Raw genomic sequence first — 57,671 nt, 5'->3', positions numbered from 1 at the left:
TCGGTAGTTACGATCGTTTTCGAAGATGAAATGGGGACTTACCTTCCCCGACAACTGGTTGCTGAGCGGATCAAAATAGCTGAAGAAAGTATTCCGGAAGGTTTTGGTACTCCTGTCATGGGACCTATTTCTACTGGTCTTGGGGAGATTTTTCAGTACGTAATTGACGTAGAGCCAGGCTTTGAAACTGAGTATGACATCACTGATTTGCGGACTATACAGGATTGGGTGGTGCGCCGTCAGCTTTCTGGGATAGAAGGTGTGGTGGAAGTGAATACCTGGGGCGGTTTCCTAAAGCAATACGAGGTGGCAATCAATCCTGAGCGATTGAAAGGGATGCAGATTGACATCGCCGAGGTTTATCATGCGATGGAAATGAATAATTCAATCGCTGGCGGAGGCTATATAGAAAAGACTAACGAGAGCTTTTTTATCAGAGGAGAGGGCTTGGTATCTACCTTGGAGGACATAGGGAATATTGTTGTGGAGGTGAGAAACGGCTCCCCAATTTACATCCGGGATATAGCTGAAGTTGGCTTTGGTCATGCAAATAGATTTGGCGCAATCACAGCCAATGGTGAGGGGGAAAAAGTCCTAGGTCAGGTGATGATGCTGAAAGGAGCTGATTCCAAAGGAACGATAGATCGGGTGAAAGAACGACTGGAAGAAATGAAATCCTCCCTTCCAGATGGAATTGTTATCAATGGTTTCTTAGATAGGTCTGAACTGATCGGTAAAACTACATTCACCATTGCTGAAAACCTGATTTTAGGTTGTCTGATTGTGGTCTTTGTAGTAGTGCTTTTGCTGGGCAATTTCCGGTCTGGTCTGGTAGTCGCCTCTGTGATACCTTTAAGTTTGCTCTTCGCACTTTCGATGATGTACATTTTCGGTGTTGATGCCAATCTGATGAGTTTGGGGGCAATTGACTTTGGGATTATTATTGATGGAGCTGTGATTATTGTGGAGTTTATCGCATTCCAATTTACCCGAGCTGACCATCAGTTGGCAGGACTTTCCAAGGCTCAAAAGCAGGAGAAGAAGGATGAGATTTCCTTTACTGGAGCTTCCAAAATGATGCATTCGGCGATTTTTGGGCAGATCATCATCATTATCGTATTTATCCCGATTCTATCGCTGACCGGTGTAGAAGGCAAGATGTTCAGACCAATGGCGGAGGTGTTTTCCTTTGCTTTGATTGGTGCCATGATTCTGGGATTGACCTACGTTCCAGTAGTTTCCTCACTTTTTCTCAAAACAACTCCTCCTGGTCCGAAAAATATTTCTACCAGAATTATCAATGGACTAAACAAAATTTACGAGCCTGCAATTACCTGGGCACTGGATCATACTAAAGCAGTGCTGATCACGGCTTCGGGATTGCTGGTGGGCACGATATTGATTTTCTCTACCATGGGCTCCGAGTTTGTGCCAACTTTGGATGAAGGGGATTTTGTGATTCAACCTTTTTTGAAAACAGGAACTACGCTGACCAATACCGTGGAGACTATCACGGAGATTGAGAAAATCCTGAAACAATTTCCTGAGGTAAATCAGGTAGTGACTCGCATTGGTGCGGCTGAAATTCCCACTGACCCCATGTCTATGGAAGAAAGTGATGTGATTGTGACCTTGAAACCGCACTCAGAATGGACGACGGTGGAGACTAAAGATGAGCTTGCAGAGAAATTCAAGGAGGCGTTGGAAGTCATTCCTGGAATGGAATATGAGTTCACACAGCCAATAGAAATGCGCTTCAATGAGCTGATCACCGGTGTTCGGGCAGATTTGGCGATCAAAGTTTTCGGAGAGGATTTGGATGTTTTGCTTAGCACGGCTGAGCAAATCGAAGCTGCGATCCAGGGAGTAGAAGGAGCTGCAGATATTGTTTTGGAAAAAGTGGATGGTCTTCCTCAGATGAAAATCGAGTACAACCGAGGCAAAATAGCCAAGTTCGGATTGAATATTTCGGACCTGAATGAGGTGGTGACTATGGGATTTGCCGGCATGAGTGCGGGGAAAGTTTTTGAAGGGGAAAAGCAATTTGATCTTGTGGTGAGGTTTGCGGAGCCATTTCGAAAGGATATCCGACACCTGGAGCAGGCCTCTATCCAATTGCCAAATGGTGGTTCGGTGCCGCTTTCAGAGCTGGCTACCATCAGCTACACAAAAGGCCCTGCAAAAATCTCACGTGACAATACGCAGAGAAGAGTAGTAATCGGAGTGAATGTGAGAAATCGTGATTTGCAGTCGGTGGTGGATGATGTGCAAGCCATTGTAGCCAATCAGATAGATATTCCTGAGGGGTACCGAGTGGATTATGGAGGCCAGTTTGAAAACTTACAACAAGCTAGAAACAGACTGATGATCGCAGTTCCAATTGCACTCTTTCTGATTTTCGTACTGCTTTATTTCGCGTTCTCTTCTTCTCGGGATGCATTGATGATTTATTCCGCTATTCCGCTTTCGGCGATTGGTGGAGTACTGCTGCTTTGGGCGAGAGATATGCCTTTCAGTATTTCTGCCGGTGTGGGATTTATCGCTCTTTTCGGAATAGCCGTTCTCAATGGAATCGTACTAATTGAACATTTCAAATCCATGGAATCACACTATATAGATATCAAAGATCTGGTGATCAAAGGAGCTAAAGAACGTTTGAGGCCAGTATTACTTACAGCTTCAGCAGCCGCATTGGGCTTTTTGCCTATGGCTATTTCCAATTCAGCAGGAGCAGAAGTTCAACGGCCACTTGCCACGGTAGTGGTAGGAGGGTTGATTTCTGCGACTTTTCTGACACTGATAGTTCTCCCTGTTTTATATGTTTTGTTTAAAAGCAAATCAGGTTCTTCTTTAGGCTCCTCCAAAAAAGTACTGAGTTCCTTAGTATTGATTATTTTGGTTTCTTTCGCAGGAAAAGCACAAGAAGGCCCACTCACCTTGGAACAGGCTGTGGATATAGGAATAGAGAGAAACCTAAATCTTCAGGCGGCAGACAAGTCACTGGAAATGGCAAATGCCAAAATCGGGCAAGGCTGGAATCTCGATAAAACCAATGTTTACTACGCGGTTGATAAAAATGATATAGCCGAAAACGGAATTTATAACCGGAGGTGGGGCATAAGTCAAAGTATAGCTTTTCCCACACTTTATGGGGCTCAGAAAAAAGCGCTCGAAGCAGGAGCAGAGATGCAGCTTAATCAGTTTGAATTGCAAAAGCGAAAACTGCAGGGGGAGATCAGTAAAGCTTTTATTGAAGTGAGGTATTGGCAGGAGTTGATTGGAAACTATGAGTATCTCGATTCACTCTATGCGGAGTTTTCCCGTGCCGCTTCGCGAAAATTTGAAACTGGTGAAAGCAATTATCTTGAAAAATTGACCGCTGAAGGGAAGCGTCAGGAAATCAAACTGAAAAAGTCTGAGGCTAATGAAAATTACCTGATGGCGATGGATCAGTTGAAGCTTGTACTGAACTGGGAAGGCGACCTGATACTTGCAACCGATGAGATTGACTTAGATGTTTCTATGATGGAAGATTGGTCATTGCATCCGGGTGTGGAGTATTATGAAAGTGCTGTGAATCAGTCTCAATTCCAGATCCAGAGCGAAAAGCGAAAACTTCTCCCGGATATTAATTTAGATGTTTTTCGAGGAACAAACCCTGGTGAAAACGCTAAAGTTTATCCTGGATTTCAGGCAGGAATTTCACTTCCGCTTTTCTTCGGAGCACAGAAATCCCATGTGAAAAGCAGCGAATTTCAACAGCAAAAAATACAACTGGAAGCTGAGCAGTACAGAAATCAATTGGAAAACCGGGCTCAGCAGCTACATCGTCAACTGGATCAGAATATCCGAGTCATAAACTATTATGAAGCAGAAGGCAAAACACTTTCACTTCAAATCCTCCAGCAGGCTCAGCGATCCTATCAGGAAGGGGAAATTGACTTCCTTCAATACGTGCAGCTGATGGAGAATTCCAGGACGATCACCCTTCAATACCTACAAAGCAAATTTGCTTATCAACAAACTATTTTGGACATCAACTACCTTCTGAACTGATGAAGAATATCTATATCAAAACATTCCTTAACGCTACAGTTTTAGCCAGCAGTCTTTTATTTGTTCAGTGTACAAGCTCAGGAGAATCCGATTCTGATGGCGTAGAAGTGGAAGCCGGTACTTCATCTGGACCTTTTATCACGGTTTCTCAGAAGCAATTTGAGACGATGAAAATGAAATGGGGCAGCCCCAAAATGGAGGAGTTCTCGGAAGGACTTTCTGTTCAGGGAATGGTGAAAGTTCCGGTTGAGGGAATTCAGGAAATATCGGCTTTTTTCGGTGGCTATGTAAGTGGTCTGAATAAACTGGAAGGTGAACCAGTGCGAAAAGGAGAAGTGCTTTTCTACCTGGAAAATACAGATTTCATCCGCTTGCAGCAGGATTATTTGGAGGCAAGCAGTCAATTGAATTACCTAAAAGCAGAATTCGAACGACAAGAGACCTTGTTTGGGGAGAAGATCGCTTCTCAGAAAAACTACCTAAAAGCTGAAGCAGACTATCAGGCGACCAAAGCTAAAGCCGAAAGCTTGAAGCGTCAATTGGCACTGATCAATATCAATGCTGATCAATTGAAGCCAGAGAATATCCGTTCCAAAGTTCCTGTTCTATCGCCAATTGCAGGTTTTGTGGATGGGATACATTTAGTGCAGGGCTCGTTTTTGTCTGTAGGTGGAAAAGCCATGACGGTTATCAGCAAAGAGCATTTGCATATAGAATTGGTGGTGTTTGAGAAGGATGCGGGCAATATTCATAAGGGTCAAAAAGTACTGGTGACCATACCTGACATCCCTGGTAAGACCTTGGAAGCAGAAGTGTTTGTCGTAGGTCAGTCAATCAATAACGAGCGTCAAATCAACGTACATGCGCATTTGCCGGATGAAAAAGAGGATGCTTTACTTTTTCCCGGAATGTTCCTAGAGGCGAAATTGATCCAGGATCCTAAGGAAGCATGGGTTGTTCCAGTGACATCCGTAGTGGTATCAGAAGGAGAAAGCTATGTACTTGTGCAGCGTGAAAAGACTGAGGTAGGCTTTAAGCTGGAAAAAATTGCTGTTAAAACCGGCTTGGAAAGTGATGGTATGATCGAGCTTTTGCCTAATGAAGCGCTTGACGAGAATACAGTGATTTTGACATATGGCGGGTTTAATTTGTTGCCTTAGTTGAAAGGAGTCGTTTGTGGCGACACAAACGAAGTAGAAAGTGTTTCATCCAAACTTCTGACCACATCTAATGATTATTATTTTTCCTTAATTTTCAAAGAAACAGACTCCAGAACCTTGAAAGTTATCTTCAGAGGATAACTACTTGTCTTCAGAAGGTAAAAAGTTATCCTCTGAGGTTAATTAATTGTCCTCTAAGGATAACTCACTGACCTTAAAGGCAGACTGGTTTTCTTCTGAGGTAGATTAATTGTCTTGTTCGCAAAACTACTTGTCTTCCGTAGTCAAAATGTTATTCTAATTACCGAACTGACTTCCCACAGAGGAGAAAAAGTTGGCTTCCGGACAGAGTTACTTGTCTAAAAATGGAGGAAAGTTAAGTTCTGAGTATAATTGACTGGGTTCAGCAGGTTCCTTAGCATCAGAAGTAATTGGTTGAGAAGTTTTGATTGAGTTTATCATGATCTGCTGCCGCTTCCATGGATTTTATTAACTAGCTAGCTTGATTTTTAAAAGTTTGTAAACAGAGCAAAACCAATCTTTCTCCACTGGCTTTTCGGGAGCCAATTAATTAGGTTTAATTTTTAATAGTTTCCATCGCTTTTATGAAGAGAAGAAAGTTTATCAGAAATACCATCATAGGTGCGGCAGGCATCGGTGTTGGAACTGCTCTATATTCTTGGCAGGTTGAGCCTTTTTGGCTTGAGCTTGTAAAGAAAAAAATGCCAATCCAGAATCTGCCCGATGAGTTAAAGGGAAAAACTTTGATGCAGATCAGCGATGTTCATATTGGAAATAGATTTGACTATCAGTATATCATAGACTCATTCAAGAAGGCACAGCAACTGGAACCGGATTTTGTGGTTTATACGGGAGATTTTGTCAGCTATGAAGATGAGCGACAATTCAGCCAATTAGCAGAAGTCTTGCCCCATGCAGTCAAAGGCAAGCTTGGAACTGTTGGGATTCTTGGGAATCATGACTATTGAAAGAACTGGTCTGAGCAGGAAGTAGCAAATCAGATCAGTTCGCAACTTGAGGAGGCTGGAATACAGGTGCTATCAAATGATAAGGTGGATATCAGTGGTTTAACTGTTATAGGTTTGGATGATTACTGGGGATTGAATTTCAACCCTAACTTAATCATGAAGCGAGCTGATTTTTCCCAACCTTCTGTGGTCTTATGCCACAACCCAGATGTCTGCGACTTGGATGTTTGGCATCAGTACCAAGGGTGGATTTTGTCCGGCCATACACATGGAGGACAAGTAAGACCACCGTTTTTAGATCCGCCTATTTTACCTGTAAAAAATCCAGCTTTTTCATCGGGAGAAATAGATCTGAAAGATGGAAGGACTCTTTACATCAACAGGGCGATTGGCCACCTCTGGCAAGTTCGTTTCAATGTCAGGCCAGAAATTACTTTGTTTGAACTTGAGAAGAAGGGTTGAGATTTACAATTGCTAGTATCTTGTTATCCTGCTAAGCTCAGGGTTTTGATGGGAAAAACATTAGTTTTAACAACTTTATTAACCTCACTCACTAACTCATGGAAAGAGCGAAAATTGTCGATTATTACCTTCAGAAGATCAATGACAAAGACTTTGATCTCTATGATGCCAGGAAGGAAATGGAAAAGAATAACATTGAGGAAGATGAGATAAAGATCATTATAAGACTACTTGATAATCAGATTCACCGCGGTCTAGCCCAGAAGTCATATCGGGATAAATCAAAGGAAATGATTGGGATCGGAGCAGTTTTGACATTCGTGGGAGCAATGATAACGATTGGCACTTACACAGGAATTCTCAATACTGGAGACTCGTTTTTAATCGTTTATGGTCCTGTAGTAGCGGGGATTTCCATTATGGTGGGAGGAGTCTCACTTCGAAAGAAGGTGTAAAGCAATCAGATCCTACGAAGGCTATTTTTATCATTTTAATTTTTGTCTTAGTCGGTAAGGATTATACTGGATCTACCTTTCCGGAAGCCTTTTAACCAGAAGGTAAAAAAATACAATAAGTGTAAAACTCTTCTTAAATTTTTTCAGCTTTGCATCCAGACAAGTGAGCTACTTCGTATGGTTTGATACCACATCGAATTTCTCATCGAAAATGAAAGCATGACCAACTCGAATAGAATTGCCCATATAGAGCAAGAAATAGCTGACCTGAGAAGCCAATTACAGCATCACCCGCTTTACAGTAATCTTCAAAATCTCAATGATATCCGCCTTTTTATGGAAAACCATGCCTTTGCAGTATGGGATTTCATGTCTTTGCTAAAGGCACTTCAGGTGAAATTGACCAATGTGCAGATCCCTTGGACACCGAACCAAAACCCTGCATTGGCGAGATTTATCAATGAGATCGTTCACGGAGAGGAAAGTGACATCAATGAATTGGGCGAGCCCAAAAGCCATTATGAAATGTACTTGGACGCGATGTTTCAGATTGGTGCGGGTACACATCAGATTCAAAGATTTGTTCAATATATACAGGAGGGGAAGTCAGTAGCTGAGTCCTTTGAGGAAGTTCAGGTTGATGAGAGCGTGGAAGATTTTGTAAAATTTTCTTTCGCAGTGATAGCAACTCAAAAACCGCATCTCATAGCTTCTGCGTTTACTTTCGGAAGGGAAGATGTGATTCCGGATATGTTTATTTCTATCCTAAAGCAGGCGGATGCAGAGAATGTGCAATACAATAAACTTCGATATTATCTGGAGCGACACATAGAGCTGGATGGAGACGAGCACGGTCCTTTATCTTTAAAAATGATATCAGAGCTTTGTGGTAACGACGATCAGAAATGGGAAGAAACATTGGAAGTGGCTAAGCAGGCACTTCAGCAAAGAATTTCGCTTTGGGATGGCATCGCTAAGCAGATCGCCAAAGAAGAATTGGTATAAGGGTTTACTAAATTGCTTGCCATGGAATGGAGAAAGGATGACTATATTATCTCAACGGCTAAGGATAAATTGGATAGAAGGTTTATCCATAATTTCCTTACCACAGAATCTGGCTGGGCAAATGGGATAAGTTTTGAAACCGTGAATAAGGCGATAGATAATTGTCTGAACTTTGGTGTTTATCATCTAGAAGAGCAAATAGGGTACGCCAAAGTCATCTCTGATTTTTCTACTATCGCTTATTTAGGAGATGTGTTTATCCTGGAAAATTATCGAGGTTTAGGCCTGAGCAAATGGCTGATGGAAAGTATTATTTCACATGAGGAATTGCAAAACCTGAGACGCTGGATTCTGCTGACGAATACAGCCCCTTGGCTCTATGAGAAATATGGTTTCACTCCTCTTGCTAACCCTGATTTCTACATGGAGCGGCACAATCCCAAAGTATATGATCTACCTGATCAGTAAAATTCATCCAGAGGAATATTCCGAAGTAGTAGAGCTTTGGGAGGCTTCCGTCCGTGCAACGCATGAATTTTTATCGGAAGAAAATATTCTGTTCTTCAAACCACTAATCTTGAAAGAGTATTTGAAAGCAGTGGATTTGAACTGCGTAAGGGATGATGCGGGAGTGATTCTGGGTTTTTCTGGAGTAGCTGAAGGTAATTTGGAAATGCTTTTTGTGCATCCTGATCATGCAGGTAAAGGAATTGGGAAGAGGCTATTGAATCATGTAATTATGAGTCAACACGTCACCAAAGTGGATGTGAATGAACAAAATCCGAAAGCAACTCAATTCTATCTGAAAAATGGTTTTGAAATCATCGGTCGCTCAGAACTGGATGGGACGGGCAAGCCTTACCCAATTTTGCATCTGGAGCTGCTCAGCCAAGCTTAAATTGGCTAGGCAATTCCCTTTCACTTGATATCGGATTTGATGCTTATCTTGAGGGTCAGTTATCGAATTATAGCTAATAGGTCATGAAAAGCAAACTCATCAAAATCTTTTTAAGATTGGCAATCTCGCTCTCATTTTTGTCAGCAGTGGCGGATCGTTTTGGAATGTGGCCGGCGGAGGTATCTGTCTGGGGGAATTGGAAAAGTTTCGTGGATTATACCGCAATTATAAATCCTTGGGTGCCGGATACAATTATTCCAGCATTAGCCACTATTGCCACAGCCATAGAAATAGTATTAGGAATATTCTTGTTGATTGGCTTTAAAACCGAGTTGACTGCAAAGCTGAGCGGATTTCTGATGCTGATATTTGCACTATCTATGACTTTCTCTATTGGCATCAAAAGTGGTTTTGACTATTCTGTATTTACAGCTTCGGCAGCGGCTTTTGGTTTGAGCTTGCTCAAAGAGAAATACCTGGAAGTGGATAGTTTGATAATTAAGAAATAAGGTTTTGGCAATATGTATATCCGCTTTTCTGCCAGTAAGGAGGCTAAAGCAATATAGGATATGTTAAAAATAATAATTGAGGCCGCTTCGGCCTGTCCCGCTACTGCGGGAGTCTTCGGTCATCGGTCTTCCGACCTGATTATCGAAGGATCTAAGGTAACTTGCATCATTGAGGGTAATCATATTTGGCAATAGTTTCTCACTTTATTTTTTATACCTTAATGGAATTACAATAAACTTTAACCGACTAACAAAATGAACATTACACTTGATCAAGCTGATTTAGCCATTTCAGCAGCAAAAGACAAAGCTTTAGATTTGGACACTAAAATGAATATTGCGGTTGTTGACGCAGGTGCAAACCTAGTTGCTTTTGCCCGAATGGATGGGGCCTGGTTAGGTTCGCTGGATATCGCTATTAAAAAGGCCAAAACGGCACGTTATTTTGATATGAATACCGGAATGATAGGGGACTTATCCCAACCAGGTGGACCACTTTATAATATTGAGCATTCCAATGGTGGGTTGATCACTTTCCCGGGAGGAATTCCGATTAAAGATGAATCGGGAACAATCATAGGAGCTATAGGCGTGAGTGGGAGTTCGGTGGATAATGATCATTCTGTTGCTAGTGCCGGAGCAAAATCAGTTTAATCTTTGACTTAATACTCTTTTAGTAAATTGAAAAGCCAAGATGGGAGCTCCTATCTTGGCTTTTTTAATTTAGAGGGAATACGAGTTTTTACTATTTTTATAAATGGAATTAAAGTCAAACCCAGAAGTTGAACTAGTTTTTTCAAACTATCCAGATTCAGTTCGTGATAAAATGTTAAACCTTCGAAAGTTGGTTTTGGAGGTGGCTGAAGAAATTGAGCTGAACAGCTTAGAGGAAACACTCAAGTGGGGTGAACCTAGTTTTCTTGCAAAGAAGGGAAGTACAATTCGGATGGACTGGAAAGCAAAAAGCCCTGAGCAATATGCGATGTATTTCAAGTGTACCAGTAAATTAGTGCCTAGTTTTCGCTTGGCTTACGATGAAATATTTGAATATGAGGGCAACCGTGCGGTTGTTTTTAAGTTGGATGAAGAAATCCCTGAAGCTGAGTTGAAGAACTGCATTAAAGCTGCGCTGACTTATCATCAGGTGAAGAATTTGCCGATGCTGGGATTATAGGTTTTTTACTAGGGTTGGTTTATTTTTTATCTATGTATCGTGCCTACGGCACTCTACTTTCATACTTATGTACTTTGCAAGGGGTTGATCCCGATAGCTATCCTTGCTACAAGATGAGCCAAGCCTACGGCTTTGTTCTGCTGTAAGGTCTGCGGCTTTTGTCATCGACTATTGGATTAGAGCCATAGGCTCGACCTATTTTGTAACCATGGACTTCAGTCCATGAACCTGAAGTTGGGAGTGCAGCCATGAGAACCGTAGGTTCGGTGCATGTTTTTCCTGAAGAAATATTAAATTGATAGGAGGTTTTAAAAAGTCAAAATCATAATCAAGGCTTCTATAAACTTCTTAAACATGGCTAATACTTATCATCAAATCTATCTGCAAGCAATTTTCGCTGTGAAATTTAGAAATGCAGTATTGCATAAATCGTGGCGTCCAAAACTCCAAGGAGTTTTAGGTAATTTAATAAATGAGACGGGCTGCAAAACCATTATTGTGAATGGTGTTGAGGATCATGTTCACTGTTTTTTAGGTTTGAAACCAGTGGTTTCGGTTTCTGAATTAATGAAAACCGTAAAAGCAAAATCCTCAAAATATATCAACGATCACCATTTAACACGAGATCACTTTGAGTGGCAAGATGGATATGGTGTCTTTTCTTACAGTCACTCTCAGATTGACCGAGTATTCAAATACATAGAAAATCAGGAGGAGCATCACAAAAAGCAAACGTTCAAGGAGGAGTATTTAGAATTGCTTAAAAAGTTTAAAATTGATTACGATGAAAAGTATGTTTTTCAGGATTTGATATAAGGTGAAATTGTGCTTTGTATCTAGAATAAATGTCCCGTGCCCACGGCACTCGGGTCCCCTAGTTAGCCTCAGTGGATGGGGCTGAAGCCCCGTCCTACAAGATGAGCCGTACCTACGGTACTCAGTTTTTTAAAGATGATACAAGATGTGCTGTGCCTAGCCGGTAGGCAAGGACTACGGCATTTGTGCAAAGGGAGGCCGAGTCGTTTTCATAGGGATTTTAGAGTAGAATTAGGATGCTACAGGATACTAAGTAAGATTGAGCTTTTCTTCCTATTTTAGAAACTATGGAAAATAATCTGTCGCTTCAAAAACTACTATTTTGCCTTTTCATTTTAATGGGTTCTTCTGCATTTGCGCAGCAGGACAGGCCTAATATCATTTTTATCCTTACCGATGACCAGCGTTGGGATGCGCTGGGGTTTTCAGGGAATACTATCATCCAAACACCGGAAATGGACAAGTTGGCATCGCAGGGTGTTTACTTCAAAAATGCCTTTGTCACCACGCCGATTTGCGCAGCCAGTAGAGCAAGCGTATTGACAGGACTTTATGAAAGGACCCATGGCTATACTTTTGGCCAGGTGCTGAATGAAGGATACGCTCAGAATTCCTATCCGGCTCAATTGAAAAAGTTAGGCTATGAAACAGGGTTTTTCGGAAAGTTTGGAGTGAATTATCCTGGGTTTGAAGCCCTTTTTGATCAAGGAGATTCCTACGACAGAGATGTGAAATATCCTGATCGCAGGGGCTATTTCTATAAGACGATAAATGGCGATTCAGTCCATCTTACTAAATATACTTCCTACCAAGCGCAGGAATTTATCAAGAATCAAACCACTGATAAGCCTTTTATGCTTTCACTGAGTTTCTCAGCTCCACATGCACACGACCCTGCAGCCGATCAATACTTCTGGTCTGAAGATGTGGATCATTTATACTCTGATATTAAGTTCCCAAAGCCTCTTTTAGGCAAGGAGAAACACTTTGAGCAGCAGCCAGAATACGTGAAAACCGGAGAGAATCGTACCCGCTGGTACTGGCGATATGATACTTCAGAGAAATACCAACAGAGTATGAAGGGATATTATAGAATGATCTCAGAAGTGGATCTGGAGATCGGCAAAATCCGCAAGACACTCGCCGAGATAGGTATGGATAAAAATACGGTGATCATCTTCATGGGAGACAATGGCTACTTCCAAGGAGAGCGGCAGCTCGCAGGAAAATGGCTGATGTATGACAATTCACTCCGCGTGCCGATGATTATTTATGATCCGAGACATCCTGGACATCGAACGATTTCTGACTTCGCGTTGAATATCGATATAGCACCAACTATACTAGAATTTGCAAATGGACTAATTCCAGAAGAATATCAGGGGATAAGTCTGGCGGATTATGTGATTGGCCATAATCCGGCAATTGACAGGACGGATTTTGTAGCTGAGCATCTTTGGGAAGTGACTATCATACCGGCTAGTGAAGGCCTGAGAACAAAAGAATGGAAATATTTTAGGTATCAGGATGATATGGATTGGGAGGAGTTATATGACCTAAAAAATGATCCCTTGGAGATCAAAAATTTGGCAGGAACCCCCCGTTTTAGTCAGATCCTAACAGAAATGAGAGAGGTTTTTGAACGGCAAGTGCGGGAATTAGAGGCTGAGAAAATTGATTAAGGGGCATTCTTTGGGGTACTGTGATAGACTGAATACTCAATTCTTAAGTTCACTTCTCCTTTAATGCCTCACCCTCAAATTCAATCCCCTCCCATCCAGTTTCCATAAAATTTCTGATATTTTGATGGTCTGAACCTTCTGGGTTTTTCAATACATCTTTTCGATAGTAATCTCCAAATAAGCTGAGCATTTCTGAGGGAGTTAGGTTTTGAAGCTTGGCAAAGGAAAATATCTTGCAGCTGCCGTTATTTTGTCCGGCCTCGTTTACTGTATTTCCATTGGTGAAGCGGGTGGGAGTGAAGGTGAAATTTGCGTCGATATAAGCAATCACTTCAGAGAAAACAATAGTATTTGGTGCCTGTGAGATCTGTTCTAGTAAATTCATAATAGTTGATTTTGCGCAAGATGGGGAGATTTTAGAAAATATACAGTGGGTTCTGTAATATGCTCAGTCGGAGTCGCAGGTTGATGAATGCTGATTCCAGACTAATTATCATGTTCTCTGACCTTTATCTTTGTGTCGGGAACAATGATTTCTTCCTCTATTGATTCTTGATCAAAAGTTGATAAATCCGGCTGACCGGCGATAACCCAAGCGGTAAACCAGAAATCAGCGATCATTTTGATTGACTTTTTCATTTGCCGCTCGATCTGGCTGTCCAATGTAAGAGCGTAGGCTTCTGTGAACTCTCTAGAGTAAACCCTCACGGTTAAATTGTTGCGCTCTTCATAACTGAATTTTTGATCAGGAGAAAAGCTTTTCGTCAATTCTCTCTCTATTGCCAGCACACTGTCAACTTGGGTATGTGCAGCCGCCACAGCATCCCAGAGAGCCTGCTGGGGATCGTTCACGTACTCCGCCTGACCTACCCAAAGTGGATAGTCTTTGGCTTGAAGTTCGGGAACCCGACTTTCCCAGAAGCCATGGATTCCAACTTGATCAGTGAGCTGTCCATTGTAATTCACTGTGGTGTGGAGCGGGACATTCAAATCTCCTATGTAATGCCCCAAGTCAGCAGAAAGTCTCAGGATAGCTGCTGAGTTTTTGGTTTCGAAAGCTTTCGTAAGGTTTAGGAAAGTGAAATAGGCAGACCAAGGTCCGATTCCATTCATTCTTAAGCTGTCTTCTGAAAATTTTTCTACCGCTTCATTCCAGTATTTTGGAAGAATTTGCAAAGCAGAATCGCCATAAAAATCCAAATCTATGTAGTGCTTTTCAGCTTCCCCTTCCACTGCATACCTCCTTCGGTCAGGATTCACAGCATTCTCGGTAATGTATTGGATCTGAGGTTTGTAAAAGCCAATCATTTCCTCAGGTAGGGAAAAGACCGCAAGTCTATTGATGAGGGAATGTGCATAAAATCCCCAAGTACTAAGTGTCCCTGAAATCAAAATCAAAGAAAAAATGCTAGCTATAAAAAATCTCATGCCTAAAAATAATCAAAATCTTTGTCAGACAAATGAATGGATAATCGGTATATTTGCCACGTAATCGAGGGTTTTGCCAAATTATTGGATTTGAAAAGGACTGCTATGATAGGGAATGTTTAAAATTCCTTTGGCAGATTTAATAAATTACAATAACTTTGCACTCCGATTCGGAATAGGGACACGTAAAGAAATTCAATTATAATTAAGATATGGCAAATCACAAATCAGCTCTGAAGAGAATTCGTGCTAACGAAGCTAAGCGTTTGAGAAACAGATATCAGGCTAAAACAACTAGAACTTTCATCAAAAGATTGAAAGCAACTACTGACAAAGTAGAGGCTTCTGAACTTTATAAGAAAGTATCTTCTATGTTGGACAAGTTGGCTAAGAAGAATGTGATTCACAAGAACAACGCAAGTAACAAAAAATCAAGATTGGCCAAGTTCGTTTCCGCGCTAGGTTAATCCGAAAAGATTTTATTTCTCTAAAACCCTGCTGGTCAGGGTTTTTTTTGTGCCCTGAAGTACTTAAATTCATAGCTCACTTTTTGATTGATCGCTATGGATACTTATTCCTCTATCAAAATTTCCCAGCTCGCAGAAGAAGATCGCCCACGGGAGAAGCTTTTGCTCAAAGGCAGATCAGCCTTGACCGATGCTGAACTGATCGCTATTCTAATCGGATCCGGGACTCCTTCGGTCAGTGCGGTTGATCTTTCTAAGCATATTCTTGCAACGGTCAATTATGATTTGCGAGCTTTGGCAAAGCTGTCAATCCAGGATCTGAAGAAATTCAAAGGAATAGGTGAAGCCAAAGCCATTTCCATAATTGCAGCCATGGAGTTAGCTAGAAGGAGGAAGGATTCAGAGCCAGTAGCAAAGCCAAAGATCACCTGCTCCCAGGATATTTATGACCTGATGCGTCCGGAACTACTCGATGCGCACGTGGAGTATTTTTATCTCATCTTGCTCACCCGAAGTAATCATGTGATGAAAAAGCATCTCGTTTCCCAAGGGGGGACAGCCGGGACAGTCGTGGATCCCAAGGTTGTTTTTAAGATTGCGTTAGAGCATCTCGCACAGTCCGTTATTTTGGTTCACAACCATCCGAGTGGCAATATTTTTCCTTCCGATCAAGACAAGCGACTCACACAGCGTCTTGTTCATATCGGTCGGGAATTGGATTTGACCGTCCTTGACCATGTGATTTTTACAGATAGTGGCTACTTTAGCTTCGCCGATGACGGTACACTCTGATTTTATGAAGAACAATACAATTATACTCCTGATTATCTCCGTAGTGGTTTTGGCTGCGGTAGTTTACACCTTGACGGGAACTGAAAGTCCCGAAGATTACATAGAACGAATTGAAGCTGAGCGTGAAAGACAGTTTAAATTCATCCGATTCAATTTTGAATCCCCTCTCACAGATGAGCAGAAGGCTTCTTTTACAAAATTGAATTTTTACCCTATCGATCCCACATACAAAGTAAAGGCTCGCATGGTGCCTATAGAAGACAGAAAAGTGAGGGAAGTGCCGCTTACGGACGGGACCAAAGAAAAGTACATCGAGCATTCCTGGGCTGAATTTGAGCTGAATGGCAAATCCGAAAAGCTTTTGCTTCTACAGGCCATGAATGAGCCTGATAAACGGAATTTCTTTTTGGCTTTTGCAGATGCTACCAGCGCCGAGGAAACTTATGGAGGAGGTAGATATATCAATGCCCGCCAAGATGGGAAAAACAGTATTACGATTGATTTCAATTTAGCTTACAATCCCTATTGTGCCTATAATCCGGATTATGGCTGTCCGCTTCCTCCGAAAGAAAATCTGCTGGATATCGCAATTCCGGTTGGAGAGAAAAATTACGACAAATAGCCTTTCTGCCTAGTTCAAATCTCTTAAATTTGTACGCATTATTGAATAAAATGGGGTTTTCGAACCCCTTTTGTTTATCACGCAGATCAATTTTGATTTGCACTATTTAGTTTTACTGATGAAGATTTCTATTAATCGATTAAAAAAATATATCCCTCACACCGAATCTGCGGAGGAAATCGGGGCATTGCTGACCCAATCCGGCTTGGAAGTGGAAGGTCTTGAAGAATTCGTCTCCGTAAAAGGAGGTCTTGAAGGCATCGTGATAGGAGAGGTATTGACCTGCGAAAAGCATCCCAATGCTGATAAGCTAAGCATTACCACCGTGGATATAGGAACTGGGATCTCTCCGATTGTTTGCGGAGCGCCAAATGTTGCCAAAGGCCAAAAAGTACTGGTTGCCACTGTGGGAGCTACGCTTTATCCTTCTGAAGGAGATTCCTTTCAGATCAAAAAAGCAAAGATCAGAGGCGAGGTTTCCGAAGGAATGATCTGTGCTGAGGACGAACTTGGACTTGGTTCCAGCCACGCAGGAATTATGGTCCTAGACACGGACTTGCCGAATGGTACTCCTGCTTCTGAATACATTGAGATAGGTCAGGATCAGGTTTTGGAAATCGGTTTGACACCAAATCGTGCAGATGCGGCTTCACACTTGGGAGTTGCGCGTGATTTGAAGGCACTTTTGGGAAAAGATTTAGTGATCGATATGGCACCTGAATTGAACCTAGAGGCTGCTGGCCCTGCTATTCAGGTAGAAGTAGAAAACACTGCTGATTGCCCGCGCTATGCAGGTGTAGTGATCACAGATTTGAAAGTTGGGCCATCTCCCGCTTGGCTTCAGAATTTCCTGAAAGCTCTGGATTTGGAGCCTATCAATAACGTAGTGGATATTACCAATTTCATTTTACATGATTTGGGTCAGCCGCTCCACGCCTTTGACACGGCTAAAATTTCCGAAGGAAAAATCATCGTAGGCAAGCTTCCAAAGGATACAGAGTTTGTGACTTTGGACGAAAAGAAACGCATGCTTTCCGGTGAGGAACTGATGATCAAAGATCCAAAAGGCGGGCTGTGTATCGCTGGGGTTTTTGGTGGCGAGGACTCTGGTGTATCTGATAGCACTACTTCTATTTTCCTGGAGTCGGCTTATTTTTCTCCGGACATCGTCAGGAAAGGAAGTCAGTTTCATGGCTTGAAAACAGATGCTTCTTTCCGATTCGAAAGGGGGACAGATCCAAATATGCCAGTTTATGCGCTGAAAATGGCGGTGAAACTTTTGCAGGAAATCGCCGGTGGAAAGGTGAGCTCTGAGTTAATTGATATTTATCCTGAGCCAATCCAGGATTTCGTGATCGATGTTAATTACGGGCATATCAATCGCCTGATTGGAAAGAAAATCGAGCCTGCTCAGGTGAAGTCGATTTTGGAAAGTCTGGAGATCAAAGTAGAAAATGAAACCGCAGAAGGTTTCACAGCTACAGCCAAGCCTTACCGTGTTGACGTTACCCGTGAAGCGGATATTATCGAGGAGATTTTGAGAATTTACGGTTTCCACAATGTGGCCCTTTCCGAAAACCTCAGAACCGACTACCTCGCTGAGCATCCTGTGAAAGATCTGAACAAGTTACAATATCGCCTTACTGAGATATTGACAGGTCAGGGCTACTACGAGATGATCACCAATAGCTTGACTAAGTCCACTTATGCCGAGAAGTCTGGCTTCTTGGATCCAAAAGACAGCGTAGTTATTTACAACAAGCTAAGCGAAGACTTGGACGTGATGCGTCAGAGTTTGCTGTACTCAGGCTTGGAAGTGTTGGCTAGAAATATAAACCGTCGTCAGACTGATTTGAAATACTTCGAGTTTGGTACCGTTTATCATAAGACTGAAGAAGGATATGCAGAGAGCAGAAGGTTGTCACTTTTCCTTACCGGGAAAAAGACTGCTGAAAGCTGGTTGGAGCCGAGCAAGAGTTTTGCATTTCCAGACATTTACTCCACCGTGGAAAGCATTCTGGAGAAGCTAAATGTGCAGGCTGGAGACCTTACTATGGTTGAGACTGCTCCTTTCGCTTATGGCCTGAAAATCATGCTTGGTCAGAAGGAATTGGCTACAATTGGCTTGCTTGATGATAAGATTTTGAAACAGGCTGAAGTGAGACAGGAAGTTTGGTACGCTGATTTGAACTGGGATTTGCTTTGCAAAAAAGCTGCTGGTTTGAAGAAGTTTGAGGAGATCTCTAAATTCCCTGAGGTTCGTAGGGATTTGTCTTTGGTGATTGACAAAACGGTCAGTTATGATCAGGTGAAATCAGTGGCTACGAAGTTTGGTGGAAAATTATTGAAAAGAATTGGTGTCTTTGATGTGTATCAGGGAGACAAGATTGATGCAAGTAAAAAGGCCTATGCATTAAGTTTTCACTTACAAGATCAGGAAAATACGTTGACCGATAAGGTAATTGACAAAACTATGAGTAAATTGATTCAAGCCTTTGAGAAAGAGGTAGGTGCTTTGATAAGAACATAGAAATGATTCAAGAGGAACTGCAAAAATTAGAGAAACTAGCGCTACAGGCGAGTAGCAAATTGCTGGAGATAAGTGAGGAGAACCAGCAATTGAAGCAAAAATTATCCGAAGTAAGTAGTGCTTTGGATAAAAAAGAGCAGGAAATCGAACATTTTAAAAATAAAATTAAAATTAGTAACATTGTGGACAACCAACCGGTGAATCCGGAACAGTCAACTGAAATGAGTGACCTAATCAATAATTATATACAAGAAATCGATCATTTAATCACCTACTTATCTGAGTGATATGGAGACACTTGCCATCAGATTAAAAATAGGGGATAGAGAATATCCCATGCGCGTAAAGATCGAGGACGAGTCCAAAATCCGTCATGCTGGCAAGCTGATTAATGAAAAATTAAAAAAGTATAAAGAGGAGTACGGACTGGACGACAACCAGGATTTGCTGGCTATGGTAGCCTTTGATTGCATGGTGGAATCATTAGAAACCAGTCAGGTTAATTCGGAGGATTCCGAGCATATTAAATCCAGTATTTCTCATATCAACGCTTTGTTAGCTAAGGCGTTATAATTATTTATAACACAAATATCAGGAGATTTTTCAGATTCCCCCGGGTTTAATTTATATCCAAAATACCTATGGGAGACATATTATATATCATCCTCGCAGCCCTTGTTGGGACTGGTGCAGGAGCCGCTATTGCTGGCGCATTGATAAAAAACAAAAACGCAAAACTGGAGGAAGAAACTCGCGAGAAAGTAAAATCCATGCTTCGTGAAGCAGAAATCAACGCAGAGTCTATCAAGAAAGACAGGATTCTGGAAGCAAAGGAAAAGTACCTCAAGCTGAAATCTGAGTTTGATGAGGAGATGAGTAATAAGAAGAATATTATCATCACCAATGAGAATAAAGTAAAGCAAAGAGAGCAGCAGGTTTCTAAAGAACTGGAGCAGGTGAAGCGAAAAGAAGCAGAACTGGATAGCAAATCCGAGAATCTTAATGCCCAGCTTCATTCCTTAAAAGTCAAAAAAGAAGAGCTTGACCGGGTGACTAATCAGCGTATCGCTGATCTTGAAAAAGTTGCTAATCTGACTCGGGAAGAAGCACGCGATCAGTTGGTAAACATGCTTACTGAAGAAGCCAATTCCAGAGCATCTTCTCAGATCAAAGATATCCTTGACGAAGCCAAACTTACTGCCACAAAGCAGGCGAAAAAGATCGTGTTGGATACCATCCAGCGTACAGCGACTGAGCATGCAGTGGAAAACTGCGTCTCAGTATTCAACATCGAGAGTGATGATATCAAAGGTAAAATCATCGGTAGAGAAGGTAGAAACATCCGTGCGCTGGAAGCAGCTACAGGAGTGGAGATTGTCGTAGATGATACGCCAGAGGCAATCATTATTTCCGGTTTTGATCCGGTAAGAAGAGAAGTGGCGAGACTTTCGCTTCACCGATTGGTGCAGGATGGACGTATTCACCCAGCTAGAATCGAAGAAGTAGTAGCTAAGACGGAAAAGAATATAGAAGAAGAAATCGTCGAAATCGGCGAGAGAACTTGTATAGATCTAGGGATTCACGGTCTTCATCCTGAATTGATCAGAATGGTAGGACGTATGAGATACAGATCTTCTTATGGTCAAAACCTCCTTCAGCACTCCAGAGAAGTGGCCAAGCTTTGTGCTACCATGGCAGCAGAAATGGGTCTAAATGCCAAGATGGCCAAGCGTGCAGGTTTGCTTCACGATATAGGGAAAGTGTGGCATGAAGAGCAGGAGCTACCACACGCAGTATTGGGAATGGAGCTTGCGAAGCGATACAAAGAACATCCAGAAATCTGCAATGCAATCGGAGCTCACCACGATGAAATTGAGATGACTTCGATGATCTCTCCAATTGTTCAGGCTTCTGATGCGATTTCAGGCGCTAGACCAGGCGCAAGACGCGAAGTGATGGATAGTTACATCAAACGTCTGAAAGACCTTGAGGAGCTCGCTTTGAGCTTTGACGGGGTTAACAAATGCTTTGCCATGCAGGCAGGTCGTGAACTTCGGGTTTTGGTAGATGCTGACAATGTAGATGATTCTACTGCAGGTAAGCTTTCTTTTGATATTTCTCAGAAAATAGAAAAAGAAATGCAATATCCTGGACAGATCAAAATCACAGTAATCAGAGAAATGAGATCTGTAAATTACGCGAGATAAATAGAGGCTATAAGACAGCAGAAGGAAGACCGAGGTGGCCTTGAAGCTACTCTTTCCGAACACTATGTTGCTTTTGTTTTGCTGGCAGAAAAGCGGATCTCCATAAAATATTAACTTGATTACTAGGTAAATGGCAGATATCTTCGGGTTTCTGCCATTTTTATTTTAAGCTTATGATGCCTTTATATAGGATGAACAGTCTTGCAAGTTTGATCATGGAACTTCGGATATTGTTTGGGAGGGTTCGCTTGACAAAGCTGGAGATTCAGATACTTGAGCAACAATTCCCGTACTATGCCAGACTTTCAGAAAAGCATAAAAAGGAATTCAGAGAGAAACTTGCAGTGATTCTTACCACCAAATCTTTCATTGGAAGAGGAGGTTTGAGAATTGTCAGTCCCGAAATGAAAATCCTGATTGGAGCAACTATGGTGATGGTTACCTTCGGTTGGAAAGATCTTCGTCTGCCTCATTTTAGTAAGATTCTAATCTACCCAGATACGTACTACAGTACAATTTCCAGACAGTATCATCGTGGTGAAGTGAATCCAAGGTATGGGATTATAGTGATGTCCTGGAATTGTTTTTTGAATGGAATGGAAAACCAGAAGGATGGAGTGAATCTCGGGATCCATGAAGTAGCTCATGCCCTTAAACTAGAAAATCAGATTTACTACAACGACGAATGCGAATTCTTCAACCCCGAGGTTTATCGATCTTTTCAAGTGCTTGCCAGTGAAGAAATCCAAAAGATTAAAGCTGGAGACCAAACCGTTTTCAGGTCAAATGGTGGAATAGATCATGATGAGTTTTTTGCGGTAGGATTGGAGACTTTCTTTGAAAAACCCCACGAGTTTTTTGAGTATAATCCTGAACTGTATGGAACATTAGTGAGATTAATGCGACAGGATCCTAGGGTTTGGATTGGGACTAGGTCTTGATACTCTTTTAAACTGAATTATTTGATTTTTAGGAAGTAAGAGGAATTCTTTCCATTACCTACCGAAATCTAAGTTTCCTTTTTATTATAGAAATTCTTCAATTAAAGTTGTATTTTGTTTTATTAAACGGCAATCTCAGTCATGAAAAAAGCAATTTATTTTCTAATCTTTTCTTTAGTCGGGCTTTTAGGATGTCCAATGGAAGAAAATGAGCCACAGCCCGACCTGGAAATTCCTTTGCCAGAATATAGTTTTATGGTTGATGAAAGAGATGGGAATCAATATAAAATTATCACTATCGCTGATCAGACTTGGTTTGCTGAGAATCTCAGGTATAATCTAAACTTATTTAATGGTGAAGACCTAGATGCATGGTATCAAAGTTGGGCTCAAGAAAGAGGGACATTTAGCCAATTAAATTTGCAAAAGGATTCTGTTGCTGTATATGGCTATATATATAATTGGTTTGCAATCTCAGATCCCCAGCCGTTGTGTCCAGATGGATGGAAGATACCATCAAATGCAGATTGGGACAAACTTTTAGTTGCCCTTGGTGGAAAGGAAATAGCTGGTGGAAATATGAAAGCTACAACAAAATGGAATCTACCAAATAAAGGTGCTACTAATTCAAGTGGGTTTTCTGCATATCCAGTCGAATGGAGAGATGCTGTTGGGAATTTCTCACAATCGGTTGGAAGGTATACATATTATTGGAGTAGTTCTGAAATAAACTCCAATAGTGCATGGCTGTACATACTTTCTGCTTCGGGAGAAGGTTTTGGTGCGGTTGATAATGCGAAAAATACTGGCGTTTCTTGTAGGTGTCTGAAAAACTGATATGAAAATAATTGGGTTTTTTTTGAAATTTAGTCAAGCACCCTTTGGTAAAATAAATTCTATTTTGAGCTTTTTATCTGCTTTCTTACCTAATAACAATCCATTTTTACCAAAAGAATGTACTTTGGCAGTTTAGAAAGAGAAAAATGTATCAAGTCATGAAAATTTCACTTAATTATATTGGAGTTATATTACTTTTTTTGATTGGTTTAGTGTCCTGTGGTACCAAAGAAAATAAGCAAGAGATATCATCTGATACATCTGTTCAAGAATCGTATTCCAACCCTTTGGATGTTGCATTTGGCGATCCATTTATATTGAATGATGGTGAAGGAAAGTATTACATGTACGGAACAGGTGGTGGAGCAAAAGATGGTTTTGCTGCTTATTCTTCCAAAAATCTAACTAATTGGGAATTTGAAGGGCAAGTCTATCAGGGCAACACGGAAGAAAGCTGGGCAAGTAAATTCTTCTGGGCGCCGGAAGTCTATAAAATTGAGGGAAAATATTACATGTTTTTCAGTGCCCAGTGGAAAGTCAATCCAACAATCGAAGAGGAAAATTTCATGATTGGAGTGGCAGAATCTGATAGTCCGACTGGACCTTTTACTGAAATGTATGACAAGCCTGTTTTTGATCCTGGCTATCCAATTATTGATGCGAATGTCTATTGGGAAAATGGGAAATATTACCTCTATTATTCACGGGCATGCTACAAGCATCCTGTGGAAAGTGAAGTGGCAGATTGGGCCAAAGAAAAAGGCTGGTATGATGAAATAGAAGAAAGCTGGGTGTATGGAGTGGAGCTGAAGCCTGATTTCTCGGGAGTAATCGGCGAGCCTGTATTATGCCTGCGTCCTCCTTTGAAAATGGATGATGCACAAGCTGAGTGGGAAAGCAGATCAGTCACCAAGCAGGAAATCAATAGAAGATGGACAGAAGGATCTGTGATCTTCAAACATGAGGATATCTATTACATGATGTATTCCAGCAACTATTATGCTGGTGAAAATTATGCGGTTGGTTACGCTACTTCCAAGAGTCCACTAGGTCCATTTACCAAAGCGGCGAATAATCCTGTTTTGGAACTCAACACGCACAAAGGCGGGCAGGTGACTGGCACTGGTCACAATAACATTGTTTTCATGGATAATGGAGACATGTATTGTGTTTATCATGGTCGTACCAAAGAATCCGGACAGGAGCGCGTAGTGTTTCTGGATAAAATGGAAATCAAATCTGACGGTACTTTGGTAGTCCATGGGCCGACGACTACACCACAGGATATGCCATTATAAGAACTGCCACTAAAAAGAAAAGGAAAGCATAACTAGTGCTTTCCCTTTCCTCTTAATATAAATAGAGCCTTAAATCTGACAGCCCTAAATTTAGAGGATGCTAAGCTTGTAGAAGTTGGTCTACAGCTCCTGATACAGCTTCTACCAGTCCCTCATGGCCTCTTAAGTCCTCACCCCAGTAAGATCTCTCACTCAGTAATTTCTCTACAGTTTCCATAGTAGAATCAAGTTTCCAAGCTGACTTGAATTCAGCCATTAGCGTAGGATTGTCGTTTACCGGAGTTTCTACCCCGTTGTAATTTCCTTTGTAAAACACCAGAAGAGCAGCAAATGAAAGGGTTAATTTTTCTGGCCACACCTTTTTCAACTCATAATAAGCGAGTAAAGAAGGTAGTACCCGCACTTTGAATTTGGAAATACTGTTCAGTGCGATGGACTTTAATTCATGCACGATAAATGGATTAGCGAATCGCTCTAACACATCATTTGCAAATTGTTCCAATTCCTCTTGAGGCATATCAAGTGTAGGGATGATTTCCTCGTAAATCGCTTCTTTCAAAAAAGCTCCGATTTCCGGATTTTCAACAGATTCCCTTACAGTTCTCAATCCTTTTAGATAAGCATAAGGCACCATGGAAGTATGGCCACCATTTAGAATTCTTACCTTTTGCGTGCGAAAAGGAGCAAGATTATCCACGAATTTCACATTGAGTCCAGCTTTATCCAGCGGGAATTCTTCCTTAACAGTCGCAACTTCTTCGATAGCCCAGAAATGATAAGGCTCCACCATCACAGCCATCTCATCTTTGTAACCTAGTTTCTCCTGAATCTCATCTATGGATCCTTTAGGGAATCCAGGGACAATTCTATCTACTAAGGTGTTACAGAAAATATTTTTCCAATCAATCCATTCAGAAAACTCTGCCGGTAACTTCCAGAAGGAAATGTATTTCTGTATGCATTCTTTTAGGGCATCACCATTGCCTTCAATCAATTCGCAGGGAAGAAAAATCAGTCCTTTTGAAGCATCACCTTTGAATGTTTTAAACCTGTGATAGAGTAATGCAGTTAGCTTTCCAGGGAAAGTTTTGGATATGCTGTCTGCTGAGTGATCTGTCTGATCAAAAACAATTCCGGCTTCTGTGGTATTTGAAACGACAAATCTTAAATCCGGATTTTCTCCCAGTTTTAGGTATTCTTCATATTCTTCAAAAACATTCGTAATTCCTGCTACGCAGGTGACAAGCTTCGATTCCTGAACCAATTCTCCTTTTTTCAACCCTTGCTCTATCACATGGAAAAGACAGTCTTGGTCTTTCATAGGATTGTTGCCAGACTTGCTGTGAACTTGTACGATGTGAATATCCCCATCAAACACATTGGCTTCGTTTGATTTTTCAGTCATCCAATCAGTAAAACCTCTTAGGAAATTTCCATTTCCGAATTGAAGGATTTTAACTGGGCGTGGTGTGGTTGTTATTGCAGATCGACTAAGAGGTTTCATAGTATGGTAAAAGGTCGGAGAGCTTATATGTTTTCTTGGTTGAGTGAAGAATTGCGAATGATCAGCTCTGGTTTCAGGATAGTTTTCTTGGAGATTATATTGGTTTGATCCTTTTGATTTAGGATTTCAAAAAAGGTTTCTGCAGTGATATTCCCCATTGGAATACTTTTTTGATTCACGGTTGTAAGCGTTGGTTCGGTGAAAGAAGTAAACGGTTCGTCTCCAAATCCAACCAATTTCACATCTTGTGGAAGTTTATAGCCATTTTCCTTCAAGACCTGCATGGCACCCATGATGGAATAATCTGAAGCAGAAAATACTGCGTCAAAGGAGGTTTTCTCATCGATCACCTCCTGCATAGTGGCACGTCCATCTTCTAGCTGCAGCTTACTGAATCTGATCAATTCTGGGTCAACAGCAATTCCATGCTTCAACAAGGCATCTTCATAGCCTCTTTTACGCTCCTTATAGATATTGATATTTTGAGAACTCGTAAAATGAACGATGCGTTTACAGCCCTCTTTGATCAAGTGCTCCGTGGCTTGGAAAGCCCCAAAATAATCATCGATTACCACCTGACTTACATCAAGTTCATTTGTAACTCGATCGAATAAAACTAGAGGAATTCCTTTCTTGAGGATTTTCTTAAAGTGATCTACATTCTCGGTGGTTTTGCCGATTGAAGCAATTACTCCATCCACCTGTACATTCAGCAGCGCTTCAATCGTCTGCATTTCTTTCTCATAGTCATCATATGACTGAGAAATCACCACCTTATAGTTAAAGGAATTTGCGATTTCCTCTATCCCACGGATTACAGAAGAAAAGAAGTTTCGATTTGCAGTAGGAACCACTACTCCGATCAGTCTGCTTTTCCCACTTCTGAGTGCTGAAGCAATGTTATTAGGCTGGTAATTGAGTTCTTTGGCCGCCTTTAATACTTTTTTCTTTGTGGCGTCCGAGATCCTTGGGTTGTTATTCAATGCTCTTGAAACAGTCGAAGCTGTTACCTGTAGCTTTTCAGCGATATCATGAATGGTGGCTTTACCGTTTTTCATTGCCTCTAGGTTGGGTTTACTGGTTCAAAAGCTAAAATAACTATTCTCCGATTGGCTTTCCTATTGTGGCCAATATACCACCATCTACATAAATGATTTGTCCGTTGATGAAGTTACTAGCTGGACTGGCAAGGAAAACTACAGTTCCTCCAAGGTCGTCTGGGTCTCCCCATCTTCCCGCAGGAGTTCTGTTGACAATAAAGTCGTTAAAAGGATGTCCATCCACCCTGATCGGAGCGGTTTGTTCGGTAGCAAAATAGCCTGGACCGATACCATTCACCTGAATGTTATATTTCGCCCATTCAGTGGCCAGGTTTCTAGTCAGCATTTTCAAACCACCCTTTGCAGCTGCATAGGCACTTACCGTGTTACGGCCGAGCTCGCTCATCATGGAGCAAATGTTGATGATTTTCCCACTCCCATTTTTTACCATGGTCTTGGCTACTCGCTGCGATACAATAAAGGGAGAGACAAGGTCTATGTCTATTACTTTACGGAAGTCTTCTGGCTCCATTTCTAATGCCGGTGTCCGCTGGATCATGCCTGCGTTATTCACCAAAATGTCTATATCACCGATTTCTGCCTCTATTTTAGAGATGGCTGTATTAACAGCTTTTGAGTCACTTACATCAAATAAATACGGATGAGCTACTATATTTTCAGCGGCATATGCTTCAATGGCAGCCTCCATCTTGGAAGGTGTATGGCCGTTAATGACCAAGGTAGCGCCTTGATGAGCCAAAGCTTTCGCCATAGCCATACCAAGTCCGTGAGTTGCTCCAGTGACGAGAGCAATTTTGCCTTTTAGTTCAAAATTTGGTTTCATGATTATTGTGTTATCGTAATTCGGCTGGCTTTACCATATCCATGTCTCCATAGTCCATGTTTTCACCTGCCATTCCCCAGATAAAAGTATAATTGGAGGTGCCTGCTCCGCTGTGGATAGACCAAACTGGAGAGATCACCGCTTGATGATTTTTCATCCAAATATGTCTAGTCTCATCTGGAGCGCCAATATAATGTGAAACTACATTTTCTTCTTTTAGATCGAAATAGAAATAAGCCTCCATTCTGCGGTCGTGCACGTGCGCAGGCATAGTATTCCATACAGAGCCTGGCTTCAACTCTGTCATTCCCATTTGCAATTGGCAGGTCTTCACTACAGAATTTACCAAGAGTTTATAGATGGTCCTATGATTGGAGTTTTCCAAAGACCCTAGTGTGACCACTTCAGCATCTTCTTGTGTGATTTTTCGCGTCGGGTAGGAGCTGTGGGCAGGTGCAGAATTGAAATATAATAATGCCTTGCCTTCAGCAGCAGGGTGAAAGATGACCTTTTGAATGCCTTTGCCTATGTAAAGCGCTTCTTTACGACCAAGACTAATTGATTCTCCATCCACCTCAATGGTGCATTGATCACCTACGTTTATGATACCGATCTCACGACGTTCCAAGAAATATGGAGCTTTCAGTTGATCGATCGTTTCCAGATGGACGGGTTGATCTACAGGATGGATGCCGCCTACGATCAGCCGATCTTCCATTGTGTACACTCCTGTGATTTGGTTGGGGATGAAAATTTCTTCTAGTAAAAATTTTTCGCGAATCTCTTGGGTCGCATACATACTGAAGTCTTCCGGGTGTGATGAATACCGGGTTTGAATAGATATACTCATAAGGGTCTATGTAATCGTTTGCGCAATATAGTATTAATTTTGAAAATCAAATACCGATAGTCTCAATCGTTTATTTTGTTTTGGCGAACTAGTATTTTGTATCTAGAATGTAAATAGCCTTTTAATGTTTAAAAAGAAGAATAATACCCCTTAAAAATTTTTTTTTATTTAATTTATTTTTAATATGCAATCGATTGCTCAAACGGCAAGGATGAGTAAGCTTTTGAATTCATAATACCAAGTTGTTTAATTATGTATTTTATTGATTTTAAGACTACTAATGATAATACAGCCCAAAATATCCAGTAAGTCGAAACCACTGTTTTTGTATCTAATTCATGGTTTTGTACTAGTTGTTGCATTAAGTTGTACACAAGAGAAGAAAAATGAAAACTCGGAGGATTCACCTGAATCTTTTCGATTTTCTGTGGAGAATACCCTGTCTTTAGAGAGAAGCAGTGAGATGGTCGTTATCAGCCTTGAAGATTTAGAAGAGAAATTTGACTCGAAGCAAGATATGAGCTTTCGGGTATTTTTGGGGGAGGAAGAGATTTCTTCACAGTTAAATAAAAAAGGTACCGATAAAGGACTGGTTTTCGTCCTGCCTACCATTGGGGCAAATCAAAAGCTTGATATAGAAGTGCAGGCTTCACCTGATCTTTCCGCTCCTAATTACCCAAAACTTACTCAAGCAGAACTGTCTCATAAGTTCGGGGGAGAATTCAAAGACCGTGAATATATAGGCGGGCATTTTGAGAATGTAGATTCACTGCATGTTCCAGCTGAGCACACCGATCATTCTTGGTTTATTCGATACGAAGGGCCAGGGTGGGAGTCTGATCTGGTAGGATATCGTTTTTATCTGGATTGGAGAAATGGCATTGACGTTTTTGGGAAAAAGGTGAAAAATCCAGTCTTGCAAGATGTGGGTCAAGATGGTTTTGATTCCTATCATGAGCCTGCCGATTGGGGTATGGATGTGCTAAAGGTGGGTAAGACCTTGGGACTCGGAAGTATCGCCACTTGGGAAGATGGAAAAGCTAGAAGAGTGGATGTGACCGATAGTTTATATGCTGAGATTAGTACCAACGGTCCGGTTTACTCCTCCGTCATGACCAAGTATTATGGCTGGGATTTGCCATCTGGCAAAACGGATATTTTAGCTAATATCTCAATTCACTCAGGAACCAGCCTTTCCAGAATGGATTTGGAGTCCACGAATACAATTGAAAATTTCGCAACGGGTTTGATTAAGGACCCTAAAGGGGAATTACTAGTCAGTGATACGGACTTGGATTATGGCTACATCGCCACCTACGGTCCACAAAGTTTGGCAGGAGATAACCTGGGTATTGCGGTGATTTATCCAGTAGGTAAACTAAAAGAAATCACTGAAGATGAGCTTTCCCATGTTCTGGTTTTTGATTCAAGTGATAAGAAAATGAGCTATTATTTTCTAGCCGCTTGGGAGCAGGAGCCTGGTGGAATCACTTCTCAGGAGGATTTCAAAAAATATTTAGATGAGGAAATTGTCAAGCTTTCGAATCCGCTCAAAATATTGGTGAAGTAAAATTTACTTTATATAAGTCACAAGTAAACCCAAAATAAGCGATGCTTAAATTATTCAAATACACCTCATTAGCACTCTTTTCAGGTGCTCTTTTGCTTAGCTGCTCTGCCGAAAAATCTACTGAAAGCGCAGAAGTAGAAATCTCTCCCAAAAAAGACTATTCCATCTGGATGGCAGACTCCGAAATCGCTCGAAACCCGGAAGGCTGGACCCTAGATTTCAACAAAAAACCAAAATGGGAATATACCCATGGCCTGATCATGTCTTCCATGCAGTTGGTTTGGAAGCAAAAAGGCGAGCAAAGATTCTATGATTACACCAAGAAGTTTGCGGATTTCATGGTGGACAGTGCGGGAAATATTCTGACTTATAAAAAGTCTGATTTTAATATTGATAGAGTGAATGGAGGTAAGTTCCTGATCAATCTTTATGAGGAATCAGGGGAAGAGAAATATAAACTTGCCATTGAAGAGTTACGCGATCAGATGCGTAACCATCCAAGAAATAAAGAGGGTGGTTTTTGGCATAAAAAAGTCTATCCTCACCAGATGTGGCTGGACGGAATCTACATGGGGTCTCCTTTTTTGGCTCAATATGCGGCTACTTTCGACGAGCCGGCACTTTTTGATGATGTAGCAAATCAGATTATTGTCATGGATAAGTATGGCTATAGTGAGGAGACAGGACTTTTTCATCACGCCTGGGACGAAAGCAAGGAACAGAAATGGGCTGATCCTGAGACAGGACTTTCCACGAATTATTGGGGAAGAAGCATAGGCTGGTTTGCCATGGCGCTGGTAGATGTGCTGGATTTTCTTCCACAGGATCACCCAAAAAGAAATGATATCATTGCCATTGCCCAGAAACTTGCCAAAGGAATCCAGCGCTACCAAACCCCAGAAGGTGTTTGGTATCAAGTCGTCGATCAGGGCACACGCGAAGGCAATTACCTGGAATCGTCCGCCTCAGGAATGTTTACCTATTTCCTTTTGAAGGGGGCTGAAAAAGGCTATTTGGATCAGGAAGATCTAGCTGCTGGCAAGAAAGCTTACGAAGGAATGTTGGCTGAATTTGTCCGTGAAGATGCAGATGGTAGTGTCAGTTTGACGAATGTATGTGGAGTAGCTGGCTTAGGAGGAAACCCTTACCGTGATGGATCTTTTGAATACTATGTGGGCGAGGAAATCCGTGTAAATGACCCGAAAGGTGTTGGCCCTTTCATTTTGGCTTCTTTGCAATATGAGAAACTGGAAGACTAATGAAAAGCAAATCAATTCTTTACGTTTTAATCTTTTGCCTGAGCGGATTAGTTTCAGCGCAGGAGTTTGACTTTGTGGTAGCCAAAGACGGTTCCGGAGATTTTCAGACCATACAGGAGGCGTTTGATGCCGTTCCGGATTTTCGGAAAAATGAAACGATAATCTTCTTGAAGCCAGGTGTTTACAAAGAGAAATTGGTGCTAGCAGCTTCCAAAACCAATATTTCTCTCATAGGAGAAGATGCTGAAACTACCTTGGTGACTCACGACGATTTTGCGCAGAAGAAAAACAAATTTGGAGAAGAAATGGGAACCACTGGTTCTACCAGCTTCTTCGTTTTCGGAGATGGCTTTTATGCGAAAAACATCACATTTGAGAATTCTTCAGGACCTGTTGGGCAGGCAGTGGCTGTACGTGTCGATGGTGATAAAGTGATGTTTGAAAAGTGCAGGTTTCTGGGTTTTCAGGATACGCTTTATCCTCATGGAGATCGTAGCAGGCAGTATTATAAGGATTGCTACATAGAAGGGACAGTCGATTTTATTTTCGGTTGGTCCACTGCAGTTTTCGAGAACTGTGAGATTTTCTCCAAAAAAAGAGGAAGCTATGTAACCGCTGCATCCACAGAGGAAGCAACAGAATTCGGTTTTGTTTTCATCAATTGCAAACTGACTGGTGAAGGCGAAAATGCATCGGCTTACTTAGGAAGACCATGGCGTGATTATGCCCAGACGGTATTCATCAATACGGAAATGGGAGCACATATCAAACCGGAAGGCTGGCATAACTGGAGCAAACCAAATGCAGAAAAAACTGCTTTCTATGCCGAGTTTGGATCTAGAGGCCCTGGAGCAAACCCTTCCCAGCGAGTGTCATGGTCACATCAATTGACTGAGGAAGAAGCGGCTAAATACACTGCTGAATCAGTGCTTGCAGGTGATGATGACTGGAATCCCAAGAATAGAAGTAATCAATAACAAGAGATTTAGTGAAAAAAATAGTTTATAGCTTTTGCGTTTTGCTCGCTACTGCAAGTTCCGTTTTTGCGCAGCAAAATGAAGTATCCAACGTCTGGGTATCCGATCAAGGTGACGGTACTTACATTAACCCGATTTTGCATGCTGATTATTCAGATCCTGATGTAGTGCGCGTGGGCGAGGATTTTTACATGACAGCCTCAAGTTTCAATGCCGTGCCTGGATTGCCTATTCTTCATTCCAAAGATTTGGTGAATTGGACGTTGGTGAATTATGCTTTGGAAAGGCAAGTTCCGATTGATCACTTTGCAAGCCCCCAGCATGGAAATGGTGTCTGGGCTCCTGCCATCCGCTACCACGAAGGTGAGTTTTACATTTATTGGGGAGATCCGGATTTTGGGATTTACATGGTGAAAACCAAGGATCCGCTGGGTGATTGGGACGAGCCTGTTTTAGTAGAAGCCGGGAAAGGATTAATCGATCCTTGTCCACTGTGGGATGAAGATGGGAAAGCCTATTTATCCCATGCCTATGCGGGAAGCCGGGCGGGTATCAAAAGTGTGTTAGTGGTGAAGCCGATGAACTGGGAAGGGACCAAAACTACTGGTGCTGGCAAAATGGTATTCGATGGCCACGATGCGCATCCTACAGTGGAAGGAACGAAGTTCTATAAGCGAAATGGCTTATATTACATTTTTGCACCAGCGGGTGGAGTTTCCACAGGTTGGCAACTGATTTTGAGATCAAAAAGTCCATATGGGCCTTATGAAGAGCATATTTCTTTGGCAAAAGGTAATACTCCTATCAATGGTCCGCATCAAGGAGCTTGGATTGATACTGAGTCAGGTGAGGATTGGTTTGTACATTTTCAGGATGTGGAAGCTTATGGAAGGATTACTCATTTGCAGCCGATGAGCTGGGAAAATGACTGGCCTACTATGGGGGAAGATCCGGATGGAGATGGTACAGGTCAACCGGTTTTGAAGTATAAAAAGCCAACTATCAATGCTAAACAAGCGATCTCAACTCCTGCGGATTCAGATGAATTTGATGGGGATGATATCGGTTTGCAATGGCAATGGCAGGCAAATCCGGAGGCAACTTGGGCTTTTGCCAATCCGGCTGAGAGTAAGTTGAGACTCTTCACCGCACAACTTCCAGAAGATGCCAAAAACCTTTGGGAAGCTCCTAATTTGCTTTTGCAAAAATTTCCTGCAGAGGAATTTACAACGACCACTTCTCTGGAGTTTTACCCAAATCCCAAACTGCAAAATGAGCAAGTCGGGCTGATCGTGATGGGGATGAGTTATGCGTACCTCTCGTTAGAAAGTACCGAAGATGGCATTTTTCTAAACTATGTCATCTACATCGATGCGGAAAATGGCAAGCCAGAAGTTAAGAAGGAAATAACCACACTGGATACCAATTCGATTCAACTTCGGGTAAGCGTAAGTAAAGGAGGAGTTTGTGCTTTTTCTTACTCCGAAGACGGAGAGAAGTTTGAAGAAATAGAAGAGACCTTTACTGCAGTTCCTGGCAAATGGATAGGAGCCAAAGTTGGGCTTTTTGCAATCAGAAATACCAAAACCAATGACAGCGGATTTGCCGATGTGGATTGGTTTAGGTTTGAGAAGTAGGAAGTAAGTAAGTGGGAAGTAAGGAAGTAGGAAGTTAAAAGCACGAAAAAAGAAATACGAAGTGATTTACGATTAGCGAATTACGATTTGCGAGGTTTTCTTGGACCTCGGAGGTTGATGTCAGGTGCAGATATTTTAGAGAGAAGTAATTCCAAAAGAGAAGTAAGAATTTGAAAACAGGATAGAAAATAAAAAATAAGAATACCCAAAATATGAGACTAATTAACATGAAAACGGTTTTTGCTTTGCTTCTTGCAGTGCTTTGCCTTCCGGCTTTTGCGCAGCAAACGTTAGAAACCATATATGATGGGGTGGAATTCGACATGCCAAAAGTGAAGGAAGCGAGCTTTCCGGATTTTGAAAAAAGCATTACAGATTTTGGAGCTGTTGGAGATGGACTGACGAAAAATTCCGAGGCTTTTAAATCAGCCATCGAAGCGGTCAATCAAGCTGGTGGAGGAAAGGTGTTAGTGCCAAGAGGAGTTTGGTACACTGGCCCAATTACACTTTTAAGCAATGTGAATCTGCACCTGGAAGACGGAGCGCTTATAATTTTCAGCAGGGACAAGGATGATTATCCTTTGGTAGAGACAAGTTTCGAAGGGCTAAACACCGTTCGTTGCCTATCACCAATCAATGCCTATCAAGTAGAAAATATCGCTATTACAGGTAAAGGAACTATCAATGGAAGTGGTGAAGTTTGGAGAGCAGTGAAGAAGGGTAAAATGACCGAATCGCAGTGGAAAAACCTGATAAAAAGTGGCGGAATAGTTGAGGGAACAACTTGGTTTCCTTCCCAATCTTTTTTGGATGGTTATAAAGCAAGTTCCAGTTTCAATGTGCCGGATGTTACGGACCGCAATGAATTGCAAAAAATGAAGGATTTCCTTCGCCCTGTGATGGTAAGCATCAGGGAAAGTAAGGTGGTTTTATTGGATGGGCCGACTTTCCAAAACTCCCCAGCCTGGAACATCCATCCGCTGATGAGTGAAGATGTGATCATACGAAATCTGAATGTGAGAAACCCATGGTTTTCACAGAATGGAGATGGTTTGGATTTGGAGTCTTGCAAAAATGCATTGATCTATAACAATACTTTCGATGTGGGAGATGATGCGATCTGCATCAAATCCGGAAAGGATAAAGACGGTAGAGATAGAGCCATTCCTACGGAAAATGTGATCATCAAGAATAACGTTGTCTATCATGGTCACGGTGGAGTAACTGTGGGAAGTGAAATGTCCAGCGGGGTGAGAAATATCCACGTTTCTGCCTGCACATTTATCGGAACTGACATTGGTCTTCGCTTCAAGAGTACAAGAGGCCGGGGTGGAGTAGTGGAGAATATCTGGATTTCGGGCATTGATATGGTAGGAATCCCTACCGAGGCGATCGGTTTTAATATGTTTTATACCGGGAATAGTCCGGTCATCGAAGAAGATCAAAGTGCAGAAGATGAGGCAAGGCAGGAAAACCTCCTGCCAGTAACTGAAGAAACGCCTGTTTTCAGAAATATCAGCATGAAAAACATCACAGTGACTGATTCAGAAATCGCAGCGTTTTTTATGGGGTTACCAGAGATGAAACTGGAAAATGTGCGATTGGAAAATGCTGTTTTACAAGCGAAAAAAGGAATTACTGCTATCGATGCTTCGGGCTTGGAATTGATCAATGTAAGAGTGTTGGGAACGGATGAAGTGCCATTGACGATCTATAACAGCCAGGGAGTGAAGGTGAGTGGATTTATGTTTGAGGAGAATGGAAAAGCTGCGGTAAGGGTTCTTGGTAATTCTGAAAATGTGGAATTTGATCAAGCGGATTTTAAGAGTCCTGACCAAATTATAAAAGGTAATGGATTGTCACGAAATGCTGTAAAACTGAAATAACATGAGAACATTATTGATTCTGTTTTCAACATTTTCTCTTTTTTATGCGGCGATTTTCGGAAACGATAATGTTGAAAATGATATCACTTTTTTTCTAGTTGGCGACTCGACCATGGCAGATAAACCTTATGCTGGAAGCAATCCAGAAAAAGGTTGGGGGCAGGTTTTTCCATTATATTTCAAAGAAGGAATCCGCTTTGAAAACCATGCAATGAATGGCAGAAGCACCAAAAGTTTTCGCGCTGAAGGGCGCTGGGATGTAGTGATGGAGCGTCTGAGTGAAGGGGATTATGTGATCATCGAATTTGGTCACAATGATCAAAAAATCAATTCCGCCGATCGTTATGCTTATGCGGATTCATCGTATCGGGATAATTTGATTCGGTTTGTAAATGAAGTGAGAGAAAAAGGAGGGAAGGCTGTCTTAGCTACGCCAATTTCCAGAAGGAGCTTTGGTGAGAATGGAGTTTTGACGGATACACACGGAAGGTATTCTGAGGTGGTCAGGGAAGTGGCGGCAGAAATGGAAGTTCCACTTTTTGATTTGCATAAGAAGACCATTGAGGTTCTGGAGCAGTTTGGAGTGGAAAAGTCCAAGGAATTATTTCTTCATTATAGTCCAGGCGATTATTCCCAATTTCCCGAAGGGAGAGAAGACAACACCCATCTTTCTCCAACGGGCGCTTTCAAAGTAAGTGATCTTGCAGTGGAAGAATTGAGAAGGGAACTGCCTGAATTGGTGAAGTTTCTAAAGGATTGAAATAAGTCGAAAGTCCACGGACCACCGTTCCCTAAAGTGGACTGTTGACCGTCGTCTGCGGACCAACCAAAAAAAACCATGAAAAAATATTTAGTAATACTTCTAGCGATCCTTGTTACCTCAGCTTTTTCACCAAAAGAAAATATCAAAAAAATCTACCTCATTGGTGATTCTACTATGGCTGATTATTCGCTTTATGAAGGAGAGAATTACCAGAAAGACCGTTATCCACTGATGGGATGGGGACAGGTTTTTCAGCCTTTTATGAATAAAGAAAATCTCAAATCATTGCAAGGTTTGGTAGAAGCTGACTCAATGATTGTGGATGATAGAGCCCGTGGAGGAAGAAGTACACGTACGTTTTTCGAAGAAGGTCGATGGTCGGCTGTTTATAAAGAGCTCGAGGCGGGTGATTTGGTGATCATGCAATTTGGCCACAATGATGCGGCTGTTGAAAAGACTGAGCGCTATGTGACTGTGGAAGGATACAAGGAATACATTCGGCTTTTTGTCACTCAAACCCGTGAGAAAGGGGCGACTCCGATAGTATTGACTCCGGTAGCAAGAAATTACCCTTGGAAAGACGGGCATTTGGAAAATGTGCATGGGGAATATGATGCAGCAGCAAAGGAAGTTGCGGAGGAATTGGGTGCTTTGATGATAGATTTGAACCAGCGTTCGATGGATTTTTTCTCTGAAAAAGGGCAGGAATATGTGACCGAAAATTACTTTATGAATTTCGGTCCGGGTCTATATGAAGCCTATCCAGATGGTCAAAAAGACAATACGCATTTCCAGCCTGCTGGAGCAAAAGCTGTGGCTGAGTTGGTGCTGGAAGGGATGAAGGAGCTGGCTGGAAGTATCAAGTAGCAAGACAATAGAGTCAAGACAATAGAGTCAAGAGCCAAGAGTCAAGAGCCAAGATCCATGAAGAAAGTATCAAGAATCAAGAGTTTAGAGCCAAGATAAAATCAGATGTTATGGAAGAAATGATGAAGAGCATAATGAAAACAGCATTTTTTCATCTGGTATTATTGGTTCTGGCAGTTGGTAATTCTTTTTCTCAGGTGCCAAATGTAGAAATCAAACCCCTTGATTCTGAAAAGCTGAAAGGCAAAATAGAACATGATATAGTTGTCGCTCAGGATGGTTCGGGGCATTTCAAAACGATAGGTGAAGCCTTGGATGCGATAAGGGTTTATTTACCAGAGCCACTCACTGTTTATATCAAGCCTGGAGTTTATAAAGAGAAGCTGGTTATTCTTGGCCCGGTGACAAATGTGACTTTCGAAGGTGAAAATCCTGAAAATACTATTATCACTTTTGATGATTATGCAGCGAAAGACAATATGGGAACTTTTGAAACCTATACGCTGAAAGTGCTGGGGAATTCATTGACTTTTAAAAATCTGACCATAGAAAATACAGCCGGAAATGTAGGACAGGCAGTAGCGCTACATGCCGAAGGTGATCGTTTGGTTTTCGAAAACTGCCGCTTTCTTGGGAATCAGGATACGATGTTTGCCTCGGGTGAAAACTCCCGCCAACTCTTTAGAAATTGCTATATCGAGGGCACAACGGATTTTATATTCGGATCTGCGACTGCCCTTTTTGACCACTGCGTGATCCACTCCAAATCAGATTCCTACATCACAGCTGCTTCTACGCCCGAATGGGTGGAGTATGGCTATGTTTTTAAAGACTGTAAGCTTACTGCTGATCCTGAGGTGAAGAAAGTTTATCTGGGAAGACCTTGGAGAGATTTTGCTAAAACGGTTTTCATCAATACAGAGATGGGAGCCCATATTGCCCCTGAAGGCTGGCATAATTGGAGTAGGGAGAATGCTGAGAAAACTGTTTTCTATGCCGAGTCGGGAAGCTTTGGGCCTGGAGCAAATGCAGAGGAAAGAGTCGGCTGGTCGCATCAACTAAATGCTGAGCAAGCAAAAGAATATCATGTTTATGAGGTTTTCGCGGGCAAGACCAAAACTGTGGACTTTTATAGAAATCGCTGGTACGGATACCAAAAGGAGGGTTCTTACAATTTGGAAGATGCTTGGAAAAAAGATGTAAAGAATTTTCCCCAGATCAAGCCGGTTGCCATTCAACCCAGCGATTCAGTGACTGAAAGTAAAGGACATGTTTACAAAGTTCTTGGAAATCGAGAGTTGAAGTTGGATGTTTTCACGCCTACGCAACCTGAGTCCTTGCGTCCTGCGATTGTGATGGTTCATGGTGGAGGTTGGAAGTCTGGCGACAAAAAGCTTCAGATTCCCATGGCAATTGCTTTGGCAGAAAGAGGCTATGTGACCACTGTAGTAGAATATAGGCTTTCGCCAGAGGCGCAATATCCCGCAGCGATTCACGACGTGAAGGAAGCGATTCGTTGGCTGAAAGTTCATGCTAATAAGTTCGGGATCGATACTTCTCAGATAGCTATTTCTGGAAGCTCGGCTGGTGGACAAATCGCGACTTTGGTAGGAATGACTAAAACACTTGAATATGAAGGGTTGACTAAATTGGAAGCTTCATCGGAAGTCAAGGCGATTATAGATATGGACGGAGTGTTGGCTTTTCATCATCCGGAATCTGCAGAGGGTCAAGTAGCATCAGAGTGGTTCGGTGGGACATACGATCAAAAGCCAGAAGTCTGGGATGCAGCATCACCCTTGTATCTCAAGAATCCTACATACAAGCCCATGCTATTTATCAATTCCCAATATCCTAGATTTCATGCAGGGAGAGATGAGTTAATTCAACTTTTAGATCAGAAAAAAGTCTATTCAGAAGTCCATACTTTTCCAGAAACCCCTCATCCTTTTTGGTTGTATGATACTTGGTTTGAAGAAACGGTAAAAACGATGGCTAATTTTTTAGAAAAAGTATTACGCTAGTCTTATTAAAATCGATTCCATAATTTTTCATTGGAAGTGTAACCGATTGCGCAATTGACTCTTTTATTATTTGTAAGTCACTGCTTTATCAAATTAAAATACTGAAATTTCTCTTACTAATAGATGATTATTTCGATTTTGATAAAATTTACATGAATATGTTGACTCATTGAATTTTAATATGTAAAATGCAATCGATTGCGCAACTCTAGTCAGGTATTGAGTTGTGATCTATTAGTTATTAAAATATTTCTATCCTAAAAAATTGATATAAAATGAAAAAATCACCTGTCAATTAGCATGGAGTTGACGGATGCTCTTTATCCATAAAAAGAGATTTTGCAACCCAAAAAAGCCAATGAAATGAAACAAACTCTACCCATATCGGAAAAGTCCCGGTATTTACTTCTCCTACTATGTTTGCTTTGCAGTCTGAGTTTTCAGACTTTTGCGCAGACTTCACCTATCACCGGAACTGTAATTGGTTCTGATGGTCTGCCTCTCCCCGGCGCTTATGTTACCGTAAAAGGTACAACCCGAGGTGTCGTGACAGAGGTTGATGGAACCTACTCCATCCCTGCAGTTTCTTCCGAAACTTTAGTTTTCTCCTTTATCGGAATGGAAACTCAAAACATAGAAGTAGGAAATCAATCAGTGATCGACGTAACCTTGCTAGAAGACATGGCTCAGCTGGAAACAGTTGAAGTTGTGAGCTTTGGTTATGGAACGGTCAAAAAGACTGATTTGACAGGTTCTGTAGCCTCTATTTCCGGCAAAGATCTTTCTAAAATTCCCGTGGCAAGTGCCGCTCAGGCCATCACTGGACGTCTTCCTGGTGTGAACGTCCTTACTACAGATGGTTCTCCTGATGCGGATATTGTCATCAGAGTGCGTGGAGGAGGATCAATCACGCAGGATAATGCGCCGCTGTATGTGGTGGATGGATTTATTGTAAGCAGCATCCGTGATATTCCACCTACAGATATAGAGAGCATTTCTGTATTGAAAGATGCTTCTGCTACAGCCATCTACGGGGCACAAGCTTCAAATGGTGTAATCGTGGTAACGACAAAAACTCCTACGGCAGGTAAAGTTTCTGTTTCCTACAATAACTTTTTCCAGTTCAAAACTCTTCCTAAGGACCGTAGATACGAAGTGCTGGATCCTTACGAGTACGTGATGGCAAATTATGAATATGCCAAATTGAGATCGGAGGCTGATCTAAGAAGATTTGAAAGGTTCTATGGCGTCTATGACGACTTGGAGCTGTACAAGCAAAAGCCAGCTACAGATTGGCAAGACGAATTGTTCGGTGATCCTCAATTGTCCATGTATAATAATATTTCCCTTTCTGGAGGTACTGAAAAGACCAAGGTCATGCTGAGTTTGACCAATAATACGGACGAGGGACTCATGATCAATTCAGGTTACAATAGAAATGTGATCAACTTTAAGTTGAATCAAAAACTATCTGAGCGATTGACATTTGATGCAGGTGCGAGAATCACTCGTACGGTGGTAGATGGAGCTGGTACTTCCGGTAGCGCACAGATTAATATCAAAGATGCAGTGCAAACCAGACCTGTAAATGGCATTGCGGATGAGTTGGAAATTGATTTAAATCAGTTGAACTCGGAAGACGACTTCCAGTCCTTTTTGCTCAGTCTGGTAAGTCCAGTGGAACTTGCAGAGCAAGATTGGAGAAAGCGAACAGATAACGATTATGTGTTTAATGCAGGCCTGACTTGGAATATTTTGGATGGACTGGATTTCAAAACCACATTTAACGGATCCCAAACTTTCAGAGAGGATTTGAGATTCTACGGTCCGCTTACAGGTGAATCGTTCAATAATGGCGGCAGTTTACCACTTGGTGTGAAAACCAATAGACAAAGCAACTCTTACAGATGGCTGAACAGTATCAACTGGAAAGTGAATGGTCTAGGTGAAAAACATCAACTTGATTTCTTATTCGGTCAGGAGATTTACTCTTCAGGAGGAACTTATAATATGATTAGGTCTGAAGATTTCAGACTTTCCATAACACCTGAAGAGCTTTTTGCAAATATGACTTTCGGTAGGGTAGATCGTTTGGAAACGAGAAATGAGACTAACTCCAATAGGTTCTCACTTTTCGGGAGAGTGAATTATCAATTCAACAATAGATGGCTATTGACGGGTACTGTGAGAGCAGATGCTTCCAGCAAATTTGCCAAGGAAAATAGAGTAGGTGTATTCCCTGCTGTAGCATTGGGTTGGAAATTGTCTGAGGAAGGATTTCTTCAGAATTCTACTTTCGTAGATGAGTTGAAATTGAGAGTTTCTTATGGAGAGACTGGAAATGATCGTATCGATCCGACTGCTACGCAGTTTCTATTTCAGGGATCTACCAACAGAGGCCCTGGATTTGGCAATGTGGACAATGTGTATTACACGCCAAGCAGCTCAGTGTTGTACAATCCTGATTTGGTATGGGAAACTACCATCAACAGAAACCTAGGTTTAGACTTTGCTTTCATGCAGGCCAAAATCGAAGGTAGTCTGGATTTCTATTCCAATACGACCAGAGACCTTCTTTTGCAATCTGCTATTCCGCCTAATACTGGCTTCAGCTCTCAATGGGATAATATTGGAAGTACTTCCAATAAGGGATTTGAATTGGGAATCAATGTTTACCTACTGGATAAGCCTGACTTCTCACTTTCTGTAAATTTCAACACAGGTGTCAATATTGCCAGAATAGAAGAATTGGACGGGACAAATGAGCGATTCTTCCAGTCCAACTGGGCAAGTACTGATTTGAATAATATCAATGACTATTACTTGAGAGTGGGTGGTAAGCTGGGTGACATCTATGGCTATGTGAGTGACGGAATGTATAGTGTAGATGATTTTCAATCGTATGATGCGGTTTCAGGGAATTATATCCTGCAGGAAGGTGTGCCTAGCTCTGGAGCTGTGGTAGGTAATACCAATATTAAGCCTGGCTATATGAAGCTCAAGGATCTTAACGAAGATGGTGTGATCGATGCAAATGACAGAAGAGTAATTGGAAACGCACTTCCAAAGAACCAAGGTGGATTTGGTATCAATGCTAGATTCAAAGGATTTGATATGCAGGCGTTCTTCAATTACCAGTATGGAAATGACGTCTATAACACGGGTAAAATCCAGTACAATCAGTATCGTCGTGTGACTTACGGTAACTTATTGACTACCATGAGTTCTGACAATCGCTTCACTTATATAGATGTGGATGGCGGATACACTGGAACTCCAGGAGAAGTTGTGACAGATCTAGGGCAATTGGGCGAGATGAATGCGGACAAGAATATATGGTCCCACAGTAGCTTCGGAATAGCCGGAGCTGTGATTTCCGATTGGGCGGTAGAAGATGGATCATTTATCCGCTTGAATAACCTGACTCTCGGGTATTCCTTGCCACGTGATTTGCTTTCTAGGATTGGACTTTCCCAGTTCAGAATCTACGCTACGGGTAGCAATTTGAAATTATGGTCTGACTACTCTGGATATGATCCGGAGGTAAGCACCAGCCGCAGCAGTACGTATGCTGCCTTGACTCCGGGAGTTGACTACTCCTCATTTCCACGAAGCCGTTCTTACACGGTGGGTTTAAATGTTACATTTTAATGGATCTGAATTTTAAAGCAATGAACATCAAACATATAATATTAGCAGTTGTTGCCGGGATGAGTTTTTCTTGTGATGACTTTCTTGAGCCAGAATCCATATCGACCTTCGATACAAATTATATTTATTCCAATGTGGATGACGCCAGAAAGGGCGTGAATGCGGCTTATTCACATTTCGGTACGGATGCTTTCCGGTCCCGTCTTTCCAATAATATGGCTGGAAATACGGATATAGAACATCAAAGCGGCTGGACTAGCTCAGGGGACAGGTATCAGATTTGGGATCTTAATGCCCAAGGAACCAATCGGGATTTGGAGATTGTCTGGAATACTGCCTATCAGGCTATCCGTGATGCCAATATTTCTATAGAAGGCCTCCGTGCCAGCGGGAAATTGGAATCTACAGATGTATTGGAAGCCAAGACCATGAATCACCTTTTAGGTGAGGCAATTACAATCAAAGCCTATTGGTATAGCGTTTTGGTATATTTCTTCGGTGATGTACCTTATGTAAATGACGCTCCAAAAGCCGGAAATGAATTCAACCTTCCAAAAGAAGATAGAAACGTCATTCTATCCGGAGTAATCACAGATATGATCGAAGTAGAGGAGAAAATGCTTTGGGCAGATGAGACTCCCTACGGAATCGAGCAGGTGACCAGAGAATATACCTTGGGAATGATCGCAAGGTTAGCATTGCAGCGTGGTGGATACTATGTGCAGGAAGATCTTTCTCAGACGAGAGAGGGTGATTACCTGGAGTATTATCAGATCGCAAAGACTTACACTAATAAGTTGATGCAGTTGAAGGATCGTGAATTGCCTTCTGATTACCGTCAGGTATTCCTGAACCAGTCGAAATTCATTTCTCCAGTAAATGCTGATGTGCTTTTCGAAGTGCCTTTTGCCTTGGGCAATGGTGATGTGGCGTGGAATATCGGTATTACAGTAGAAGGTGGACCAACTGCTGCTCACAGCTTCGGTTCGGGAAACAATTACATGGCTATTCCTCCTACGTACTATTTCTCTTTTGACACGCTGGATACGAGAAGAGATGTGACCTGTGCGCTTTACAAGATCAACACTTCTTTCGAAAAGGAATTTGTAAACAACAGAACAAACATCGCTCAAGGCAAATGGAGCAGACATTTCCTCGAGAATCCTCCAGGTGCTTCCTCCGCCAAAGGAACCGGTATCAACTGGCCTATGATGCGGTATGCAGATGTTCTTTTGATGTTTGCGGAAGCTGAAAATGAATTAAATGGTCCTACAGCGGAAGCTCAGGAAGCCTTGAAGCGTGTGAGACGAAGAGCATTCAGCGATGAGCTGTGGAGCAGTCGAGTAGATGGCTATGTATCAGATATCTCTGCAAGTAAAGATTCTTTCTTTGAAGCTATTGTGGATGAAAGAGCGTGGGAATTCGGCGGCGAGATGATCCGTAAGTACGAGTTGATCCGTTGGGGAAATTACTCTGCGAAAATGGAAGAAACTGTTGAAGGATTGAAAGTGATGGCGGATGAAGCCTTTAATGGCACGGGTGATTTACCTGACTATATGTACTGGAAAGTAAATGAGTCTGGTCAATTCGTGCTGCTTAATCCAAATACCAAAGTGGTCGCTCCGCCGGATGATACCTGGAATCAGGTTCCATTCCTGTTGAGTTTGCATAATGAAACACTCCAGTATGAGGAGTGGATCACAAAGGATTGGGCGAACTACATTAATGGACCTAATCCTGGAGTAGTGCGCTATGTTTTCCCAATTCCTTCTACGGCTATTAATAATAGCCAGGGCACATTGACCAACGATGGTTATGGATTTTAATGAGGCTGTCAAAATCTAAAAGTTCAACAATGAAAATTCTAAATAGAAATATAAAAACAACTCTTTTTATGCTGTTGATGGCTGTAGTGGCAGTGTCAGCGTGTAAAGAGGAAGAAGAAATGTTCGAAGAGACGAGGTTGTTCAGACCTGTCTTGAACGAGGATTTATTTTCGGAGGGCAATACTATTATTGTCAATCAGGGGAACATGAAAAGTGCTGTTTCTTACACACTTGAAGTTAGCCGTGATACATTCCAGACTGTGGAATATGTAATCGAAACGGATACTTCTTATGTGGAGATTAATAAGGCCCTGATAGGAGAAGAGCTTTTCTGGAATACACTTTATCAGATTAGATCCACAGCGCATGCTGCAGATCCTCAATACGATAGTAAGGCTGCTGATTTGGGGAATGTACGAACCCAGCGTTTTCCTACCATTTTGAACAATCCTGCGACTTATGACGTCACGGATATCGCTGCTAGAGTTACTTGGACCAAAGCCGGAGCGGACGTGACAGGAGTTAGGGTTTTTTCAGCAGAAGATTTACAGTTGAATACTCCATTATTTGATGAGCAAATGGTTACAGCAGAAGAGCTGGAAAAAGCCGAGGTGATTGTCGAAGGATTGGAAGCAGAGACAGAATATCAGATCGCAATTTACAGTGAAGATGTCCTTAGGGGTTGGGTAAATTACACCACTCGGGTAGCAGATATTGATCCTATGGCTCCAGGTGTAGTTGATATCCGAGATAATGAAAGTCCAAGTGCTGTGGCTGATGCAGTTCTCGCAGCTGCAGACGGTGATCTTATTTTGGTAAAAAGGGGCGTGACGTATGATTTGCCTTCTGAGGATTTGGATAAGTCAATCACCATCCAAGCAGCCTATGGATTCGGAGAGCAAAAAGCGAAGCTTTACACCACAGGGAATTGGAACATTGCCGAAGGCGCACAGATCGATCATATCCGATTTATTGATTTAGAAATTCGCGGTGCTGATTACTCCGGAGATTATGTGTTTAATCCGAATACCAGTGGTGTCAATGTTCGGGAAATGCTTTTCGAAAACTGTCAGATAGGAACAGTTAGGGGGATTTTGAGAATTCGTGGGACAGTTGCCCTTGAGAATTTTATTATCAGAAATTCACTGGTTGATAGTGTAGGTAGCTATGGTTTGCTTACTACTGATACAGATCCAAAGGAAGATGAAAAGACAGCTCATGTGGATAATATCCTGTTCGAGTCTTCTACTTTCAATAAAATCCAAGCTGGTATTACTTCCCGAAACAACTCCGTTTCCATAATTATCGATGGTTGCACCTTCGGTAATTTCGTCAAATCCGGAAACCGGATATTCCGCTATAGAGGCGGTGATGGCAACAATAACGTGACCAATGGTATTTCGATTACCAACAGTATTTTTGGTCATGGATGGGACGAAAGTGATTCTGAAAATTATGCCATAAGAGGAATTGAAGGATTAGACGGGACTAATTTTAATCTTGTCAACAACTACAGCACTGGAGATTTCAGTTTTTCTGATAGTGAAATACCTGGATTCCCTCTAGGAAACTATTCTGGAGGACAGGCTGATCTTTGGGTTAGTCCGCCTACGAACGACTTTAACTTTAAAGATTCTGGCTTTGCCGGTAGATTTGATACTGGGGATAGGCGTTGGAGAGTAGTATTGTAAATAGGTAATTATTGGGTTATTAATTAGTAAGAAAGGGTGTGGTTTTGCCGCACCCTATTCTTTTCAAATCAATTCTTACAAAAATGTATTTTACAAATAAAATAGTCATAGCATCCCTTCTGTTTTCAATTTGCAGTTCCTGCGGAGAAACTCCTAAACCAGATCCGGGGGGAGATAAAAACGATAAAACTGAGGAGCAAGTATCTCCACCTTATGAAGGTCAGCATTATGCATTTCCAGGCGCTGAAGGATTCGGTCAGCTGACCACTGGCGGTCGTGGAGGTAAAGTTTACATTGTGGATAAATTGACTGATGATGGCTCGGCAGGAACACTTCGCCATGCGATCAACCAGTCTGGAAAGCGGACCATTGTGTTCCATACGGGCGGAACTATCCAGCTAAAGTCTAAACTTCAAATCAATTTCGGAGATATTACTATTGCAGGTCAAAGTGCTCCGGGAGATGGGATTACGATTCGAGATTTTCCGGTGGTGATCAATGCCGATAATGTGATTATTCGATACCTGAGATTCAGGATGGGAGACGAATCCGAGCAACAAGCTGATGCGCTGGAAGCTAGATTTCATAAAAATATCATGATTGACCATTGCTCTTTGAGCTGGTCCACAGACGAAACTGCCACATTCTACGCCAATGAGAATACCACATTGCAATGGAGTATCATCTCCGAAAGCTTGAAAAACTCCGTGCATGAAAAGGGATCTCATGGCTATGGAGGAATCTGGGGAGGGAAAAATGCTTCTTTTCACCATAACCTCCTGGCGCATCATGACAGCAGAAATCCTAGGCTAGGAGAGGAAGCTGGAAAAGCTTTTGCCTTAACTGATCTCGCGGATGTAAGAAACAATGTCATCTACAATTGGGGATCTAACAGCGCCTATGGTGGAGAAGCGATGAATGTGAATATTGTCAATAACTACTATAAACCTGGGCCTGCAACTCCAACTGGGTCTAAGCGGAATAGAATAGTTTCCATTGACAAGAATAAAAATGAAGGAACTGAAGTTTATAATATCTGGGGGAAGTTTTTCGTGGATGGAAATGTGATCGAAGGTAGTACTTCAGCTTCTCAGGACAACTGGACTTATGGTGTGCTGAATCAGTTTCACAACAGTTATGGAACCGTTTCACAAGCCGATATCGAAGGGCTTCGCTTAACGGCCCCACATCCAATCAATGATAATGTGACTACACATTCTGGCGAAAAAGCCCTTGAATTGGTGTTGCTTCATGCAGGTAGTTCTCTGAAAAGAGATGAAGTTGACCTGAGGATTTTGGATGATGTGAAAAACAATTCCTATTCCTTTGAGGGATCGCTAGGCAGCACCAATGGTATCATTGATTCCCAGACAGATGTAGGGGGATGGCCAGACTTGGAAGCCGGAGAGCCGGTTGTTGATACAGATAGAGACGGAATTCCAGATGCTTGGGAAAAAGCTAATGAGCTTGATCCAAATCTTGCTACAGATGCTGCGAAAATCAAACCAGGAACCCCTTATACTTATTTGGAAATTTACCTAAATAGTCTGATCACCAATTTTCCATTAAGCAATTGAAATTAAAAAACACCCTATGAAATTTGAACACTTTGCACTAAACGTTTCTAATGCGCCAGCCGCTTCTCATTGGTATGAGAAGCATTTAGGGCTGAAAGTAGTGAAGAAAATGGCTGAGCCACCTTATATGACTTTTTTGGCTGATGACAGCGGAACGGTGATGATTGAGATTTATTCCAATCCGAAAGGCGAGACGCTTGATTTTGAAAAGCTACATCCTTTGGCGGTTCATCTTGCGCTAGTATCGGAGGATCCAAACGCCGACCGGGATCGCTTGGAGGAGGCTGGAGCAAAAGTGATTTCTGATGATATTTTGCCTGATGGATCTCATCTTGTCATGGTCAAAGATCCCTGGGGTTTAGCCTTGCAATTATGCAAACGAGCGACTCCAATGATTTAATCAATTTTCTTATGATTCTCAAAAAATTAGCTGGTTTTGGACTGGTCATACTGCTTTCTTTTGGCTGCAAAGCCCAAGAGATTCCTGATTCTACAAGTCAATTTCTATCTGCGAATGCTGGAAAAACCTTGGCTTTTCCCGGTGCAGAAGGCTTTGGTAAATTCACCACTGGTGGACGTGGCGGGAAAGTTTTGGTAGTAAGCAATCTCAACGACGATGGCCCAGGCTCACTCCGGGACATGATCCAGAAGAAGGAGCCGAGAATCATAGTTTTCGCAGTCGCTGGAAATATTAAGTTGGAGTCAAGCCTTGATGTCAATTACGGCAATCTGACTATCGCGGGACAAAGCGCCCCTGGCGGAGGTATCACCATCCAAAATTACCCTATCAAAGTCAAAGGAGACAACGTTATCATTCGCTACATACGCAGCCGTTTGGGCGACGAACGTCAAGTTCAGGATGATGCAATGAGTGCTATCCGGGTTAAAGACATTATTATTGACCACTGTTCCTTAAGCTGGGCGACGGATGAATGTGGCTCATTTTACGACAATGAGAACTTCACGCTGCAATGGACGATTCTTTCCGAAAGCCTCAATAAATCCGTTCATGAAAAAGGAGAGCATGGCTATGGAGGAATTTGGGGTGGCAAAAAAGCCTCTTTTCTCTATAACCTACTCGCAGATCATAACAGCCGAAATCCACGATTTAACGGAGCTCGTTATCACAAAGAACCAGCAAAAGAATGGGTGGATTTCAGAAATAATGTGATCTACAATTGGAAGGGAAACAGCTCCTATGCTGGTGAGGAAGGGCAATACAATATTGTCAATAATTATTACAAAGCAGGTCCAGCAACCAAGTCAAATCGGGATAGAATTGTCGAGCCTTACGAGCCGTATGCTAAATTCTATGTGAATGGGAATGTAGTGGAAGGATTTGAAAATGTGACTTCAAATAATAGCCTAGGGATTCAGTCGGTAGATCCTCAGGAAATGGAAGTAGATGAAGTTTTTGACTTCGCGGGAGCGAAAACGATGACTGCTAAAGAAGCTTTTCTGGCTGTTTTGAAAAATGCTGGTGCAAATTTCTGCCGCGACGCTATCGACACCAGAGTTCTCGCGGAGGTTACTTCTGGAGTAAATGAATTTGGCGTCAATGGAATCATCGATTCTCAAGCTGAAGTTGGCGGGTGGCCTTTGTTAAAGCAAGGTGAGCCGAAACCGGATTCTGATCAAGATGGTATGCCTGATGAATGGGAAAAGAAAAAAGGTTTGGACCCAAAGAATCCTGATGATTCAACGGGATTTGATTTAGACAAGAACTACAGCAATGTGGAAGTTTATTTAAACAGCTTGGTCAACTAATTTTTAGCAAAACAGGCAAAAGTAAATCATTGATTTTATCTTAGGGGATATCACGCTTAGAACCCAACTTTTCAATGGTCGATCTTTTTATTCCTTTCGAGAAAGTCAATAACACACTAAAAGAAATATTACTCAACTACGGATTTTCGCGGGAGAGAGCAGAGCGCTGTGCGTCACTTTTCGCCAAAGCTGATCTGGATGGAGTGCGATCACATGGTGTAAATCGCTTTTTCCTTTTTCTAGACTTTATTAAAAAAGGCTTGGTTAATCCTGACAAAGAGCCTTTGGCCTTAAGTCAGCTCGGGATGTTTGAGCGCTGGAATGGGCAGCAAGGCGTGGGGAATCTCAATGCTGAATTTGCCATGAACCGGGCGATCGAGCTTTCCAAAGAATTTGGAATTAGCTGTGTGACCTTGCAAAACACCAATCATTGGATGCGTGGAGGGAATTTCGGCTGGCAGGCTGTGGAAGCTGGCTGTATCGGAATTTGCTTCACCAATACCAATCCGAATATGCCAGCTTGGGGTGGGAGCGAGCCAAAAGTGGGAAATAATCCGCTGGTCATTGCTATTCCGCGGAAGAGCGGGCCAGTTGTCTTGGATATGGCTTTTACCCAATTTGCCTATGGAAAGCTAAGTATTTCTAAGGCAAAAGGGGAACAGATGGCCTATGAGGCTGGCTTCGACGATAAAGGGAATCTGACCAAGGACCCAGGAACTGTCATCAATAATCACCTTGGATTGCCAATAGGTTTGTGGAAGGGATCGGGTCTAAGTTTGGTTTTGGATTTGCTAGCTTCCGTACTTTCAGGAGGAAATGCGACCCACGACATCGGGAAGTCCGGTTTTGAAACTGCTGTATCTCAAGTATTCCTTTGCTTTGATCCCACTAAGCTTGAACTCACAGATTGGATAGAAACTAAGGCGGACGCGCTGATTGAAGACCTGAAAAACTCATCGACTTTTGGAGACAAGTCTGTTCGATATCCAGGAGAAAATACAATAGAAACCCGAAATAGAAATCTTAAAAACGGAGTTCCGATTTCAGAAAAACTCTGGGTGGAACTTCAAAATGAACTGAAAAATGCGAAAATTTAAAATAGGAATAGTTGGAACAGGAGCAATCACCGGAAAGCATGCAGATGCGCTCAATGAAATCGAAAATGCGGAATTAGTAGCACTTTGCAGCAGTACACCCGAGCGCGCAAAAGCTGCTCAGGCCAAATTTGGCATCCAGACCTATTCTGATGTCTCTGCTTTTTTGACTCATCCTGAACTCGATATCGTATGCATCTGCACCGCGAGTGGTCACCACATGGAAGCGGGTTTGTTGGCAGCAAAAGCTGGTAAACACGTGTTGATAGAAAAACCAATTGAAATCAATTTGACTAGAGCAGATCAACTGATTGATGCTTGTGAAGAAAATGGTGTGAAGCTCGGAGTCATTTTTCAAAATAGATTTTCGGCTGATTATCTCAAGCTAAAAGCTGCAGTTCAAGAAGGGAGATTTGGAAAACTTCTAATGGGAAATGCTCATGTGAATTGGTACAGAGCGCCTGAATATTACAGTAATAGCCCTTGGAAAGGAACGCTCGAAGGAGATGGGGGCGGAGCATTTATGAATCAAGGTATTCACACCTTTGATTTGCTACTCGATATAATGGGTGATGTGAAGTCTGTTTTCGCGAAAGTTAAAACATCCTTACATCCTATTGAAGGAGAGGACTTGGGCGCGGCTTTGGTGACTTTTGAAAATAAAGCTTTGGGGAATATTACTGCATCCACGGCTTTATATCCTGGTTTGCCTGAGCGACTGGAGATTTTCGGGAAGTGTGGATCAGCCGTGTTGGAAGCTGGGAAATTGATTCAATGGAGTATTCAGGGAGAAGAACCGGAACCGATTATCGCAGATACCAGTACAGGTTCGGGAGCTGCAGATCCAATGGCAATTGGACATGCACTACATAAAGCTCAGTGGGAACATTATCTAAATGCTGTAGAAACTGATGAGCCGGTATTGGTAGAAGGAAATATGGCCCGGAAATCAGTCGAACTGATCCGAGCCATTTATAAGTCTTCAGAACTTGAGAAGGAAGTTGAGCTCCCTTTTCTTGATCATGTTTAGAGAGAAACGCCTCTTTTCCAAGGAATAAAGTCGTCCTGGCCAAGAATCATAGCTTTTGACTTTTCTTCGCCACTTGCTACTTTGATTACTTTTTCCAGGATTTCTTCGCCCATTTGCTGGATATTTTTCTCTCCGGAGATCACAAAACCTGTGTTAATATCAATGATATCAGGCATGCGCTCGGATAATTTATGATTGGAAGAAACTTTGATAACAGGAGTAACCGGATTCCCGGTTGGTGTGCCAAGTCCTGTTGTAAATAAGATCATATTCGCGCCAGCTCCCGCCATAGCAGTGGTACTTTCTACATCATTTCCAGGAGTGCAAAGCAAATTCAAACCCGGTGTATTTACATATTCTCCATAGTCTAGCACGTCGGTCACTGGAGAAGTTCCGCCTTTTTTGGCAGCGCCGGATGACTTCATCGCATCGGTGATCAGGCCATCCTTGATGTTTCCAGGACTTGGATTCATATCAAAACCAGAACCTGAAGCTTCGGCTGCTGCTGCATACAATCGCATCAAAGTTGAAAAACGTTCTGCCTTTTCATCAGATACACATCTGTTAATCAGCTCTTGCTCAACACCACAAAGTTCTGGGAATTCAGAAAGAATGGCTGTTCCACCCAAGGCCACAACCAAATCAGCAGCATAGCCCACAGCTGGATTTGCAGAGATCCCGGAGAATCCATCAGATCCACCACATTCCAATCCTACCACTAATTTGCTCAATGGAGCTGGTTGACGAGTTTGGGTGTTGGCCTCCGCCATTCCAATAAATGTTTCTTTAATAGCTCGGGTGAGCATTTGCTGCTCAGTTCCTTCCACTTGCTGCTCCAGAATAATCAAAGGCTTTTTGAAATCCGGATTGATAAGACGAAGCTTTTCTTCCATAAAAGAAGACTGCGCATTTTGACAACCTAAGCTTAATATTGTTGCTCCAGCCACATTTGGATTGTTGATGTAGCCAGCGATTAGCGCGCAAAGAGCCTGCGAATCTGTTCTTGTGCCGCCACAACCTGTTTGATGATTTAGGAATTTGATTCCGTCGATATTTTCAAAAAGTCTTTCTTCTGCTTTCTCCGCAAATGTCTCTACTGCGACTGAGTCGAATGAATTTTTTTGTCCAGACTTATAGAGGCTAGCCATTTCTCTCACCATTTTTTTGAATGGATTTGGCTTACCGAACCCAAGTTCCTCAAGGAATGCATCCTTAATGATGTCCACGTTTCTATTTTCGCAGAAAACCATTGGAATCACCAACCAGTAGTTTCCCGTTCCCACCTGTCCGTCGGGCCGGTGAAAACCCATAAAAGTTTTGTCTTTGAATTTGCTGATATCCGGTGCATCCCATTGGTAAACTCCAGATTTTTCACCAAAATCTTCCGCCTCATGCGTCACGTTTTGAGTACTGAGGACACCTCCGGAAGGGATGGTTGAAAGAGTTTTGCCAACAATACCTCCATACATGAAGACCTGATCTCCTTTAGCCAATTCGTTTATCGCAAACTTATGCTTGGCTGGGATATTGTCTTTTATTCTGATTGTTAGGCCATTATGCTCAATGGTTTCACCTACAGCAAGATCCTGTAAAGCAACCAAAACATTGTCTTTTGGATGTATTAATAATGTTTTATGGTTCATTAGAATTAATCATTATATTGCGCAATCGATTGCGCAATTTATAGTATTCGATTGTAATAACGAAAATCGGTGGCAAAAATTAAAATATTTGTGCAAATGTACTAAAATCAAATTTTCATTTAGAAAAGTAACCAAATGTAATATCTTGGATTTTATCTGTCATCAAACAAATCCTGATAGTTCCTAAGAATTACCTTTTATCAACTTGACTAAATCGTTTCCGTAAATCGACCAAACATATCAGCTTAGAAAGGCCTATTATTGTATAGTATGTTTTATGTTCAATAAACCCATGACAATCAAAAAACTTCATATTCTTTCTTTCTGTTTGGTGCTTGCGCTGTTTGTTTCCTGCCAGGCGACAGGGGATAAGCGAATCATAAAACTTGGACACGGACTTGGCATCACTCACCCGGTTCACGAAGCCATGCTCTTTTTGGCCAAAAAAGTGGAGGAAAAATCCGGCGGTAAAATGGTCGTCAAAATTTATCCAAATCAACAATTAGGCAGTGAGCGTGAACTCGTGGAACTTTTGCAAATTGGGAGCCTAGGAATGACAAAGGTTTCTTCCGCTGCTTTGGAAGGCTTTGCTCCGACTATGCAGGTATTTGGAATGCCTTACTTGTTCAGAGATGATGCCCACCAGCGTGCCGTTTTACAAGGTGAAATTGGTAGAAAACTATTGCTTGATCCCCAGAAGTATCTGCTTAGAGGCCTATGCTATTATGATTCTGGGAAAAGAAGCTTTTATACAAAAGACAAACCTGTGGAAACTCCGGGAGATCTTGCTGGATTGAAAATCCGGGTGATGGAGTCCAATACTGCTTCCAACATGGTGAAAAGCTTGGGAGGTTCTCCAACGCCAGTTTCTTTTGGTGAACTCTACACAGCTCTGCAGCAAGGTATCGTGGATGGAGCGGAGAACAATGCGCCAAGTCTTTACACTTCCAAGCATTATGAAGTGTGCAAGTTCTACAGTATAGATGAGCACACGGCATTGCCAGACGTGATGATCGTGAGTACTAAAGTGTGGGAAAGCTTAAACGAGCAGGAGCAACAATGGCTTCAGGAAGCTGCCGATGAATCCGCTACATATGAATACAAAATCTGGGCGGAAGCTACCGAAGAGTCTTTGAATGAATTGAGAAAAGCCGGAGTGACGATTACTTATCCAGACAAGGAGCCGTTCCGGGCAGCTGTAGAATCCATGTATTCCGACCTTAAAGTCCAACAGCCTGATATCTATAAGATAGTAGAGGAAATTCGCGCTGTAAAATAACCGTTAACCCAAAGTATAAGACTTATGTTTTCACCCCAAACCAAGCTAAAACTTGATAAATGGATTGCCCATTTTCTTGTTGTCTTGATGGCACTTATGGTGCTCAATGTGACCTGGCAGGTGGTTTCTCGCTATGTGTTTCAAAGCCCAAGTTCATTCACCGATGAATTGTCCCGTTACATGTTGATCTGGGTAGGGATGCTAGGAGCTGCCTATGTTGCAGGAAAAAACGAGCACTTAGCAATTGATATTTTGCTTACAAAACTGGAAGAAAAAGCACAGGACAAATTGATGATTTTGATCAATTGCTGTATTCTTATTTTCGCAGTTGTGGTGATGTTCATTGGCGGCTCAAACCTTGTTTACCTGACATTTATCCTAGAGCAGAAATCTGCTGTACTTCAGATACCACTCGCCTACATCTATGGTATCATCCCTTTTAGCGGGTTATTAGTGATTTACTACCAAGTAGTCTCAATCAAATTTTTGACAACTTTAAAATCTGCAGTGTAATGGAGGTGTTGAGCGTTTTAGTATTAGTTCTTTCTTTTCTTTTCTTCTTAGGGATTGGTGTACCTGTAGCCTGGAGTCTTGGACTTTCGAGCATGTTGACCTTGATGGTGACCGTGCAAACGATGCCGGCAATTACTACCATCGCCCAACGTATGGGGACTGGATTAGATAGTTTTTCCTTATTGGCAATTCCCTTTTTCATACTCGCAGGAGAATTGATGAATAGAGGGGGGATAGCCAATCGACTCATTGAGTTTGCAAAAGCACTTACCGGTCGAATGCGTGGAGGATTGCTACATGTGAATATCATCGCAGCCATGCTCATGGGAGCAATTGCAGGCTCTGCGGTAGCAGCGGCATCTTCAATGGGTGGTATTTTGGGAAAAAGAATGGAGAAAGAAGGTTATCCAAAAGAACTAGGAGCAGCGGTAAATATTACTTCTTCTACGACTGGTTTGATCATTCCTCCTTCTAATGTTTTGATCGTTTACTCCCTTGCATCAGGTGGAGTATCGGTTGCGGCCTTATTTGTCGCAGGCTATTTACCAGGTCTTTTGGTTGGACTAATGCTCATGGTGACGGCGGCAATAATGATAAGAATACATAAACTTCCAGCCGGAGAAGGTTCTTCATTTAGCGTGATTTTGAAGACATTCTGGGAAGCAGTTCCAAGTTTATTCTTGCTGATTGTCGTTATCGGTGGAATTATAGGAGGGGTTTTTACAGCTACAGAAGCTTCGGCTATTGCGGTTGTTTATTCTCTGGTTTTATCGCTGATTTATAGGGAATTGAAAGTGAAGGATTTGCCTTCAGTGTTATTGAAGTCAGCGGAGACCACAGCAGTGGTGATGCTTTTGATCGCAACTTCTATGGCAATGTCATGGGTAATGTCCAGTGAGGAGATTCCTCAGAATATTTCAAATGCCTTGCTTGGCTTAAGTGATAACATTTTTGTGATTCTGATCATGATCAATCTACTGTTATTATTTGTCGGAATCTTTATGGATATGACTCCAGCTGTATTGATCTTCACTCCGATCTTTCTGCCTGTTGTAACGGCTTTGGGAGTGGATCCAGTACACTTTGGGATCATGATGGTTCTTAACTTGTGTATAGGTCTTTGTACGCCTCCAGTGGGTTCTATCCTCTTTATTGGCGTTGGTGTGGCAAATACCACCATCCAGAAGATAATGAAACCTATGCTGCCGTTTTATGCAGCTATGGTGTTGGCATTGATTATCATTATGCTTTTCCCTGAGATCACCCTTTGGCTTCCAAGAGTATTTGGGGTGTAAAAAAACTAGGGTGTCCGATGCCGGATGACCGATGAAAAACAAAAAGCGGAAGCCGTTAGACTTCCGCTTTTTGTTTTTAGCTGTTTTGATCTTTGGCTGAAGATTTCCGTAAATTGTAACTAAGCAAAAAATCATACCATGGACTCTATAATCGTAAATCCTAAAAATGAGAAGGAACTCAAATTTATTTCAGAGCTTTTAGAAAAGCTGGGGGTAAATAATAAGATTTTGTCTGTTTCGGAAAAAGAAGATTTAGGACTTTCAATTTTGATGTCTGAAGCAGATAGGGTTGAAGAAGTTCCTAGAGAAGAGATTTATAGGAAACTTCAGAAATGAAGTCTCGGTTTTTAAAATCTTTTTCTAAGGACCTGGATAAGATTTCAGACCAAAATGATAAAGATGCAATACTTCAGGTTTTATTTTCCTGCGAAAAAATAATCTCTCTCTCCGAGCTAAAAAATGTTAAGAAACTCTCAGGATTTCATGATGCTTATAGAATAAGGGTTCGAAACTATAGAATTGGTGTTTTCCTTGAAAAAAATGAGCTTGTGTTTGCAAGGGTTGCACATAGAAAAGATATCTATAAAATATTTCCTTAAATAAAGGAATTAACTTTTTAGACCCTGCAAAATGGCCATGGAATTAGTAAACAAACTAATCCCTGATTTTTGAAACCTTCTTCAACACAATGAGTTCGCCTTATCCGACATCCGACATCCGACATCCGACATCCGACATCCGACATCCGACATCCGA

General features: G+C 41.9%; 52 protein-coding genes (1 of these 52 only partly in view). 44 read left to right on the top strand and 8 right to left on the bottom strand.

The genetic code is table 11. From position 1 onward, the window contains the following. From BM386_RS19655 to BM386_RS19610, 11 genes are all read left to right on the top strand, one after another. Nucleotides 1–4,056, top strand: the 3' portion of a protein-coding gene (locus BM386_RS19655) for a CusA/CzcA family heavy metal efflux RND transporter (RefSeq protein ID WP_091697357.1). It extends 270 nt beyond the left edge of the window; the window shows 4,056 of its 4,326 coding nt (coding positions 271–4,326); the start codon falls outside the window, past its left edge; the stop codon is at nucleotides 4,054–4,056. Continuing rightward, nucleotides 4,056–5,216 (top strand): efflux RND transporter periplasmic adaptor subunit, encoded by a 1,161-nt coding sequence (locus tag BM386_RS19650; RefSeq protein WP_091697356.1) that lies wholly within the window; start codon nucleotides 4,056–4,058, stop codon nucleotides 5,214–5,216. The genes BM386_RS19655 and BM386_RS19650 overlap by 1 nt, the downstream gene beginning before the upstream one ends. Before the next feature lie 605 nt (nucleotides 5,217–5,821). After that, complete coding sequence (locus tag BM386_RS23840; RefSeq protein ID WP_211482933.1) at nucleotides 5,822–6,205, top strand: metallophosphoesterase; 384 nt, start codon at nucleotides 5,822–5,824, stop codon at nucleotides 6,203–6,205. A 156-nt stretch (nucleotides 6,206–6,361) separates the two neighbouring features. Continuing rightward, nucleotides 6,362–6,667: a metallophosphoesterase family protein gene (locus BM386_RS23835; RefSeq protein ID WP_211482932.1), complete on the top strand. Its 306-nt coding sequence runs from the start codon at nucleotides 6,362–6,364 to the stop codon at nucleotides 6,665–6,667. A gap of 98 nt (nucleotides 6,668–6,765) precedes the next feature. After that, on the top strand, nucleotides 6,766–7,122 hold the full coding sequence (locus BM386_RS19640) for a hypothetical protein (protein WP_091697354.1): 357 nt from the start codon (nucleotides 6,766–6,768) through the stop codon (nucleotides 7,120–7,122). A gap of 219 nt (nucleotides 7,123–7,341) precedes the next feature. Continuing rightward, nucleotides 7,342–8,127, top strand: coding sequence for a DUF3050 domain-containing protein (locus tag BM386_RS19635; RefSeq protein WP_091697352.1), 786 nt, complete (start codon nucleotides 7,342–7,344; stop codon nucleotides 8,125–8,127). Between the two features lie 21 nt (nucleotides 8,128–8,148). Next, complete coding sequence (locus tag BM386_RS19630; protein ID WP_091697351.1) at nucleotides 8,149–8,595, top strand: GNAT family N-acetyltransferase; 447 nt, start codon at nucleotides 8,149–8,151, stop codon at nucleotides 8,593–8,595. Next, a complete protein-coding gene (locus BM386_RS19625; RefSeq protein WP_091697349.1) occupies nucleotides 8,576–9,025 on the top strand; it encodes a GNAT family N-acetyltransferase in 450 nt (149 codons plus the stop codon). The genes BM386_RS19630 and BM386_RS19625 overlap by 20 nt, the downstream gene beginning before the upstream one ends. A gap of 83 nt (nucleotides 9,026–9,108) precedes the next feature. Continuing rightward, on the top strand, nucleotides 9,109–9,534 hold the full coding sequence (locus tag BM386_RS19620; RefSeq protein WP_091697347.1) for a DoxX family membrane protein: 426 nt from the start codon (nucleotides 9,109–9,111) through the stop codon (nucleotides 9,532–9,534). 255 nt (nucleotides 9,535–9,789) lie between these two features. Beyond that, nucleotides 9,790–10,188 carry a GlcG/HbpS family heme-binding protein gene (locus BM386_RS19615; RefSeq protein WP_091697346.1) on the top strand — a complete coding sequence of 133 codons (399 nt, stop codon included), beginning with the start codon at nucleotides 9,790–9,792 and terminating at the stop codon, nucleotides 10,186–10,188. Between the two features lie 103 nt (nucleotides 10,189–10,291). Then, on the top strand, nucleotides 10,292–10,708 hold the full coding sequence (locus tag BM386_RS19610; protein WP_091697344.1) for a DUF1801 domain-containing protein: 417 nt from the start codon (nucleotides 10,292–10,294) through the stop codon (nucleotides 10,706–10,708). A gap of 124 nt (nucleotides 10,709–10,832) precedes the next feature. Here BM386_RS19610 and BM386_RS24020 read toward each other — a convergent pair whose 3' ends face one another. Continuing rightward, on the bottom strand, nucleotides 10,833–10,958 hold the full coding sequence (locus tag BM386_RS24020; protein ID WP_280141022.1) for a hypothetical protein: 126 nt from the start codon (nucleotides 10,956–10,958) through the stop codon (nucleotides 10,833–10,835). A 104-nt stretch (nucleotides 10,959–11,062) separates the two neighbouring features. Between BM386_RS24020 and tnpA the strand changes: the two genes are divergently transcribed. Further along, complete coding sequence (gene tnpA, locus BM386_RS19605; RefSeq protein WP_091697343.1) at nucleotides 11,063–11,524, top strand: IS200/IS605 family transposase; 462 nt, start codon at nucleotides 11,063–11,065, stop codon at nucleotides 11,522–11,524. 287 nt (nucleotides 11,525–11,811) lie between these two features. Further along, nucleotides 11,812–13,206, top strand: a complete 1,395-nt coding sequence (locus tag BM386_RS19600) for a sulfatase family protein (RefSeq protein ID WP_091697341.1) — start codon at nucleotides 11,812–11,814, stop codon at nucleotides 13,204–13,206. A 49-nt stretch (nucleotides 13,207–13,255) separates the two neighbouring features. Here BM386_RS19600 and BM386_RS19595 read toward each other — a convergent pair whose 3' ends face one another. Both BM386_RS19595 and BM386_RS19590 read right to left on the bottom strand, forming a co-directional pair. After that, nucleotides 13,256–13,591 carry a HopJ type III effector protein gene (locus BM386_RS19595; protein ID WP_091697338.1) on the bottom strand — a complete coding sequence of 112 codons (336 nt, stop codon included), beginning with the start codon at nucleotides 13,589–13,591 and terminating at the stop codon, nucleotides 13,256–13,258. 101 nt (nucleotides 13,592–13,692) lie between these two features. After that, nucleotides 13,693–14,634: a zinc dependent phospholipase C family protein gene (locus BM386_RS19590; protein WP_244545575.1), complete on the bottom strand. Its 942-nt coding sequence runs from the start codon at nucleotides 14,632–14,634 to the stop codon at nucleotides 13,693–13,695. A 212-nt stretch (nucleotides 14,635–14,846) separates the two neighbouring features. Between BM386_RS19590 and rpsT the strand changes: the two genes are divergently transcribed. The 10 genes from rpsT (at nucleotide 14,847) to BM386_RS19540 (ending at nucleotide 24,328) form a co-directional block, all read left to right on the top strand. Then, entirely contained in the window at nucleotides 14,847–15,101 is a 255-nt protein-coding gene (rpsT, locus tag BM386_RS19585) for a 30S ribosomal protein S20 (protein WP_057937416.1), read from the top strand. Nucleotides 15,102–15,197: 96 nt separating this feature from the next. Next, the gene (gene radC / locus BM386_RS19580; protein ID WP_091697336.1) at nucleotides 15,198–15,893 is read left to right on the top strand and encodes a RadC family protein; all 696 of its coding nucleotides are present in this window, start codon (nucleotides 15,198–15,200) and stop codon (nucleotides 15,891–15,893) included. 4 nt (nucleotides 15,894–15,897) lie between these two features. Continuing rightward, nucleotides 15,898–16,515 (top strand): DUF1684 domain-containing protein, encoded by a 618-nt coding sequence (locus BM386_RS19575; protein ID WP_091697626.1) that lies wholly within the window; start codon nucleotides 15,898–15,900, stop codon nucleotides 16,513–16,515. A 118-nt stretch (nucleotides 16,516–16,633) separates the two neighbouring features. After that, nucleotides 16,634–19,045, top strand: a complete 2,412-nt coding sequence (gene pheT, locus BM386_RS19570) for a phenylalanine--tRNA ligase subunit beta (RefSeq protein ID WP_091697335.1) — start codon at nucleotides 16,634–16,636, stop codon at nucleotides 19,043–19,045. Between the two features lie 2 nt (nucleotides 19,046–19,047). Continuing rightward, nucleotides 19,048–19,332, top strand: coding sequence for a hypothetical protein (locus BM386_RS19565; RefSeq protein WP_091697333.1), 285 nt, complete (start codon nucleotides 19,048–19,050; stop codon nucleotides 19,330–19,332). Between the two features lies 1 nt (nucleotide 19,333). Continuing rightward, nucleotides 19,334–19,618 (top strand): cell division protein ZapA, encoded by a 285-nt coding sequence (locus BM386_RS19560; protein WP_091697331.1) that lies wholly within the window; start codon nucleotides 19,334–19,336, stop codon nucleotides 19,616–19,618. A 68-nt stretch (nucleotides 19,619–19,686) separates the two neighbouring features. Further along, nucleotides 19,687–21,252 (top strand): ribonuclease Y, encoded by a 1,566-nt coding sequence (gene rny, locus BM386_RS19555; RefSeq protein ID WP_091697330.1) that lies wholly within the window; start codon nucleotides 19,687–19,689, stop codon nucleotides 21,250–21,252. 215 nt (nucleotides 21,253–21,467) lie between these two features. Continuing rightward, nucleotides 21,468–22,193: a zinc-dependent peptidase gene (locus BM386_RS19550; RefSeq protein ID WP_244545574.1), complete on the top strand. Its 726-nt coding sequence runs from the start codon at nucleotides 21,468–21,470 to the stop codon at nucleotides 22,191–22,193. 141 nt (nucleotides 22,194–22,334) lie between these two features. After that, nucleotides 22,335–23,030, top strand: coding sequence for an FISUMP domain-containing protein (locus BM386_RS19545; RefSeq protein WP_091697327.1), 696 nt, complete (start codon nucleotides 22,335–22,337; stop codon nucleotides 23,028–23,030). 158 nt (nucleotides 23,031–23,188) lie between these two features. After that, nucleotides 23,189–24,328: a glycoside hydrolase family 43 protein gene (locus BM386_RS19540; RefSeq protein WP_091697625.1), complete on the top strand. Its 1,140-nt coding sequence runs from the start codon at nucleotides 23,189–23,191 to the stop codon at nucleotides 24,326–24,328. A gap of 100 nt (nucleotides 24,329–24,428) precedes the next feature. Here BM386_RS19540 and BM386_RS19535 read toward each other — a convergent pair whose 3' ends face one another. The 4 genes from BM386_RS19535 to kduI are packed head-to-tail and all read right to left on the bottom strand — an operon-like array spanning nucleotide 24,429 to nucleotide 28,566. After that, a complete protein-coding gene (locus BM386_RS19535; protein WP_091697325.1) occupies nucleotides 24,429–25,832 on the bottom strand; it encodes a tagaturonate reductase in 1,404 nt (467 codons plus the stop codon). A 23-nt stretch (nucleotides 25,833–25,855) separates the two neighbouring features. Next, the gene (locus tag BM386_RS19530; RefSeq protein ID WP_091697323.1) at nucleotides 25,856–26,890 is read right to left on the bottom strand and encodes a LacI family DNA-binding transcriptional regulator; all 1,035 of its coding nucleotides are present in this window, start codon (nucleotides 26,888–26,890) and stop codon (nucleotides 25,856–25,858) included. A 40-nt stretch (nucleotides 26,891–26,930) separates the two neighbouring features. After that, nucleotides 26,931–27,716, bottom strand: a complete 786-nt coding sequence (locus tag BM386_RS19525; protein WP_091697321.1) for a gluconate 5-dehydrogenase — start codon at nucleotides 27,714–27,716, stop codon at nucleotides 26,931–26,933. A gap of 10 nt (nucleotides 27,717–27,726) precedes the next feature. Then, nucleotides 27,727–28,566, bottom strand: a complete 840-nt coding sequence (gene kduI / locus BM386_RS19520) for a 5-dehydro-4-deoxy-D-glucuronate isomerase (RefSeq protein ID WP_091697319.1) — start codon at nucleotides 28,564–28,566, stop codon at nucleotides 27,727–27,729. Nucleotides 28,567–28,891: 325 nt separating this feature from the next. Between kduI and BM386_RS19515 the strand changes: the two genes are divergently transcribed. The 16 genes from BM386_RS19515 to BM386_RS19440 all read left to right on the top strand — a co-directional run bounded on the left by BM386_RS19515 (nucleotide 28,892) and on the right by BM386_RS19440 (nucleotide 52,185). Further along, nucleotides 28,892–30,136: a DUF4861 domain-containing protein gene (locus BM386_RS19515; RefSeq protein WP_244545573.1), complete on the top strand. Its 1,245-nt coding sequence runs from the start codon at nucleotides 28,892–28,894 to the stop codon at nucleotides 30,134–30,136. Nucleotides 30,137–30,177: 41 nt separating this feature from the next. Beyond that, nucleotides 30,178–31,395: a glycoside hydrolase family 88/105 protein gene (locus BM386_RS19510; protein WP_091697316.1), complete on the top strand. Its 1,218-nt coding sequence runs from the start codon at nucleotides 30,178–30,180 to the stop codon at nucleotides 31,393–31,395. Beyond that, a complete protein-coding gene (locus tag BM386_RS19505) occupies nucleotides 31,395–32,372 on the top strand; it encodes a pectinesterase family protein (protein ID WP_091697314.1) in 978 nt (325 codons plus the stop codon). Before BM386_RS19510 ends, BM386_RS19505 begins: the two co-directional genes overlap by 1 nt. A 41-nt stretch (nucleotides 32,373–32,413) precedes the next feature. Further along, nucleotides 32,414–34,009 (top strand): glycoside hydrolase family 43 protein, encoded by a 1,596-nt coding sequence (locus tag BM386_RS19500; RefSeq protein WP_425285316.1) that lies wholly within the window; start codon nucleotides 32,414–32,416, stop codon nucleotides 34,007–34,009. Nucleotides 34,010–34,221: 212 nt separating this feature from the next. After that, the gene (locus BM386_RS19495; protein WP_244545572.1) at nucleotides 34,222–35,895 is read left to right on the top strand and encodes a glycoside hydrolase family 28 protein; all 1,674 of its coding nucleotides are present in this window, start codon (nucleotides 34,222–34,224) and stop codon (nucleotides 35,893–35,895) included. A gap of 1 nt (nucleotide 35,896) precedes the next feature. Continuing rightward, nucleotides 35,897–36,655 carry a rhamnogalacturonan acetylesterase gene (locus BM386_RS19490; RefSeq protein ID WP_091697309.1) on the top strand — a complete coding sequence of 253 codons (759 nt, stop codon included), beginning with the start codon at nucleotides 35,897–35,899 and terminating at the stop codon, nucleotides 36,653–36,655. 78 nt (nucleotides 36,656–36,733) lie between these two features. Then, nucleotides 36,734–37,525, top strand: coding sequence for a rhamnogalacturonan acetylesterase (locus BM386_RS19485; RefSeq protein ID WP_091697308.1), 792 nt, complete (start codon nucleotides 36,734–36,736; stop codon nucleotides 37,523–37,525). A 110-nt stretch (nucleotides 37,526–37,635) separates the two neighbouring features. Then, nucleotides 37,636–39,549 carry a pectinesterase family protein gene (locus tag BM386_RS19480; protein WP_244545571.1) on the top strand — a complete coding sequence of 638 codons (1,914 nt, stop codon included), beginning with the start codon at nucleotides 37,636–37,638 and terminating at the stop codon, nucleotides 39,547–39,549. A 363-nt stretch (nucleotides 39,550–39,912) separates the two neighbouring features. Further along, nucleotides 39,913–43,200 (top strand): SusC/RagA family TonB-linked outer membrane protein, encoded by a 3,288-nt coding sequence (locus BM386_RS19475; RefSeq protein WP_091697306.1) that lies wholly within the window; start codon nucleotides 39,913–39,915, stop codon nucleotides 43,198–43,200. A gap of 20 nt (nucleotides 43,201–43,220) precedes the next feature. After that, nucleotides 43,221–45,026: a RagB/SusD family nutrient uptake outer membrane protein gene (locus BM386_RS19470; protein WP_091697621.1), complete on the top strand. Its 1,806-nt coding sequence runs from the start codon at nucleotides 43,221–43,223 to the stop codon at nucleotides 45,024–45,026. A gap of 29 nt (nucleotides 45,027–45,055) precedes the next feature. Next, complete coding sequence (locus BM386_RS19465) at nucleotides 45,056–46,717, top strand: DUF4957 domain-containing protein (RefSeq protein ID WP_091697305.1); 1,662 nt, start codon at nucleotides 45,056–45,058, stop codon at nucleotides 46,715–46,717. Nucleotides 46,718–46,800: 83 nt separating this feature from the next. Beyond that, on the top strand, nucleotides 46,801–48,294 hold the full coding sequence (locus BM386_RS19460) for a pectate lyase family protein (protein ID WP_091697303.1): 1,494 nt from the start codon (nucleotides 46,801–46,803) through the stop codon (nucleotides 48,292–48,294). Between the two features lie 16 nt (nucleotides 48,295–48,310). Then, nucleotides 48,311–48,694 (top strand): VOC family protein, encoded by a 384-nt coding sequence (locus tag BM386_RS19455; protein ID WP_091697302.1) that lies wholly within the window; start codon nucleotides 48,311–48,313, stop codon nucleotides 48,692–48,694. A gap of 11 nt (nucleotides 48,695–48,705) precedes the next feature. Continuing rightward, nucleotides 48,706–50,061 carry a pectate lyase family protein gene (locus BM386_RS19450; RefSeq protein ID WP_091697300.1) on the top strand — a complete coding sequence of 452 codons (1,356 nt, stop codon included), beginning with the start codon at nucleotides 48,706–48,708 and terminating at the stop codon, nucleotides 50,059–50,061. 74 nt (nucleotides 50,062–50,135) lie between these two features. After that, nucleotides 50,136–51,158: a 3-dehydro-L-gulonate 2-dehydrogenase gene (gene yiaK, locus BM386_RS19445; protein WP_091697298.1), complete on the top strand. Its 1,023-nt coding sequence runs from the start codon at nucleotides 50,136–50,138 to the stop codon at nucleotides 51,156–51,158. Continuing rightward, the gene (locus tag BM386_RS19440; protein ID WP_091697297.1) at nucleotides 51,145–52,185 is read left to right on the top strand and encodes a Gfo/Idh/MocA family protein; all 1,041 of its coding nucleotides are present in this window, start codon (nucleotides 51,145–51,147) and stop codon (nucleotides 52,183–52,185) included. Before yiaK ends, BM386_RS19440 begins: the two co-directional genes overlap by 14 nt. Here BM386_RS19440 and BM386_RS19435 read toward each other — a convergent pair. Next, entirely contained in the window at nucleotides 52,182–53,828 is a 1,647-nt protein-coding gene (locus BM386_RS19435) for a UxaA family hydrolase (RefSeq protein WP_091697295.1), read from the bottom strand. The genes BM386_RS19440 and BM386_RS19435 overlap by 4 nt on opposite strands. Before the next feature lie 292 nt (nucleotides 53,829–54,120). Between BM386_RS19435 and BM386_RS19430 the strand changes: the two genes are divergently transcribed. The 5 genes from BM386_RS19430 (at nucleotide 54,121) to BM386_RS19410 (ending at nucleotide 57,514) form a co-directional block, all read left to right on the top strand. Continuing rightward, nucleotides 54,121–55,107, top strand: coding sequence for a TRAP transporter substrate-binding protein (locus BM386_RS19430; RefSeq protein ID WP_091697620.1), 987 nt, complete (start codon nucleotides 54,121–54,123; stop codon nucleotides 55,105–55,107). 24 nt (nucleotides 55,108–55,131) lie between these two features. Then, nucleotides 55,132–55,620: a TRAP transporter small permease gene (locus BM386_RS19425; protein ID WP_091697293.1), complete on the top strand. Its 489-nt coding sequence runs from the start codon at nucleotides 55,132–55,134 to the stop codon at nucleotides 55,618–55,620. Continuing rightward, nucleotides 55,620–56,915: a TRAP transporter large permease gene (locus tag BM386_RS19420; protein WP_091697291.1), complete on the top strand. Its 1,296-nt coding sequence runs from the start codon at nucleotides 55,620–55,622 to the stop codon at nucleotides 56,913–56,915. Before BM386_RS19425 ends, BM386_RS19420 begins: the two co-directional genes overlap by 1 nt. Nucleotides 56,916–57,053: 138 nt before the next feature. Continuing rightward, on the top strand, nucleotides 57,054–57,251 hold the full coding sequence (locus BM386_RS19415; protein WP_091697289.1) for a hypothetical protein: 198 nt from the start codon (nucleotides 57,054–57,056) through the stop codon (nucleotides 57,249–57,251). After that, entirely contained in the window at nucleotides 57,248–57,514 is a 267-nt protein-coding gene (locus tag BM386_RS19410) for a type II toxin-antitoxin system RelE family toxin (protein ID WP_091697288.1), read from the top strand. Before BM386_RS19415 ends, BM386_RS19410 begins: the two co-directional genes overlap by 4 nt. Nucleotides 57,515–57,671: the final 157 nt, after the last annotated feature.

Source organism: Algoriphagus locisalis (assembly GCF_900116615.1).
GTDB classification, from domain to species: domain Bacteria; phylum Bacteroidota; class Bacteroidia; order Cytophagales; family Cyclobacteriaceae; genus Algoriphagus; species Algoriphagus locisalis.
The sequence above is the reverse complement of the archived record's forward strand: the minus strand, read 5'-3'. Positions and strand labels throughout refer to the sequence as shown.

Bases quoted from the DNA above. Each gene is read 5' to 3' on its own strand.
- BM386_RS19635 (WP_091697352.1), top strand. From the start codon at position 7,342: ATGACCAACTCGAATAGAATTGCCCATATAGAGCAAGAAATAGCTGAC.
- BM386_RS19470 (WP_091697621.1), top strand. From the start codon at position 43,221: ATGAACATCAAACATATAATATTAGCAGTTGTTGCCGGGATGAGTTTT.
- BM386_RS24020 (WP_280141022.1), bottom strand. From the start codon at position 10,958: ATGGCTGCACTCCCAACTTCAGGTTCATGGACTGAAGTCCATGGTTAC.
- BM386_RS19535 (WP_091697325.1), bottom strand. From the start codon at position 25,832: ATGAAACCTCTTAGTCGATCTGCAATAACAACCACACCACGCCCAGTT.
- BM386_RS19465 (WP_091697305.1), top strand. From the start codon at position 45,056: ATGAAAATTCTAAATAGAAATATAAAAACAACTCTTTTTATGCTGTTG.
- BM386_RS19485 (WP_091697308.1), top strand. From the start codon at position 36,734: ATGAAAAAATATTTAGTAATACTTCTAGCGATCCTTGTTACCTCAGCT.
- BM386_RS19455 (WP_091697302.1), top strand. From the start codon at position 48,311: ATGAAATTTGAACACTTTGCACTAAACGTTTCTAATGCGCCAGCCGCT.
- BM386_RS19435 (WP_091697295.1), bottom strand. From the start codon at position 53,828: ATGAACCATAAAACATTATTAATACATCCAAAAGACAATGTTTTGGTT.
- BM386_RS19650 (WP_091697356.1), top strand. From the start codon at position 4,056: ATGAAGAATATCTATATCAAAACATTCCTTAACGCTACAGTTTTAGCC.
- BM386_RS19440 (WP_091697297.1), top strand. From the start codon at position 51,145: ATGCGAAAATTTAAAATAGGAATAGTTGGAACAGGAGCAATCACCGGA.
- tnpA (WP_091697343.1), top strand. From the start codon at position 11,063: ATGGCTAATACTTATCATCAAATCTATCTGCAAGCAATTTTCGCTGTG.
- BM386_RS19625 (WP_091697349.1), top strand. From the start codon at position 8,576: ATGATCTACCTGATCAGTAAAATTCATCCAGAGGAATATTCCGAAGTA.
- BM386_RS19450 (WP_091697300.1), top strand. From the start codon at position 48,706: ATGATTCTCAAAAAATTAGCTGGTTTTGGACTGGTCATACTGCTTTCT.
- BM386_RS23840 (WP_211482933.1), top strand. From the start codon at position 5,822: ATGAAGAGAAGAAAGTTTATCAGAAATACCATCATAGGTGCGGCAGGC.
- BM386_RS19550 (WP_244545574.1), top strand. From the start codon at position 21,468: ATGGAACTTCGGATATTGTTTGGGAGGGTTCGCTTGACAAAGCTGGAG.
- BM386_RS19600 (WP_091697341.1), top strand. From the start codon at position 11,812: ATGGAAAATAATCTGTCGCTTCAAAAACTACTATTTTGCCTTTTCATT.
- yiaK (WP_091697298.1), top strand. From the start codon at position 50,136: ATGGTCGATCTTTTTATTCCTTTCGAGAAAGTCAATAACACACTAAAA.
- BM386_RS19430 (WP_091697620.1), top strand. From the start codon at position 54,121: ATGACAATCAAAAAACTTCATATTCTTTCTTTCTGTTTGGTGCTTGCG.
- BM386_RS19490 (WP_091697309.1), top strand. From the start codon at position 35,897: ATGAGAACATTATTGATTCTGTTTTCAACATTTTCTCTTTTTTATGCG.
- BM386_RS19410 (WP_091697288.1), top strand. From the start codon at position 57,248: ATGAAGTCTCGGTTTTTAAAATCTTTTTCTAAGGACCTGGATAAGATT.
- BM386_RS19595 (WP_091697338.1), bottom strand. From the start codon at position 13,591: ATGAATTTACTAGAACAGATCTCACAGGCACCAAATACTATTGTTTTC.
- BM386_RS19590 (WP_244545575.1), bottom strand. From the start codon at position 14,634: ATGAGATTTTTTATAGCTAGCATTTTTTCTTTGATTTTGATTTCAGGG.
- BM386_RS19620 (WP_091697347.1), top strand. From the start codon at position 9,109: ATGAAAAGCAAACTCATCAAAATCTTTTTAAGATTGGCAATCTCGCTC.
- BM386_RS19475 (WP_091697306.1), top strand. From the start codon at position 39,913: ATGAAACAAACTCTACCCATATCGGAAAAGTCCCGGTATTTACTTCTC.
- BM386_RS19480 (WP_244545571.1), top strand. From the start codon at position 37,636: ATGGAAGAAATGATGAAGAGCATAATGAAAACAGCATTTTTTCATCTG.
- pheT (WP_091697335.1), top strand. From the start codon at position 16,634: ATGAAGATTTCTATTAATCGATTAAAAAAATATATCCCTCACACCGAA.
- BM386_RS19630 (WP_091697351.1), top strand. From the start codon at position 8,149: ATGGAATGGAGAAAGGATGACTATATTATCTCAACGGCTAAGGATAAA.
- BM386_RS19505 (WP_091697314.1), top strand. From the start codon at position 31,395: ATGAAAAGCAAATCAATTCTTTACGTTTTAATCTTTTGCCTGAGCGGA.
- BM386_RS19615 (WP_091697346.1), top strand. From the start codon at position 9,790: ATGAACATTACACTTGATCAAGCTGATTTAGCCATTTCAGCAGCAAAA.
- BM386_RS23835 (WP_211482932.1), top strand. From the start codon at position 6,362: ATGAAGCGAGCTGATTTTTCCCAACCTTCTGTGGTCTTATGCCACAAC.
- BM386_RS19425 (WP_091697293.1), top strand. From the start codon at position 55,132: ATGTTTTCACCCCAAACCAAGCTAAAACTTGATAAATGGATTGCCCAT.
- BM386_RS19415 (WP_091697289.1), top strand. From the start codon at position 57,054: ATGGACTCTATAATCGTAAATCCTAAAAATGAGAAGGAACTCAAATTT.
- radC (WP_091697336.1), top strand. From the start codon at position 15,198: ATGGATACTTATTCCTCTATCAAAATTTCCCAGCTCGCAGAAGAAGAT.
- BM386_RS19525 (WP_091697321.1), bottom strand. From the start codon at position 27,716: ATGAAACCAAATTTTGAACTAAAAGGCAAAATTGCTCTCGTCACTGGA.
- BM386_RS19420 (WP_091697291.1), top strand. From the start codon at position 55,620: ATGGAGGTGTTGAGCGTTTTAGTATTAGTTCTTTCTTTTCTTTTCTTC.
- BM386_RS19560 (WP_091697331.1), top strand. From the start codon at position 19,334: ATGGAGACACTTGCCATCAGATTAAAAATAGGGGATAGAGAATATCCC.
- BM386_RS19575 (WP_091697626.1), top strand. From the start codon at position 15,898: ATGAAGAACAATACAATTATACTCCTGATTATCTCCGTAGTGGTTTTG.
- rpsT (WP_057937416.1), top strand. From the start codon at position 14,847: ATGGCAAATCACAAATCAGCTCTGAAGAGAATTCGTGCTAACGAAGCT.
- BM386_RS19640 (WP_091697354.1), top strand. From the start codon at position 6,766: ATGGAAAGAGCGAAAATTGTCGATTATTACCTTCAGAAGATCAATGAC.
- BM386_RS19545 (WP_091697327.1), top strand. From the start codon at position 22,335: ATGAAAAAAGCAATTTATTTTCTAATCTTTTCTTTAGTCGGGCTTTTA.
- BM386_RS19530 (WP_091697323.1), bottom strand. From the start codon at position 26,890: ATGAAAAACGGTAAAGCCACCATTCATGATATCGCTGAAAAGCTACAG.
- BM386_RS19460 (WP_091697303.1), top strand. From the start codon at position 46,801: ATGTATTTTACAAATAAAATAGTCATAGCATCCCTTCTGTTTTCAATT.
- BM386_RS19565 (WP_091697333.1), top strand. From the start codon at position 19,048: ATGATTCAAGAGGAACTGCAAAAATTAGAGAAACTAGCGCTACAGGCG.
- rny (WP_091697330.1), top strand. From the start codon at position 19,687: ATGGGAGACATATTATATATCATCCTCGCAGCCCTTGTTGGGACTGGT.
- kduI (WP_091697319.1), bottom strand. From the start codon at position 28,566: ATGAGTATATCTATTCAAACCCGGTATTCATCACACCCGGAAGACTTC.
- BM386_RS19540 (WP_091697625.1), top strand. From the start codon at position 23,189: ATGAAAATTTCACTTAATTATATTGGAGTTATATTACTTTTTTTGATT.
- BM386_RS19610 (WP_091697344.1), top strand. From the start codon at position 10,292: ATGGAATTAAAGTCAAACCCAGAAGTTGAACTAGTTTTTTCAAACTAT.
- BM386_RS19495 (WP_244545572.1), top strand. From the start codon at position 34,222: ATGAGACTAATTAACATGAAAACGGTTTTTGCTTTGCTTCTTGCAGTG.
- BM386_RS19510 (WP_091697316.1), top strand. From the start codon at position 30,178: ATGCTTAAATTATTCAAATACACCTCATTAGCACTCTTTTCAGGTGCT.